Genomic DNA, 57671 nt, shown 5'->3' with positions numbered 1-57671 from the left:
ATCGACCACCAACAGATCCCATTCACCTTCCGCGGCTTGTTCAGCGCGTTTACGGCTCTTGCGAAGGAAATCTAATGAACACAGCACCAATTGCGCGGTATCAAATGGGTTATCAGCGTCGGCAAAGGCTTCAATACAGCGCTCTTCATCAAACACAGAAAAGTGAAGGTTGAAGCGACGAAGCATTTCAACCAACCATTGATGCTGTAAGGTCTCAGGCACAACGACCAGAATGCGAGAAGCGCGGCCTGACAACACTTGTTGGTGGATGATCATGCCTGCTTCGATGGTTTTACCTAAGCCAACTTCATCGGCAAGTAAAACGCGTGGTGCGTGACGACGCCCCACTTCATGCGCAATGAAAAGCTGGTGTGGGATCAAGCCTGCACGCATACCACAAAGGCCACGCATTGGGCTCTTGTGTTGCTCATATTGATTTTTTAGTGCGCGGTAGCGAAGTGCAAAGCGATCCATCCGGTCTATTTGACCAGCGAACAATTTATCTTGAGGTTTATTAAATCGGATGTGGTGATTGAGCAGAATTTCGCGCAGTTGCACGTTTTCTTCACCGGTGTCAGTACGGGTACCGATATACGTAAGTACACCCTGTTGTTCAGTGACCTGTTCAACGTTTAGCGACCAACCTTCGTGGCTTTCGATGGTGTCACCCACATTGAACATCACGCGGGTAATGGGTGCATCACTGCTGGCGTATAAGCGGTTTTCTTCGCTGGCCGGAAACATGAGGGTAACGGTGCGTGCGTCAATGGCGACGACAGTACCTAGACCAAGATCACTTTCAGTATCGCTGATCCAACGTTGTCCGATGGCGTATGACATAGGGAGAGAAACCTCTGGTTAAAGCTGACTTAATTCGAAACTACAGGCCCCAGATGAGAACTACAGTGTAGGCCATGATTCGCATGGCGAAAATGGCCGACAATGGTACTTGAAGTTGTGAGCATGGTCACGGTCAAAGTAGGAATTTCGGGCTGAGTAACAGATAAGTAACATTTTAATGAAAATGTGCAGTAGTCGACGTGTAATACGCTGAATTTGTCTTACGATTAAGATAATACCCAATTGACCTACGCTGCACGGTAAAAACGGGTAGTGGTTAGTTGGGGAAGATGTGGGGTAACCCACGTGCCTGTACTACCAAGGAGGTGCCTATGGGCGATGCCGATCGGAAATTCTTTGTGCTAGATACCAATATCTTGCTTCATGAACCTTTCGCCATCTATTCGTTCCAAGAACACGATGTGGTCATTCCTATGACCGTCCTAGAAGAACTCGACCGAATCAAAGACAGTAAACGTGACATCGCCCGCGATGCGCGTGTTGCGATTCGAGCGCTCGAAGACATCTTCAAGGATGCAACGCCCGACCAAATTACCGAAGGTATCGTGGTTGGTAAGGAAGGCGGTACCGGTACCGTTTCCATTGTTGCAGACTTTGAAATCAAAGAAACGGTACAAGCCTTCGCGGACAAAGCGGGTGATAACCGAATCCTCAATGCCGTGTTATTCCTCCAAGCCAAACGTGCTCCTCGAAAAGTGGTCCTCGTCACCAAAGACATCAACATGCGATTACGTGCCAAAGGTGCGGGCGTGCTGTATGTAGAGGATTACCGTACCGACCAATTGATTGATGATGTGAAGTTACTGACCAAAGGTTTCCAAATCGTTGAAGGTAACTTCTGGGACAAAGTGGGTCAGGTCGAAACGCAAAATAGCGGCCGAACCACGCTGCACACAGTGCCTCGTGAGTTGGTGGAAAATACGTACGTTAACCAATACTTATTGGATGAAAGTGAAGACTTTGCAGGACGAGTGGTCGCGCTCAGCGATCAAGAAATGCAATTGAAAGACATCAGCCGTGAACGCTTAATGCACCGAGAGGCATGGGGTGTGCGGCCGAAAAACATTTATCAGGGAATGGCGGTAGACGCCTTGCTCGATCCTCATGTTGACCTTGTTATTCTCACCGGCCCTGCGGGGTGTGGTAAAACCATTCTTGCGATGGCTGCTGCGCTTGAGCAAGTGGTTGAGAAGGGCATGTACGACAAAATTATCGTGACGCGAAATACACCAGAAATTGCGGAATCGATAGGCTTCTTGCCGGGCACGGAAGAAGAAAAAATGATGCCTTGGTTAGGGGCGGTCACCGATACGCTTGAGGCGTTGCACAAGAATGACGAGTGCACAGAAGGCTCAATGCGTTACATCATGGATAAAGCGAATCTTCAATTTAAGTCGATTAACTTTATGCGCGGACGCTCGATTCAGAATGCGTTTGTGATCCTTGATGAGTGCCAGAACCTGACGGCCTCACAGCTAAAAACCATCATCACACGTTGTGGTGAAGGCACAAAAATCGTCTGTTCCGGTAACTTGGCACAGATTGATAGTCCATACCTCACCCCTGTGACATCGGGGCTTACTTACATTGTGGAGCGCTTCAAAAACTTTGAAGGCAGTGCGTGCGTCTACCTCAACGGCGTTGTGCGTAGCCGCTTGGCAGAATTTGCAGAAGAGAATTTGTAATCCTGAATAAGGGCAGGCCAAATGTAAGAAAAAGCTGCCAATCGGCAGCTTTTTCTATGTTTGACGGTGAGGCAAAAGGGAGATAGTCATTAAGCCCAGTGACGGCTTAGCCCCGATTCTTTTGCGTCGATTTCATTGTCTGCCGCGAAACCATAGTTTGGTTTGTTCGCACGCATGCGTGAAGTTGCGATGCGTACAAGTGATTCACCGTCTTCGCTGTCATACGGATAACAGGCAACACCTGCACTTATCTTCACTGGAACGGCAAGTTGATCAATATGCAAAGGGCTCAATTGCAGTGCTTTTTGTAATTGCTGAATCTTTCGAGTGGCTTGGCTGTTATCACTCAAATCAAACAAGACCGCAAACTGCCCGCCACCAAGACGCGCATAAAACGTGCGATTCGACATTTGCAGACGAAGCTGCATAGAAAGGTGTTTCAGTGCCATGTCACCGATATCTTGGCCGTAATTCTCATTGATACGCTTGAGCATGTCGATGTCGACCACTGCTACCACGTAAGGCGTCGGTGAAAAACGTTTATCCGCCAACTGCGTGAAGAACTGATGGCGTGTTTTCGCGCCCGTGAGCGCATCATTCTGCACTGCACTTTCAAGACGCTCGTTGGAGTCCTTTAACGCTTCAACCATGGATTTTAGCTGTTCCGTGCGACTGTTCAGTAATCTGCGATAGAAAATCAGACCCGTAATCAGCAACAGCATGGCAGTGGCAAAAATGAGGTGTTGAGAGTGTTTGTCCAGCCATGGTAATGCAAGGTGCATTTTGTTTGGCGGCATCCACTTATCATAGATTTGCTGAACATCTTGCTCGGTAATACGGTGTAAACCGTGCTCGATGATCGCAATCTCTTCTTGTGCACTCTTACTGACGGCGAAATGCAGCGGGAAGGAATACAGCTTGCCACGAGGCGTGAACAGTCCCGTGTTTCCCGTGTGGCGCATGTCATAGAGGGCTGTGTTCAAATCATCAATAAACACATCGACTTCACCACGGTATGCGGCCTCATTGAGGGCGCCAAAGGTGGAGAAGATTTTGATGTTTTTTTCAGGAATACGGGCGCTCAAAAACGCATGTTTTGTGCTTTGATTGACCGAACCGACAATCACGGAATCCAATACATTTAGATCGTCAAAAGGCAGATCCTTTTGAACGAACAGATTGACGTTATAACGTTTTAGAGGAAGCTCGCGTGAAAATGCAAGGGCTTCAGCGCGCTCGCCAGTGTATCCCAAACCGCCGTGTACAACGCCTGGATGCGTTGAGGCATAGGTAAGCGACTCGCTCCAAGGCAAGAGTTTGAACTCGATATCCACATCGTTGATCGCGCCATATAATCGCCAATAGTCGATCATAATGCCGTCGGGTTGGCCTTCTCGATTAATGTAAGAGAAAGGCTGCCAAGTGGAAGAGCCTGTGATGGTTAATTGCGTCGGCGACGCTAAAGAAAGCGGTGACGCGAACAAAAAGAGCAGTGTCAGTGAAGTAGCAACAATCTGGCGAATGCAGGACATAAAAAACCAACTCTCAAAACATACCTGTCTAGATTCCCTGACGAGGATTATACGCCACTACATACGGGTAGGGAACGACTAAATCAAACTATTGTCAATCTCAGATTGCTGTTTAAATTGCAATCAACTTCTCAAAAAGAAACCGCCATATAAGGCGGCTTCGTCAAATGCATGCGATCTCGTTTAGAAAAGTTCGACATCGTCCTCTGGCACTAAGGATTGCAGCTCACCGCTTGCGATGAGATCTTCATAGAAGGCCACCTGATTACGTCCATTTTGCTTGGCTTTGTAGAGCGCTTGGTCTGCGAAGCCCAATACGGTGATGGCATTAAGCTCTTGGTCGTTAATGGAGGCTGCACCCATTGAAATCGACACGTCTTTCGCTTGTCCATAATCGCGATTATTGACCGCGTTGAAGAAGTTTCTGACCGTTGTTTCCATGTCCTCGCGGGATTGAGGATGCATGATGGCAACAAACTCATCGCCGCCGTATCGGAATAAGATGTCTTCATCATCAAAGATTTGCTTCATCATCGCAGTGATGAGCAAGATAACCTCATCACCAAACACATGACCGAGCGTATCATTGATTTGTTTGAAGTGGTCGATGTCGAAAATACAAACCCAATGATGGTGCGTTGGATCATCGGTAATGCTAGAGCCTTGAATGAGGAAACGGTCGAGGAGCAGGTCGATTTTCGTCGTCAGCACTTTTCGGTTGTAGAGGCCTGTTAACCCATCTCGTTCGCTAGCAGAAATGATCTTCTGATAGTTTTCGTAGATCTTTGCCAGACCTTCGATGAGCTGAACTTCATCCCCCTTCACCTGATCGCACTTGCAGAACACGACCGCATGAATGTCGTCTTTCTCACCAAAGCGAATGGGCACCGCGAGCAAAGATTGGTTATCCGTTTTGCTGTATTCAACAACGTTATCGCCAATGGCAACGCAGCTTCGAAGGACCCGTTCAATGGCGTCTTTTTCTTCTTCGAAGAGAAAGATATCTGAGCATGCGACGACCATGAAATCAGGGTTGGTGTCTGGGTTGTAGTCGAGAACCAAAACCTGATTAGCCGGCGTTAACTGCAAGATGGTCGTGATGAGGCTTTCGGAAATGGTATCTGACTCTGTCTGTGCTGTGATATCAACCACCGAGTCCAGCACATCAATACTGGTAACAGTCACAATCGCATCTCTCTTATGGGTTAAGTGTCTTAAAAACAAGTATAGATGCGGTTGTTTGATGCGCAATGTTTGTCAGGAAACCTCGTAAGAATATCAGTAAAGATAGGGCTTAATGTTGTCGCAAGGGGCATCGAGTTCAGCGCTGTCAGCGTGATAGACGACACTTCCTTTGTCGATAAACAACACGTGATCAGCGATCGCTTTTGCATCTTCAGGGTGGTGTGTCACCATTAGAATCGTGGTGCCAAATTGCTTCGCCAGCGTCTTCACTTGCTCGAGCATGTCTCGGCGTAATGAAGGGTCGAGTGCAGAAAACGGTTCATCTAAAAGCAGTAAAGGCCGATTGCGCACTAAGCATCGCGCTAATGCAATGCGTTGTTTTTGGCCGCCAGACAATTGCCCTGGAAGACGATCAAGGTAGCTCTCGAGCCCAACGTTACAGGCAGCCTGCTGAACGTGCTGCTTTTGTTCAGGGTTCAGGTTTAAGCGCGGATCGATGCCTAAAGCGATATTGTCGAATGCACTTAAATGCCCGAACAAATTGTGTTCCTGAAACAAGATCGATAGTGGACGCTCGTGGGCAGGCAATTGCGTGAACTCAAGATCATTAAACGCGACGCTTCCGCCACTCGGTGGTAAAAGGCCGCAAAGCAGAGAGAGTAACGTGCTTTTCCCTGCGCCACTGGGGCCTAAAATCGCGGTAATAGAGCCAGGCTCAAGATCAAACGTAAACGACAACGTTTCTGTCTGGTACTGATACGACAGCGCGTTAACCTTGAGCATGGGAATTCCTCGTGATGACTTTTTCAATGAGCGCGTAACTGCCAAGGCTCACTGCAAACAAAATAAGTGATGCTGCCGCCGCCGCATCCATCTGATAGCTGCCCATCAAACGAAAGAGATATAAAGGCAAGGTCTCGAACCCTTGCCCACCGACCAACGCGACCGCACCAAGATCACCTGTCGATAAAACAAAGCTAATTGCCAGCGCACGCGCAATAGGGGATTTCAGCGCGCGCCACTCAATCAAACGTAGGCGATTGAGGCCTTTGACACCGAGGCTGCTGCACAAACCATGGTATTGCTGTGCAAGCTGGTAAGCAGGTTGGCTGAGCACTTTGACCACGTAAGGCAATGCCATCAAGGTATTCACTGCGAGCACCAGCCAATAGGCTGAGCTGAATACATCGACATGCTCTCGAAGCATCAAAAAAAGCCCCGTACTGAGCACGACGCTTGGCACAACGAGCACTAAAGAAGCTGTCATTTCAATGCCGTCTGCTTGAGAGCGTTTCCCTAATAGTCGCCAGTATCGGCTCGTCAACACGATGGTGGCACCGAGCGCAAAGGCGCTAAGGGCTGAACCGCTGGCCAGTAACAAGGAGTTTGCGGTGGCGTGCCAAATCGCTGATTCCGTCAATATGGCAAGGGCACTGGGATTTAACCCAATCAAGATAACCATTAACAACGGCGGGATAACGAGTAACACGGCGGCGCAAATCCAGACGCCATCCCAGACTTTCTCCGCGATGCTGTCTAAACGAGGAGGAAGAGAGATGTTGCTGTCTTTACCCTGTTGCGCGATAGGCTTCGTGAGTCTTTGAACAAGGATGTGGAAGAAACCACAAAGCAAAAGCTGCCATAGCGCTAATAACGCGCCTGTTTGCAAATCAAAGTCGAATCGAATGGCCTGATAGATCGCAAGCTCAATCGTGGTGGAACTTGGGCCGCCACCTAGCGCCATCACCGTGGCGAAGCTGGTGAAGCACAACATAAACACCAAGCCGATGGCGTGAGGTAATTGTTGGCGTAAGTAAGGCCATTCGAGCAAGGTGAATTGAGACCAGCCGCGCATCCCCAATTGTTGGGCAAGACGACGCTGATCGCTCGGAATCTGCTCCAGAGCTTGAACGAGAAGTTGAACGGAAAAGGGCAGGTTGAAGAACACGTGCGCCAACAAAATACCGGATAAACCGTAAATGTTGATGTCCCACTCCATACCGACGGCAGGAAGAGCACTTGCTAGCCATCCGCTTTTGCCATAAATCGCAAGAATGCCGAATACACCAACCAACACGGGCAACACCAATGTCATGGAGAAGAGTTTTAACAGCAGAGCTTTGCCAACGAACGTTCGCCTTGATAGAGCATGTGCGACGGGAATGGCGAGACCGACGGACAGCAAGGTAGAAAGGAACGCCTGCTTGAGACTGAACACGGTGACATGCTGCAAATACGGATCTTGCCAGAGAGATGCGATGTTTAGGCTCGGTGCCTGAGACATCAAAGAAAACAACGCGGCGCTAATAAGCACCGCGATTAACGATGCCGAGACAAGGCCCGGCCACGTTCTTGAAGGGGTTAGCACAGAATTACTTCACCAATGCTGATTGCCATTCACGGATCCAAGTACGACGATTATCCGCCACGTTCTCAGGGGTGAATTGCAGACTTTTTACGGGGACAGACAAAGTATTGAAACCGTCTGGCAAAGCAACATCGGTCACTGGGTACATCCAGTTGCCCGTCGGGATGGTGTTCTGGAAGCCATCACTCAAGATAAACTGCATGAACTCATCGGCGAGTGCTTGGTTTTCCGAGGCTTTTACTTTGGCTGCGACTTCCACCTGCATGTAGTGACCTTCTTCGAAATTCGCGCTTGTGAAGTTCGGATTTTCTTCCGCTATCAGGTGGTAAGCCGGTGAGGTGGTGTAGGACAACACCATGTCGGATTCGCCCTTCAGGAACATGTTGTACGCTTCAGACCAACCCTTAGTGACGGTAACGGTTTTCGAGGCCAGTTGTTGCCAAGCATCGGAAACGTCATCACCATAAATTGTCTTCATCCAAAGCATTAAACCTTGTCCCGGCGTAGAAGTGCGTGGGTCTTGGTAAATCACCGAGATATCATCGCGAGACGCCACCAATTCTTTTAGGCTTTTAGGTGGATTCTGTAGCTTGGTTTTGTCGTAGACAAAGGCGAAGTAGCCATAATCGTATGGGACAAAGGTGTCGTTGCTCCAGCCATCAGGCAGTGATATAGCTTTGGTATCAACACGGTGAGTCGCGAGTAATCCGGTTTTCTCTGCTTCGGCCATCAAGTTGGTGTCTAATCCGAGCACAACATCGGCTTTGCTGTTTTTCCCTTCTAAACGTAAGCGGTTAAGAATGGTCACGCCATCATCCAATGCGACGAGATTCAAGGTGCAATCACATTGCGCCTCAAAGGCTTTCTTAACAGCAGGGCCTGGGCCCCAATCTGCAGCAAAAGAGTCGTAAGTGTATACGGTTAGGGTATCAGAAGGGTCTGCTAACACAGGACCAGCCATGGCCATAGTTAACATCATTGCAGAAACGCGGATTTTCATGGTTGCCTCACTTCATGTTCGGCGAGGCTTGAGGTGGGTTGATCCAAGTTCGGATCATCTCAATTCCTACGCCAGCATTATCTGGATCAGGTCTATGGGTTTAGCTTTCGCAATCTCAGCCTGTGCGAATAGCACGAGCTCCCCACGAGATGTCAGATATTGTAAACCATGAAGATAGCGAGAGATACCCGCACCCGTCTAAGGTGCGGGATCTGTGGTTGATCGTTGTGTTTCAACACATGAATAATCTAAAAACTACGGCTGATTGAGAGACCAATCGTATTCGTATTTGATTTTTCCTGACCAACCTTCGAGTTTCTTGCCGTCACGGTACTTGTCAATCTCACGCAAGATCGCTTGTTCATCGTCACCAAAGTCAGAAGCGTACCAGTCATAGATGGACGAAATAATGAGTGTGTTATCTGAAATCAGGAGGCATTTGGGGCTATTAGTAAACTGGCGAGCGGCTTCCGTGAGAAGCTTTTCCATATTCTCTCCATCATAGGCTTCATTAGAGAGGTTTGGGCAGCCAAGGCTTGCGCAGTTGACGGCATAATGGATACGAGGGTCTTTCCATATTGGTCGAAGGATTCTGTGCTCAATGTCGTTAAGCGTAATGTCTTCGCCATTAATCACAGCAACATCTTCATCCCAAGGGCCAAAGCTCATAAAGCCACCTAGCTTGGTGATCGACTTTACCGGATACTCATCCAAAATCACTTTTACCGTCAGCGCATTATAGAGGTTTATCCAATAAGCGAATTGCTCACTTCTGCTGTAATCACGAGGGTCCATTTGCGTGAGGTTTGAAAGGTATTTTTCAAGGAGTGCTTTGTCTTCATCAGAGACATCGGCGTATCTAAACAGGTTGTTGTAATCTCTTTTGACAACATATTTGGTGAGGATGGTTTGCCAGTCTTGGTGATCAATCTTGGCGAGGTTTGCATCATCGCTTTTATTCCACATGGGCCACAGCTTACTTTTAGGTGCTGCATGGGCGTGATTAGCGATCACGAGTAAGCCAAGGATAAATGGAAGCAGTAATACGCGAACTTGTTGCATTCTTAGACCCTGTAAAATGATATTTCCCGACTTAATATAGACCTTTCAATGCCGCTTAAATTTCTGTTCAACTTCACGTTTTAGCTGGCCTGTAGCGGTGTTTTGTGTGATCAATTTCTCGGTTTTTGTACTGTTCGTCTAAACAGAATCATTTCAAACGTTGCAACTCTTTCTTGTCGACCAAAAATAAAACCGGCGATGAGCGCCGGTTTTGAATGTATTCCTGCTGATGCGAGAGTGTCTGTCGCACTTACGCCAAGAAAGAAGGGATCTTCGCTTCGTACTCTGCAATCTTATCGCTGTGTTGCAGCGTCAAGCCGATGCTATCCAAGCCTTCGAGTAAGCAGTGACGACGGAACTCGTCGATTTCAAACGAATACGATTTACCGCCTGCTGTGACCGTTTGAGCTTCAAGATCGAGTGCGATCTCTGCGCCTTCGTTGTTTTCAACAAAGGTAAATAGCTCATCCACTTCCGCTTCTGTTAGCTTCACAGGCACCATCTGGTTGTTGATGGAGTTACCGTAAAAAATGTCAGCAAAGCTCGGGGCGATCATCACTTGGAAACCAAAGTCTGCCAAGGCCCAAGGAGCGTGTTCGCGGGAAGAACCACAGCCAAAGTTTTCACGTGCAAGCAGCACACTCGCGCCTTTGTAGCGAGGTTGGTTCAGCACAAACTCAGGGTTGTCTTGTTGGCCTGCTTCATCCAGAAAACGCCAGTCGTGGAAAAGGTGCTTACCAAATCCAGTGCGGTTTACTTTCTGCAAAAATTGCTTTGGGATGATGGCATCAGTATCGACGTTTGCTGCGTCCAGCGGTGCCACCAAACCGGTATGTTGTTTAATTCCTGACATGGTGATTCCTTATAAGCTGTTAACGTCAACAAAGTGGCCAGCAACGGCGGCAGCCGCAGCCATTGCAGGGCTTACCAAGTGCGTACGACCTTCACGACCCTGACGGCCTTCGAAGTTACGGTTACTGGTTGATGCGCAGCGCTCTTTTGGACCTAAGCGGTCGTTGTTCATCGCCAAACACATAGAGCAACCCGGCAGACGCCATTCAAAGCCTGCATCAACAAAGATTTTATCCAAACCTTCCGCTTCTGCTTGTGCTTTTACTTGCTCAGAGCCCGGTACAACCAAGGCTTGAACGCCAGCCGCTACTTTACGGCCTTTTGCAATTGCCGCGGCAGCACGCATGTCTTCAATGCGTGAGTTGGTGCAAGAACCAATAAAGACTTTATCGATGTTGATGTCAGTGATTTTCTGACCGGCTTCAATGCCCATGTATTTCAACGCGCGCTCTGCAGAGTGGCGCTCAATCGGGTCGTTAAAGCTTTCAGGGGCTGGAACCACACCGTTGATGCCAACAACCTGACCTGGGTTTGTTCCCCAAGTCACTTGATTGTTGATGTCAGCAGCTTCCAATGTCACGACAGCATCAAACTGCGCGTCGTCATCGGTTTTCAGTGTTTTCCAGTAGGCCACTGCGGCATCCCAATCCGCGCCAGTTGGCGAGAATTTACGGCCTTGCAGATAGTCGAAGGTGGTTTGATCTGGTGCAACCAGACCCGCTTTCGCACCCAGTTCGATAGCCATGTTACATACCGTCATACGGCCTTCCATGGTTAAATCTTCAATGGCTTGACCACAGAACTCCACCACATAGCCTGTACCGCCTGCATGGCCCACTTTGCCGATGATGGCAAGCACGATGTCTTTTGCCGTCACGCCTTCAGCGACTTTGCCTTTAACCTCGATTTTCATGGTCTTGGCGGAGCCTTGCTTCAGGGTTTGAGTCGCAAGAACGTGCTCAACTTCTGACGTACCGATACCGAACGCCAAGGCGCCAAATGCACCGTGGGTTGCGGTGTGTGAATCACCACAAACAATGGTCGTGCCCGGCAGAGTGATACCCAGTTCAGGGCCCATGACGTGAACGATACCTTGGTATGGGTGGTTCAAATCGTAAAGGGTGACGCCAAACTCTTCACAGTTTTTCGCCAGCGTTTCCATTTGGATTTTCGCCATCTCGCCAGAGGCGTTGATGTCTTTGGTTTGTGTGGAAACGTTGTGATCCATGGTCGCGAAGGTTTTCGATACCTGACGTACAGGACGCCCTTTTTCGCGCAAGCCATCAAAGGCTTGAGGAGAAGTCACTTCGTGCACCAAGTGGCGATCGATATACAACAAAGGCGTTTCGCCTTCTGCCGCTACCACCACATGGGCGTCGTAGACTTTTTCGTATAATGTTTTTGCCGACATTGCCTAATCCTTTTTCTCATCATCATCGCGTTCACAGGGAATTATTGGTGGCGTAGCACCGGTCTGAGAACGCCATGAGTTGGAGCTATTATGATCCGTATAATTTTTATGCTTCGCTGACATAAGCGGCGATCTTATCACCCATTTCTGACGTGGTCAGAGGGGTGCTGTCGCCTGCGAGGTCTGCGGTTAGCTCGCCCGCTTCGAGTGCTTTGCTCACGGCATCTTCGATAGCACGTGCTGCATTTTCTTCACCCAAGCTGTAGCGAAGCATCAGTGCTGCAGACAAGATCTGCGCCACTGGGTTGGCAATGTTTTTGCCTGCGATATCTGGCGCTGAACCACCTGCTGGTTCGTACATGCCGAACTTACTGTCGTTCAGGCTGGCAGAAGGCAGCATGCCCATGGAGCCTGTGATCATCGCGCACTCATCAGAGATGATGTCGCCGAAGATGTTTGAACACAGCATGACGTCGAACTGCGAAGGGTCTTTGATCAGCTGCATGGTCGCGTTGTCGATGTAGATGTGTGAAAGCTCTATATCTGGGTACTCTTTGGCAATCTCTTCAACCACTTCACGCCATAGGATAGAGCTTTGCAGAACGTTCGCTTTATCCACTGACATGACCTTTTTGCGGCGAAGGCGCGCTGATTCAAACGCGATGCGAGCAATACGTTCGATTTCGTAACGGTGGTACACCTCAGTATCAAACGCTTTTTCTTCAGGGCCTGAGCCTTCACGGCCTTTTGGTTGCCCAAAGTAAATGCCGCCCGTCAGCTCACGCACAACGACGATGTCGAAGCCGCGCTCAGAGATGTCAGCGCGCAGAGGCGAGAACGCTTCAAGTCCTGCATGAATTTGCGCAGGGCGAAGGTTACAGAAAAGCTGAAAGTGCTTACGCAAAGGCAGCAATGCCCCGCGCTCTGGTTGCTCGTTTGGTGGCAGGTGTTCCCATTTCGGGCCGCCGACTGAACCAAACAGAACCGCGTCAGAATCTTCACAACCTTTTAGGGTTGCGTCTGGCAGTGGTGAGCCATGGTTATCAATGGCAATGCCGCCCACATCGAACTCTTGCTTTTCGAATTGGATATCGAATTTTTTAGAAACCGCATCCAGCACCTTGTGTGCTTGTTGCATGACTTCAGGGCCAATTCCGTCGCCCGGTAGAACGGCAATTTTGTACGTACCTGCCATGGTTACACTGTCTCCGTTTTTAAAGTTGCTTGTTCTTTTATTTGAGCGATACGGTTAGCGCGATAAATGCTGTTGATGACGTGTAGCAACGCTTGTCCCGACGCTTCAATGATATCTGTCGACACGCCTGTACCGTGGTACTTGCGGCCTTTGTAGTTTGCGATGATGTCTGCTTGACCCAGACCATCTTCCCCTTCGCCTTTTGCGGTGAGGTCGAATTTGTCCAGCACGATGTCATAACCTGTAATGCGGTAAATCGCTTGGTACAACGAATCAACGGGGCCGTTACCAATGGCGGCATCGCTGACTTCCTCATCGCCACACTGCAAGCTGATGGTCGCGGTCGCTTTCACGCTGCCGCTTTGTACACTGAGGTACTTCAACTTATAGAAGTCATCTTCTTCTTGCAGGTTATTGAAGAACATCAGTGCTTCCAAGTCATAATCGAAAACTTGGCCTTTTCGGTCGGCCAACTTCAAAAATGACTGGTACAGACTATCCAAATCATAATCACTGTCGTTGTAACCCATGGTGTCCATGTGGTTCTTCACCGCAGCGCGACCAGAACGGCTGGTTAGGTTCAAGGCTTTCTGGCCAAGACCTATCGACTGAGGTGTCATGATTTCGTAGGTGTTCTTGTTTTTGATCATGCCATCTTGGTGAATACCAGAGCTGTGGCTGAATGCATTTGTGCCCACAATCGCTTTGTTAGATTGAATTGGCATGTTGCAAAGCTGGCTGACCATTTTGCTGGTGCGACTGATTTCTGTGTGATTAATGCCAGTATCAACACCCAGCAGTTCGCTGCGGGTTTTGATGATCATGGCAATTTCTTCCAATGCACAGTTACCTGCGCGCTCACCAATACCGTTGATCGTGCCTTCGATTTGACGTGCACCCGCTTGAACCGCGGCAATGGAGTTGGCAACCGACATGCCTAAGTCATCGTGACAGTGAACAGAAATCACCGCTTTATCGATGTTAGGAACACGGTTGAACAGGGTTTCGATGATGCCACCAAATTCACCTGGCACGGTGTAGCCAACGGTGTCAGGGATGTTAACCGTGGTTGCGCCCGCTTTAATGGCTTCTTCAACCATGCGGCACAAGTTATCGATGGGTGTACGGCCTGCATCTTCACACGAGAATTCAACGTCATCGGTATAACGACGCGCACGTTTCACTGCGTTAACACCCATTTCAACCACTTGGTCGTAGCTGCGGCGTAATTTGTCTTGAACGTGAATGGTCGAGGTCGACAGGAAAGTGTGTATACGGAACGCTTCTGCCACCTTCAAGGACTCCGCGGCAACATCAATGTCTTTATTGACGGCGCGAGACAGACCACAAATGCGACTGTTCTTGACGGTTTTCGCGATGGTTTGAACCGATTCAAAATCGCCTGGGCTTGAAACTGGGAAACCCGCTTCAATCACGTCTACACCCAAACGCTCGAGTGCGAGTGCAATCTGCAGCTTCTCTTTCACAGTTAGGCTGGCAGACAGCGCTTGTTCGCCGTCACGTAAGGTGGTGTCAAATATGATGACTCGGTCTTTCATGGTCGTTCCCTCATTTGCCCGTTTCTTTGGTTAATCCGCACCGCTGGCAGGCCATACGAAAAAACCCGCGCTCTTGGCGCGGGTTTCATATGTCTTGGTGAATGCTATTTTCAGTCCATGACTACCCGCGCGAAAAATTCACGAGAAGGAGTAGGTCTAGGAGGAAAATACGTTGCATCATTTTTACAGTTCTCTAAAAGGCTCTGCACAAATGAATACCAAACCATTTACTATTACGTCAATATCAAATTAGAAAATAACAAGAAAGCATTATCTATGTTGTTAACTGTGGTGCAAAACACTGCTTTTTGTGTTGGTTGTTGGTTTTATTCACTAACTAGAGTTTTGGGCGAAATTTGAACTTTCTCAGCACTTGGGGCTGATGGAAGTGATATCACCACGTTGACGAACAAAGAAGCGCGCGTGATGTCGTGAAGCGCTAAGGGCATTATCCAGCCAGTGTTGTCACAGATTGCATATCCCACAATGCAATGTTTTGTAAATTGAGAGAAAAGCTGGATGTTCCAACGTAGTATTTGTCATTAAATAAGCTATTCATGCTCGCAGCATGTACGTTTATGCGCCCACAGGCATAAATCACCCAGTTAGATATGGAGGTCTTCACAATGACACTGCGCCGAAAGCTGCTTTTCTTCCCTGTTCTTGCGATTGGCATTTTGGTGTTGGTGGTGGCGATTAAGACCCGCCCAGACATTCCGGTGAAACCCGCGCAATCAAAAGCGCGGCCTGTTGATGTTCTCACGTTAACACAGCAAACCATTTCGCCTGTGGTGGCGGGCTTTGGACGCGTGACGCCAAAGCTCACCTGGCAAGCCATTGCGGAAGTGAACGGCAAAGTCATTTATCGCAACCCCGCGCTTGAAAAAGGCAGCATCTTACCGGCGGGTACAGAGCTGCTTCGTATCGATCCGACAGATTATCAACTGGCTGTCGCCCAAGCACAGGCCGATGTGAGTGCCAAACAAGCGCGTTTAGCCAAATTAGATTTGGACAGCAGCAACCTAAAAACCACGCTGAACATTGAGAAACGTCGTTTAGCCTTGAGCAAAGACGAGCTAACGCGAAAGAAAAACCTGCGCCAAAAAGGCCTCACCTCACAATCTGATCTCGACACCGAGCAGCAAGCCTACCTGTCGCAACAAACCCGCGTGCAAGATTTAGAGAGCCAACTGAAAGTGCTGCCTGACGAGCGCCTGATCACCGAAGCCGAGCTGGATGCAAGCCAGCTGGCACTCACGCAAGCAGAGCGCGATCTGGAAAAAACCCACGTTGTGTTGCCAGTGAACAGCCGCATTGCTGAAGTGAACATCGAAAAAGACCAGTTTGTCACGCCGCAGCAAATCATGGTGGTGGCACACGGGTTAGAAGCCGTAGAAGTTGATGCGCAAGTCTCGATTCATGACATGCAAACCCTGTTTGATTCTCTGAATGCGGCATCTAGCCCTCGCCAAAATGGCAATCAAAGTGACATGCAATCCGCAGCGAATGGGCACTTAGAGAGATTGACCGCCAATGTTGCGCTCTCCAGTGGCAGTTTTAATCAAACATGGTCTGCCAACGTAGCGCGATTGAGCGACACCGTGAATTTGAATCAGGCGACCGTCGGGGTGATCCTCGAAATCCCTCTTAACCTTTCATCATCACAATCAGATGCGACAACGCAAAATCCTGTGGCCGCTTTGCCTTCTTTGGTGAATGGCATGTTTGTTCAAGCCACGATCGAAGGGCAACCTGTGGCGCATTGGGTGATCCCAGAACAAGCGCTGCGTGGTGATAAAGTGTATTTGATGGAAGAAGGCGTGCTGACTGTTGAGCCTGTCGATGTGTTATTCCGTCACGACGATTTGGTCGCGATCGCGGGTGATCTCAAAGACGGCCAGCAATTGGTGGTGAATGATCTCCTGCCTGCGGTGCCAGGTATGGCACTGCGAACCTTTACGCTCGATGGGGAACGCGTGGCTGCTGATGATGAACAAGCTGCTAATGCTGAAAGTGAAAACGCAGCGAATGAGGATGCATCATGATCCGCTATTTCGCACGGCATCCCACCGCAGCCAATTTGTTGATGCTTGCGTTGATCTTAATTGGCTTAACCTCATTACCTAAGCTCAAGCGGGAAACCTTCCCCGAGTTTGCTCCACCCTTTATTCTCGCCAATGTCGTTTATCCAGGCGCGAGTCCTGAGCAAGTAGAACAAAACATTTGTTTGCTGATGGAAGAAGCCGTTGATGGTCTGTCGAATATCGAAGAAACGCGCTGTGAAGCCTTAGAAGGTTCAGCCTCTTTGGTGGTGAAGCTGGATAAAACCGCCGATATCTCTCGCATGCTGGTGGACATTCAAACGCAGATCAATGCCGTGAATAACTTCCCCAGCGACATTGAACCGCCTGTTGTCCGTGAGCTAGATTGGAATGAACCTGTCGTGGATGTCGCTATTGCCGCAGACACCGACTGGGTGGGGTTAAAAGCCTACGCCGAATCCCTCAAACAAACGTTAAAACAAGACTATGACGTGCCACTTGTCAGTGTCGCTGGCTTTTCTGATCGCCAAATCCGTGTCGAAGTAAAAGAAAGTGCAGTGCGACAACTTGGGTTGAGCGTGTCTGATATTGCCGAGCAAATCAGTGCGCAAAACATCAACTTGCCGAGCGGTAACGTTGAACTGGCTGACAAAAGTTTGCTGATTCGTTTTGATGAAAGACGGATTACCGCAGACACGCTAGGCCGCGTGGTGGTGGCTGCAGATAGCCAAGGTGGCGTGATCCGATTACAGGACATCGCCACGCTGACGGAACGTTTTGAGCTAGATGAACAACAAGTGTGGTTTGATGACAAACCGTCAGCACTGCTCAAGATCAGCAAAAACAAAGCCGACGATGCCCTGCGCATAAAAGCGCGGGTCGAGCAATTTGTTAACGACCAACAAGCCATCGCGCCGAATGGTGTCACCTTAAACCTCACCAATGATTTTTCCTCGCTGCTTTGGGATCGCCTCACCATGATGGTCCGCAATGCATGGCAGGGTGTCCTTTTGGTCTTCGGTGTCATGTGGCTGTTCTTCTCGTTCCGTTACTCCTTCTGGGTTGCGGCAGGCTTGCCCGTGGCCTTCTTGGGCGGATTCTTCTTGATGGCGCAATTGGGGCTGTCGATAAACATCATGTCGCTGGTGGGACTATTGATGGCCATCGGTATCATGATGGATGACGCCATTGTGATATCCGAGTCGATTGCCGCACACATCGATCGGGGACAAAAACTTGAAGATGCCGTGGTCAATGGCGTGAAGAAGGTTATGCCCGGCGTGGTCTCTTCTTATCTCACCACCGTGTGTATTTTCGGCAGCCTGATTTTCCTTCAAGGTGAAATGGGGGCCGTGCTTCGCGTCGTGCCCATGGTGCTGATACTGGTACTGACCTTGAGTTTGGTTGAAGCCTTCTTAATCTTGCCCCATCACCTTCAACACTCTTTATCTCATGCGGGCGAGCCTAAGCCCGACTTGGCGTTTAAGCGCCGCTTCTTGGCGGCATTTGAACGATTCCGTGCAGGCACGCTCGCCACGTTAGTCACCCGCGTTGTTGAATGGCGGTATGCCTTCGTTGGCGGTGTGATGGCGATGTTATTGATCTCGTTTGCACTTCTTGCGTCAGGATCCGTGCGATTTGTGGGTTTTCCTGAACTGGATGGCGACATCGTGGAAGCGCGCATTATTTTGCCGCCAGGATCCTCGCTGTCACAAACCGAAAAAGTGGTGGACACGTTAGTGGCATCTGCGGTGCGCATTGGTGATCGCATGAGTGAAGAAAACGGCGAGCCAGAGCCTTTGATTTCGCATATCACGCAGCAATTTAATGCCAATGCGGATGCCGATGAAAGTGGGCCGCATATCGCGACCGTGCGGCTGGATTTGCTGAGCGCAGAAATTCGAAACACCTTGATTGATGATTTTGCCGTTGCGTGGGAGCAAGACATTGGCGTGCTGACCGAGCCGATTTCCTTGGTGATCAAGCAGCCAGCCATGGGGCCGGGTGGACGAGACTTCGATATTCGATTGCAACACGACAATTTGGATGAACTGAAGCAAGCGTCTGTGGAGATCCAGCAATTCATCGCCCAGTTTGAAGGCGTGTCCGGCGTGCTTGATGACATGCGCCCCGGCAAAGAAGAAGTCAAAATCACATTGCGTCCTGGCGCAGAAGCCTTTGGCATTAATGGTCAAATGATCGCGCGACAGCTTCGCTCTGCGTATTTCGGGCAAACCGCGGATGAAATTCAGGTCGGCCCAGAAAGCATCGAAATTGATGTCAGATTGGATAAAGGAGATGCGAGCAGTCTGCAGGGGCTGGCGAACTTCCCGATAGTGCTGGGGGATGGCAGCCAAGTGCCACTTTCCACGGTGGCTGAGCTGAACTATCAGCGTAATTATGTGCGTATTCAGCGCATTGATGGTCTGCGTACATTGAGCGTGTACGGTGATGTTATTCAGAGCAAGGTCAGCATTGGTGATGTGCTGGCACAGCTAAAAGTGGAGTTAGTCCCCGAGCTGAAAAAACAGTACCCAGGGCTAAGAGTGTTGTTTGAAGGGCAAAGCCAAGACGCGGCAGAGACCCAACAATCGATGGCTATTGGGTTTGCGATGGGGCTGTTCGGGATCTTCGTGATTTTGAGTTACCAATTCCGCAGCTACTTAGAGCCTTTTGTTGTTTTGTTGGCGATCCCGCTGGCGTTGATCGGCGTGATTTGGGGGCATTGGCTCCTCGGTCACCCGTTGAGCATGCCAAGTATGCTGGGTTTTGTGTCGTTAGCAGGGGTGGTGGTCAATGACTCCATCTTGCTGGTGCAATACATTCGCCATCACCTCGATGAGGGCGAAGACATATACGATGCGGTTGTGCGCGCCAGTCAGGAGCGTTTCCGCGCCGTATTCCTCACGTCGTTGACCACCGCCGCAGGCTTGTTGCCGCTGATGTTGGAAACCAGCCTTCAAGCGCAAGTGGTGAAGCCGTTGGTGATTTCCATCGTGTTCGGTATTTTCGCCTCGACGATGTTGGTGTTGTTTATGATCCCCGCCGCTTACGCGATCTTGGCAGATTTTGGCAAAGTGAAACGACACGCGCGCTTGGTTTAGAAAGCAGGTGTGAGGTTAGAGGGGCGAGAGACGAGATTTGAGTCTCGAGATAAAAGAGTAGAGAGAGAAGACTAGACAAACGAGTCTCGAGTTTCGAGATAAAAGACTAGAGATAAGAGGCAGGCTCTATTCTCTATTCTCTATTCTCTATTCTCTATTCTCTATTCTCTATTCTCGCACCTCGCACCTCGCACCTCGCACCTCGCGCCTCGTCTCTCGTCTCTCGTCTCTCATCTCTCATCTCTCGATCTTAAATTTCATCAAGACGTCTGCAAAGCGTCACAGGACTGTCACCCCCCACTTCTACGCTGACTTTGTAACATCAATAAAAGTGGAGTTGATGCATGCGAAGTCTTGGCACGATTCAACGGGTTGATCAGGCTGTATCAACCCTATGTTTAAGTCACAGGTTCAGCCCATCAGTGGCCCGCGTTTCGCGTTGGGTGTCAAAAAGTGGGGATGGACATTTCTATCTCGCAATTGGTCTTTTACTTGCTGTCAGTGATGGCGATAGAGGCCTTACCTTTCTGCTCTGTGGGTTGTTAGCATTCGCCATCGAGTTACCCATTTATACCTCCTTGAAGCGCCGTTTTCGCCGCGCAAGACCGTCACACTTACCGGCTTTTATTACCCCTTCCGATCTTTACAGCATGCCTTCTGGGCACACAGCAGCGGCGTTTCTCATGGCGATGTTGCTGAGCCATTTTTACCCTGAAATGGCAATGCTGTATTGGAGTTGGGCGGCTGCGATTGGTTTGTCGCGTGTGTTGTTGGGCGTGCACTTTATTACTGATGTATTGGTTGGGGCAGCGCTGGGTGTCGGGGTTGCAAGGTTCGCGCTGACCTTTTCGTTTCCCGTTTGAGTGCAGCAAAAGAGAGAGAATGAATGAAGATCCTTTATGGTGTTCAAGGCACGGGTAATGGACACATATCACGCGCGCGTGCGATGGCGGCGGCGTTTGCAAAAATCCCCAATGTGAATGTGCAGTATCTGTTTTCAGGTCGGCCTGAAGCAAATTACTTCGACATGGCAGTGTTTGGTGATTACCTCGTCAGACGCGGATTAACCTTCGAAAGCCATGAGGGAAAAGTGGATCTGCGCAAAACGGTCTTGAATAACAATGTCTGGCAGTTTTTGCTCGATGTGCGACAGCTTGATGTGTCGGGCTATGATCTCGTGATCTCAGATTTTGAGCCAGTAACTGCTCACGCCGCAAAACGGCGCGGCGTGCCGTCATTGTCGATCAGCCATCAATCGGCGTTTACCTACGATGTGCCGATCTACGGGCAAGGGCTGTTTGATAAGTGTGTTATGCGTCATTTCGCGCCGACAGATCTTAAAATCGGTTTGCACTGGTATCACTTCAATCAGCCGATCCTACCGCCGATCATCGACTTGCCAGACGCTGAATTGTCCCGTTCAGGGCCGATTTTGACGTATTTGCCGTTTGAAAAGTTAGAGAAGGTGCTTGCTACGCTACAGCATTTCTCACACTCATTTATTTGTTTCCACCCTGAGTGTAAAACGGCCAGTCGACAAGGAAACGTGGATGTTCGACCGCTAAGTAAGCACGAATTTCATGAGGCGTTGATGCAGTGTGATGGCGTGATAGCTAACGGCGGGTTTGAGCTCCCATCAGAAGTGTTATCTCTGGGGAAAAAGCTCTTGCTCAAGCCATTAAATGGCCAGTTTGAACAGCAAAGTAACGTCGCAACCCTGGATATGCTGGGTTTGGCGAGCGCGATGAATACGTTGGATATTGCGGTGATCAGTCGGTGGCTGGCGAAAACCGACAGCAGTAAAGTCACGTATCCCGATGTGGCGAGTGCGTTAGCCAAATGGTTGGCAGAAGGGGACAGGGAGACCTTGCCAGCACTGCGAGAAGACCTTTGGTCTCAAGTGGTTTTTCCTGAACATGTCACGGATTTATTATCAGATTTTTGGCCAAGTCAGCAACGAAAGCGCGCCATGTTCAGTCTGCAACTTTCTGCGATTGCAAATAAAAAAGCACGGCAATATTGATCAAGCGAATGGATGTGCAACATGTCAGTAAGCGCCGATTTTTAGATCTAACTGGCTGTTATTTAATGTTTTATCTGGGTGGTTTTTAGGTTTTTGAAGGGGGTGTATACACAAGGTTTTATAACGATTTACTGGGGTCATATCATCAACGTATGTTACTAAATTGGCGTCTTGGTCAACTGTTGTTCAGTTTGCAAATTTATACTGCACGTTCATCAAGGTAACGAGTGATTGACGTTTATTTGAAGCACTGTCTTGCCGCACATTAAATACAACTTCTTCGGCAAGAAGTTGCATGCAAACGAACGGATAGAACGTTTTACACTTTGCTACTCCTCAAGGTTTAGATATGACACAAAAAGAGTTGGTAAACGCTTCAGACAACCGTACAGATACAACACTGCGTAGTGTGGATCTGAATCTTATCACTGTATTTGACGCTGTGATGCAAGAGCAAAACATTACTCGCGCAGCACAAAACTTAGGTATGTCACAGCCAGCGGTAAGTAACGCGGTATCTCGACTTAAAGTGATGTTTAACGACGAGCTTTTCGTACGAAATGGTCGCGGTATTAAGCCAACACAACGCGCACGCCAACTGTTCGGCCCTATTCGCCAAGCGATTCAATTGATCAAAAACGAATTGCCGACGTCCGTCTTTCTACCTGAGACAAGTGTACGCACCTTCAAACTGGCCATTTGCAGCCCTTCTGACATGCGTTTCGCACCGCAAATTCTAAACACCATCAGTGCGATTGCACCGAACGTACAAGTGCAAGTTGAAACCGAGTTTGATCGCGATGTAGCGCGTAAACTGCGTTACCAAGAAATCGACTTCGTGATTGATTACATGCACTTTGGTGAAGCCGGTTTTAGCAGCACTGAAATGTTCAACGATGAGCTGGTGGTGGTGGCAAGCCAATCTCACCCGCGTTTAGGCAGTGCGATCACCGCGAAAGAGTTACAAAACGAATCTCATGCGGTATTGAAACGTAACGGTGAAATGCAAGGGTACGCCGAAGCGCTATACCGCGACGGTCGTTACCGTGAAGCCTACCAAGGCGTAAGCTTGAGCAATATTCTTTACGTGGTGAGTCAATCAGAGCTGATTGCTGTCGCACCGCGTTGGATGATCGAAACCGGTCATCACAGTGACAACCTCAAAATGTTGCCGCTGCCACAAGACAATAACCGCATCAGCGGCTACTTGAGCTGGCATGCATCGGCTGAAAAAGACAAAGGTCACCTGTGGATGCGTGACCAATTGTTGTCGATTTGTGGTAACTCGTTAGCGTAATTTTTGCGCTCATATTAAAAAGCCAGCATGCGCTGGCTTTTTTTGTGTCTGGCGTTTTTTACAGATATAGATTGTTACACTTTTCCATGATTTGAGAGAACAGGTGTACTCTGAAATGAACGCTGTTCAGCAGAACAATCGTTCGATTTTTAGCCACATTTAAGCGGCTTTTGCTTGTATTTACGAGGTGAAGCATTACACTGCCTGAAAGTTTGAGCTAACACATGTAAGCTCATTTTAAAGCGAGCCCCCACTTTGCATTCTTGGGGCGATTGATGTGCTGAGAGAGAATTGAATGGCGCTGAAGTTTCATATCGTGAACCGCATCCGTGAGCAAGTGATTGCTCAAGGTGAAAAGACCGCACTCCGCTTCCAGATCGATAAAGGCTGGGGTGACATTAGCTGGCGTCAGTTTGGCCTAGACATTGATGCGATCTCCCGTGCTCTGCTTGTATCAGGGCTAGCGGTTCAGGACAGAGTGGGTATCTTTGCGAACAACTGTGCAGAGTGGACCATTGCAGATATGGGGGCACTGCAGATCCGTTGTGTGCCTGTGCCTATTTACCCAACAAACACCCCAGACCAAACCGCTTACATCTTAAAAGATGCGGGCGCGCGAATTCTGTTTGTGGGTGATCAAGCCCATGCTGACGCGGCCATGTCGATTGCTGAACAATGCCCAGCACTTGAGCACATCATCAGCTTCAATGAGAACGTTGACTTTGCCGGTCACCCAATGGGTATGAGCTGGAAAGCGTTCATCGCATTGGGCAATGACAATGTTGAACAGGAAATGCAGACACGCATTGCTGATGCGTCGATGGATGACCTAACAACCCTGATTTACACCTCTGGCACCACAGGCGAGCCAAAGGGCGTGATGTTGGACTACGCAAACTTTGCCGCACAGCTTGAAAGCCACGACCAAGTGCTTTCTATCAGCGAAAACGAAGTGTCATTGGCGTTTCTGCCGCTGTCGCACGTGTTTGAGCGCTGCTGGACACTGTTTGTACTGCACAACGGTGCGACCAACTGTTACCTATCAAACACCCATGCGGTGCGTGAAGCGCTGCAAGACGTGAAACCGACCGTGATGTGTGCGGTTCCGCGTTTCTACGAGAAAATTTACAGCGCCGTGCACGAGAAAGTCGCGACGGCGAGCCCTGTGAAGAAAGGCATGTTCCGCGCTGCCGTGGCGATCGGCAACAAGATGTCTGAAACCTTACAGCAAGGTAAAAAGCCATCAGCCATGCTTAACGCCAGCTACAAAATGGCGGACAAACTGGTATTGAGCAAACTGCGTCAATTACTGGGTGGTCAGATTAAAATGATGCCGTGCGGTGGCGCGAAACTCGAGCCAGCGATTGGCCGTTTCTTCCACGCTATCGGTATTAACGTCAAACTGGGTTACGGCATGACCGAAACCACCGCGACGGTATCGTGCTGGGACAGCGCGACGTTCGATCCTGACTCAATCGGTCTTGCGATGCCAAATGCGCAGGTGAAGATCGGTCAAAACAACGAAATTCTTGTGCGTGGCCCAATGGTAATGCGCGGCTATTTCAATAAGCCGAAAGAAACGGAAGAAACCTTCACTGAAGACGGCTTCCTGAAAACCGGCGATGCGGGACACATTGATGCAGCAGGTAACCTGTTCATTACTGACCGTATCAAAGAGCTGATGAAAACCTCTGGCGGTAAGTACATCGCACCACAGGTTATCGAAGGTAAGTTAGGTAAAGACCACTTCATCGAACAAATCGCCGTGGTGGCAGATGCACGTCATTTCGTGTCTGCCTTGGTGGTACCTTGTTTCGAAACCTTAGAAGGTTGGGCGAAAGAGCTAAACATCAAATATCACGACCGTATGGAATTGATAAAACACAGCGATGTGGTCGAGATGTTTGAAGCGCGTATTGCCGAGCTACAAAAAGAGTTGGCGAAGTTTGAACAAGTGAAAAAATTCACCTTGTTGCCGAGCGAGTTTTCCATGGCGCATGGCGAGCTAACACCAACATTGAAACTGCGTCGTAAAGTGATTCTTGAGCGTTATAAAAAGCAAATTGAATCAATGTATAAGAAGCATTCTTAATCGAATACACGACGTATTTTTAAGTGCACTAAAAACAGAACGCAGAGGTGAAAACCTCTGCGTTTTTTGTGTGTCTCAAAAGTGATATCCAAATCGAGAAATTTCTCTTTCCTCCCGATCTAGCCAGATTTTCGTCCCAACACAGCAAAAAAAGACCTTTCAGTACGCTGTATTTTCACTTCATACAAACAGTAAATCTCGCTTAGCTTTCCTTTTGTGGTTTTTGATTCTGCGCTAATGAGGCTTTGTAGAGTCTTTAGTGATGAAAACGTAATGAAGTAGAGTTTTTATGTAAATATTGGTTACCCAATAGACAGATTTGCTAATAAAGCGTTAAAGTTGGTTCTGCTTTAACAACCGCAAAAAAACGGCTTTTTACCGTCTTTTCTTAGCGCGTTTAAGCAGTGCTGTTTTGATTCTTGTTACGACCGGAATCAAAGGCATAGCTGGCATGGATGGCAGCAATTAAAGCGTCACGTTGGCATCCATCACTAGGCTACAAATAAGTCCTAATACTATGCATACATGGAGGCATATAGTGGAAATGTTATCAGGAGCCGACATGGTTGTTCGTTCAATGATCGACCAAGGCGTAAAACATATATTTGGGTATCCGGGCGGATCAGTTTTGGATATCTATGATGCACTGCATGAGAAAAGTGATATCGAGCACGTGCTCGTTCGTCATGAGCAAGCAGCGGTTCACATGGCAGATGGTTATGCCCGTGCAACCGGCGAAGTCGGCGTAGTACTGGTCACCTCAGGGCCCGGTGCAACTAACGCCATTACAGGTATCGCAACCGCGTATTACGATTCCGTTCCTATGGTTGTGCTTTCTGGTCAGGTAATGAGTAACCTGATTGGTAATGATGCATTCCAGGAATGTGACATGGTGGGTGTTTCACGTCCTATCGTAAAACACAGCTATTTAGTGAAAAACGCGGAAGACATTCCGAAAATCATCAAAAAAGCCTTTTATCTTGCATCGACAGGCCGTCCAGGACCTGTGGTTGTTGATCTGCCAAAAGATGTGCTGAACCCAGCAAATCTTTATCCGTATGAATACCCAGAAAGCATCTCTATGCGTTCTTACAACCCGACAACGACGGGTCATAAAGGACAAATCAAGCGTGGCTTAAAAGCCCTGCTTGAGGCGAAAAAGCCAGTGCTTTATGTGGGTGGCGGCGCCATCATCTCTGAGTGTGGCGAGCAAATTAAAACGCTGGCAGACACCTTAAATATTCCTGTTATCAGTACATTGATGGGCCTGGGTGCTTATCCGAGTACGGGTGACAAATCGCTGGGTATGCTTGGCATGCACGGCACTTATGAAGCCAACATGACGATGCACAATTCCGACCTTATCTTTGGTATCGGTGTGCGTTTTGATGACCGAACCACCAATAACGTCGAGAAATACTGTCCGAATGCCAAGATCATGCATATCGACATCGATCCATCCAGTATTTCGAAAACCGTTTCGGTAGACATCCCCATTGTTGGCTCTGCAGATGCAGTACTGAACACCATGCTGAAGATCCTTGTTGAGCAGGGTGGCACGAACGATGCTGCCGCGCTTGAGGCATGGTGGAGCAACATCAACGTTTGGCGCGATCGCAAGTGTCTGGCGTATGAAACCAATAACGAGCGCATCAAGCCGCAAGAAGCGGTTGAAGCCGTCTATAAACTGACAAATGGTGATGCTTACGTGGCATCAGATGTGGGTCAGCACCAAATGTTTGCCGCGCTTTACTACCCGTTTGATAAGCCACGTCGTTGGATCAACTCCGGCGGCCTCGGCACAATGGGCTTTGGCCTACCAGCAGCGATGGGCGTGAAATTCGCGCTTCCTGATGCTGAAGTCATTTGTGTCACCGGTGATGGCAGTATCCAGATGAACATTCAGGAACTGTCGACCGCATTGCAATACGACATTCCCGTCAAGATTATCAACCTCAACAACCGCTTCCTCGGTATGGTGAAGCAGTGGCAAGACATGATTTATCAAGGTCGCCACTCACAATCGTACATGGATTCAGTGCCTGATTTCGCTGCGATTGCAGAAGCCTATGGTCACGTCGGCATCCGCATCAATGATCCAGCAAAACTGGAAAGCGAGTTGGCGCGTGGATTGGCGATGAAAGACAAACTGGTCTTCTTTGATATCAGCGTTGATGAAACCGAGCACGTATACCCAATGCTGGTTCGCGGCGGTGCAATGAATGAAATGTGGTTGAGCAAGACGGAGAGAACATAATGCGCAGTATTTTATCGGTTTTAATGGAGAACGAACCAGGCGCATTGTCCCGTGTTGTTGGTTTGTTTTCTCAGCGTGGCTATAACATCGAATCGCTAACAGTATCGCCGACCGATGACCCAACACTGTCTCGCCTCAACATCACCACAACAGTGGTGAAAGATTCTGAGCGTGAGCAAATTGAAAAGCACCTTCACAAGCTGATCGACGTATTGAAAGTCAGCAATGTTACTGAGTCAGACCACATTGAACGTGAACTGGCAATGGTCAAAGTGAAGGCGTCTGGTTTTGCGCGAGCAGAAGTGAAGCGCACGGCTGATATCTTCCGCGGACAGATCGTTGATGTGACTAACTCGCTTTACACCGTTCAGCTAGCGGGCACGAGCGAAAAGATTGATGCTTTCATCTCTGCGATGAAAGACGTTACAGACATCATCGAAGTCGCACGAAGCGGTGTTGTAGGTATTGCTCGCGGTGAACGTGCCTTACGTCAGTAAGCGTATCGTCACTGCTTGATACCACAAGCAGCTTGAACAAGAAAAACCGATGGCGGAGACGCTGTCGGTTTTTTTGTGGATGAAGAGCGGGGTAGAGCGGGTCCTAGGTCCTAGGGCCTGGGAAGAGCAGAAAAAGCAGTTTCGAGGAGCGAGAATACGAGAAACGAGAATACGAGAAGACGAGAAACGAGAAACGAGAAACGAGAAACGAGAAACGAGAAGGCGCAGGAAGCGCTGAGAAATTAGATTCGAAAGAGTTGAGTGAATAGGGGTGTGCAGCCCCGCTCGCACCTCGCACCTCGCACCTCGCACCTCGCACCTCGCACCTCGCACCTCGCACCTCGCACCTCGCACCTCGCACCTCGCACCTCGCACCTCGCATGCTTTTCCAAGGACCTAGGTCCGCTCTCTTCCCGCTCTTCCTGCTCTGCTCTTTCGCAGCCATAAAAAAAGGAGCCTATCGGCTCCTTTTTTCGGCTTCGGTAAACGTCTATTACAGAACGTGTACAGAAGAAGTGTTAGTAGTGCCTGACGTTACAAGTGCGCCAGAAACCATAACAACGATGTCGCCCTTCGCACCAAGACCAGACTCTAGCGCGATTTCTTTACCGCGACGGTAGAATTCGTCAGTGCTTGCGAATTGGTCAACAACAACGGTCGTTACGCCTTTAGATAGGCATAGTTGCGCTGCAGTTTTCTCGTTAGTGGTCACTGCGATGATGTTTGCAGTTGGGAAGTATTTACGTACAGAACGTGCAGACTTACCAGCTTCAGTTGCAACAACGATCAGTGGAGCACCTAGCTTCTCAGCAGTGTCTACTGCGCCTTTACATACCGCTTCGGTGATGCGTAGGCGAGCGCTGTCTAGGCGTGAACCCATTTCAGCTTTCATTGCGCCGTCAGTACGGTTAGCAATTTGCGCCATGATGGTTACTGCTTCAACTGGGTATTTACCCTTTGCAGTTTCACCAGAAAGCATAACTGCATCGGTGCCATCCATGATTGCGTTCGCAACGTCACCCGCTTCTGCGCGTGTTGGACGTGGGTTCTTGATCATTGAATCCAGCATTTGAGTTGCAGTGATAACAACTTTACGTGCACGGTTACATTTCTCGATCATCATCTTCTGCGCGAAGATAACTTCTTCTGCAGGGATTTCAACACCTAGGTCACCACGAGCAACCATGATGCCGTCAGACAGCTCAAGGATCTCGTCGAAGTTATCTACACCTTCTTGGTTTTCGATCTTCGAGATGATTTGGATGTTTTCGCCGCCGTTCGCCGCTAGGATCTCACGGATTTCTTTAACGTCAGATGCTTTACGGATGAAAGAGGCTGCAACGAAATCAACGCGCTGCTCACAACCGAATACTAGGTCGTTTTTGTCTTTTTCAGACAGCGCAGGAAGGTTTACAGAAACGCCAGGAAGGTTAACACCTTTGTTTTCGCCTAGGTCACCGTTGTTTAGAACCTTACAGATAACGTCAGTTGCTGTAGTTTCTAGTACTTCCATTTCGATCAGGCCATCGTCAACTAGGATGATGTTGCCTGCTTTAAGATCTTCTGCAAGACCTGGGTAAGTCACCGCTACACGCTCAACGTTACCAACAACAGTTACGTCAGTGGTGAAAGTGAAGGTTTGACCTGCAACCAGAGAAACGTCGTTGCCGCCTTCTAGTTTGATAGTGCGGATTTCAGGACCTTTGGTATCCAGAAGGATAGCAAGTTGCTTACCCGTGTTGTCCATTACTTGACGCAGGTTCGCGATGCGCGTGCCGTGCTCAGCAAAGTCACCGTGTGAGAAGTTCAGACGCATAACGTTCATGCCTGCATCAGCAAGCTTGGTCAGCATCTCAACGGATTCAGTTTTTGGTCCAATCGTACAAACGATCTTGGTCTTTTTCATGTAGGGTTCTCTCCGGTCGAACGTTACCCAAGGGATAAAATGTCGCTGTAATGACAGTTTTCATCTGCTTGATGTTTGTAATAAAACAACAAGCGAAACATGTTGAGCGGCAGGATTGCACAAAGCTCTTACAGCGTTAATACAGGTTCATGACAAATTAATTGCGTTGTCCAAACGAGCGAAAACCGCTAATTCGCTTGGACAACACAACTCATCCATGAAGGCGGGCACAAGTATACATGCTTTATGTGGCGGAAATTTGATCACAGGCAATGGAAAAAAAGATATTCCCATCTTCACTTCATCTTCCACCGAAACGATACAACATGGTGCCTCAATTCAGGGGCTGTAAATTTACCACATAAGTTTAGGTAGATCACTAACTGGCAACGATTAGGCGAAGCGTCGGGAGTAGGGGGGATTAGCCGCAAGAACAACGAGGTTAAAGGGCGTTAGATGGTTGTTATCACTGGGCTCTTGATGATTTTAATGGCGATTATCTCGAGTGACATCCAACACTTTGTGAAAAGGATGTAATCTAAAAAGTGATTAACTCTTCATCGATTTGCGCTAATCACCGCCAGTAATGTGTAGATTAAGAACGCGGCACTTTTGTTTTGGTATCGTTATCGATCACCAAGTTTCTGCCCGCCTTTTTCGCCATGTACAGCGCTTCATCTGCACGCAGGCTTGCGGAGAGAAAATCTTCATTCGCCAGCAATGCTGTCGTACCGATAGATACCGTGCTGCGAATCGACAATGGCTGTCTGTTTGAATGACTGACACGCACCACCAACTCTTCGATGCTGTTACGCAGATACTCTAAGCGCGCGTGTGCTTCTTCTCGGTTTTTTACCCACAACAAGAGTGCAAATTCTTCACCGCCCATGCGTGACGCGCACTCGCCAGCTTCGCTAAATTCGGTAATTAAGCGTGCAAGTTGACGCAGCACCTGATCGCCAACAGGGTGTCCCCAAGTGTCGTTTATACGCTTGAAGTGGTCGATATCCACAATGGCAAGGTATTGGACGCGATCTGGGATCGTCAGGCGTCGGCCAAACTGATCCACCAAATAACGGCGGTTATACAGGTTGGTGAGATCGTCACGATTGGCCATGTCACGCAGAGTGCGTTCACGATGAATCTGGTCTGTGACCACGCTGATAAAGGTGCACATGGCTTTTTGACCATGCCAATCAATCACTTGATCGGTAATTTCAGCAATCATCGGATTGCCTTTAAGGTCAGTGTGGTTGATCACTTGAGGTGGCGTAGGAACACCCGTGCGGATAGCATTTTCATACCGACGCTGTGCTTCTGGCCAATGAGATTCCTCGAATAACACGCGAATGCTTTCGAGATCGAGCACATCTTTCGCACACGCCATGCCACTAAATTTCGCAAACGCATTGTTCGCGTATTGCGGCACGAAATTTATGTGTATGACACAAGGGTTCGGATGTAGATCGAGTATCGCCTTAAAATCGGGCATTGCGCTTACATTCATGAGAGAAAGTCAGTGAAATTTATCATCTCGCAGTGATTAAACTGCGATTGGTTTCAAATATATGTGAACGAAGTAGTACATTTATGTATGCCAGCGCAAAAATTTTACCACTTTTTAGATATTGCCTTGCGTTTTTACGCGCCATTCACTTGTGTCCTTTTTTCTGAGTGTACAAGAAAGCATTGTCCAATATGACAAACTTATAAATAAGTATGTGAGAGTAACGTCATGCATGCTTAGTGCTTGAAATAATTTGAATCAATCCCTCAAAATAAACAAAAAAACCGCCATCAGCCCTATGCTGTTGGCGGTTGAAAAATATTCAGATAGTCATCTGCTTGAACGTGCTTATGTGCAAGTTGACACTAGAGTTGCACACGAACGGTTTGTACTGCATTCGCAGGAATGTTGATAGGTGCGTGTTGTGCGCCAATCACCAAATCAAAAGCGATAGGCTGCTTGGTGGTATTCAGCAGTTGCACACTCAACAGGTTGTCGCTGTTGAGTGTGGCGCTGGCATGCAAGGCATCGTTATCTAAACCATCCAAAAGCGTATCGGCTTGTACCGCTTTATCGCCGGGACGAATGGTTTTACTGAACTGCGCGAGCACGTCGTAAATAGGGGTGTAGTACACATCACCGCTTTCAACGTCGATCATGATTGGCGCACCACAGAAATTCCCTGCGTGGTTAGGGCCACCATTGCTATCAAGCACGGCGTTCCAATCAACCCAACCTGCCATCCAGTGGTTCAAACTGACAATAATGTCACGCGCGTAGCGGTGAACCGGCGTATAAATCGGGTGGTTTTCAGGGTTCGGCGCCCATGTTGCGGTATACGCCCAATCCGTTGCGTTTTCATTCCACCAGAATTCGTCATTGTTAAACCAGCCTGATTCTTGAAACTTCACAGGATCCAAGATGCCATTGGGGGCAGGTTTACCGAGGTCATCGATCGTGCCTTCGGTGTGAATGATGGCAAAATCAGGAAATTTATTGTGCACGCGATCCATCACGTCTTCATACACATCAACCGTGCTGGAATACCAGTGAACCGCCGAACCATAAACATACGGTGCGGTTTCAGGATCGCCCAAGATCACGTCTGTCCAATGTTCCAAGTGATCGCGGTTTTGATCGTAGATCAGCACGCGGGTATCGGCGAACGCGCTCTCTTTTAACTTAGGCCCAAGAAAGTCTTTGATGAAGGTGTTCTGGGTTTCTGCGGTGAAGTGCATGCTTTCCCAGTTACCGCTGTTGCCGTGCGGCTCGTTCACGGGGGTTAAACCCCAAATATCAACGCCGGCTTCTTTATAGTGCTCAAGGTATTTCACCAAGTAGTCCGCATAGGTCGAGACATACTCCGGCTTGAGTTTTCCGCCCGTGCCTTCCCAGTTGTTTTCTTTCGAGCCTTTGATGAACCAGGTATCGATGTCTTTCATCCACGGCGGCGCAGTCCATGCCGACGCGATGATGTTCAAGGTGTTGTCATCTTGCTTGGCTTTGATCGCCATGGCTTCGTGGATCATGGGCAACACATCAAACGATTCGTCTTGAATCCCTGCGTATTTCGCCTTTGAAAACCCATCGCTGTCAGGCGCAATGGTGAAGTGTTTTAACGCGCTGTCACCTTCAACTTCGGCGTAGCCCAGTTTTCCTTCAACAGAAAAGTCCGTGGAACCGATCGGCGTGCGCGTCAAAGAAAAGTTCGCCCCTGTGTCGGCGTAAAGTTTGTCCATCACTTCACGGCGTTTTTCAACAGGAAGGTGCGCCAGAACGAACGCAGAGGATTCAGTGAACGAGGTGCCAATGCCTGAAATGGTTTGTTTAATCACATCAGGTTGGATCACGACCTGCGTGCCGCTTGCGGCCTCGTCAGTGAACGACGTGTTTGTCATGACCGACATTTTGTCGCCCGCTTCACTGGTCAGCAGGATCTCAGTCGTTGAAGATAATCCGAAATGTTTGTTGTTCTGAATCAATGGATTCTCCCTGTCATAGTCAGAGGTGCAGGACAGCATTGTCGCTGAAGACAATGCAATAAAAACTGCAGAGAGCGTTCTCACTTCCATGTTGCTACTCCGTTTTTCGTCAGTTCTTGAATAAGGTGTTTTCGTAGAAACTCAGTGTCATTAAAAACGCTATCTGTCTTTAAACTTCATTTTGAAAGCGCTTTCTTTTGGGTTTAAAAAGCAAAACCAAAATACAAAAATCCACCCGTAGATATACCTTGTCAGCATGAAGTTGTAACTAATACAGGCAATCAACACCTTCGGTTTTCTTAGGATCAATACAGCGAGGCGTCAGAGATGTGATGTGAATGCGTTCGCATGGTGTGTAGCGCGTCTACGTTGAACGGGCGGATCTTTCGTCAGGCTCTCAAGGTTTTGCCTTCGTCCTCTCTTTGCGTATGAAATATGATAAATTTTTGACTGCAACAGACTGATAAACGGACGTACCAGTGATAGACAAAATTCGCCTTTTTATTATCGAATGTGTTGATCCGATGGATCTGCTTCAAGAGCGGTCAGAAGCGAAAGCATTAGAAAAAATCTGCAAAGCCATAGGCCATGAGGTCGCGATCCTTAGCGCGTTCTGTGAACAGGATTTAGTGAAATATCTCGATTACATTTCATCCATCGATGGGAACTACGCCGCGGCAAGCCAAAGCAGGGTACCACTGTGTATTCATATTTCTGCACACGGTAACGCGAACGGCATTTCTTTCGGTCGTGATTTTCTGAATTGGCACCGCTTATTTCTCGCCCTTTCCCCCATATTGAAAGACATGAGTCAGTACAACGGTGAAGTGCTGATCAGCATTTCGGCCTGCGGTGCTGGCCAGCAAAAACTGGTTGATGAAATTGAAGCGGAAATTGCCCGTTATCATGTCGATTCAGAGGCTTCTAACCCGCATGTAGAGCCACCTGAATATATCTTTGTGACTGAAGGGAGTCAGGGGAAAGATGTGGTGTATTGGGATGATGCGACCGTGTCGTGGACCGTTTTTTATCACCAGATATCAAAACTCAAAGCGATTAACGATGAAGGCATCAACCTGATTTTAGATGATATTGAACATGCCACAAAAACCCTTTTGCGCTCCTTTAAGTGGGATGCAAAAACGCAAAGATACGTGGTGTATTAAGCCGCGTCCTATCCGCTTCTGCCGCTGAGCCTCTGAGAATAAAGACTAAGCGGTGTGTGTTCGTCATTCAGTGACTGGCTCGGCTTCTTGTTCAGCAAGAAGGGCTGTCACCAAGCTTTCCAACGTCTGCCAGTTATCGACCGCTGTGGTGCCCAATACAAATCGCTTTCCGGTGAGCCTGCCGTAAACATGGCGTTTAACGTGTTCTCTCGGGTATTGGATTTCACAGCGAAACGTCGGGGTGATGGGGTCAATGTCAAAAGTGACTAACGCGACGGGAATATCGCTGCGTGCATTCCCCATGTTGATGCGAAGAATAACGGGCAAGCCTTCGTCAGTCGTAAACATATAGACGGGGACGACGCGGTTTGTTTTTTCGCTAGGTAGTAGCTTTTGAAGGTAATCGAGTCTGTCTAACATCGCCTTATAACCTTATTAAAAGTAAGTATTTAGACATCCTAGATGACGAACGGCATCTAGACATAAAACGACTGTTTAAATTTTGAGCTTGTCACAACAGAATAGGTGATTTGTTGCAATAACAGAAAGATAAATGCGGTGCAGAGTAGTAAATAGAGGAGGATGCGCAAAAAAGACAAGGAATGCACCTCATGATGCACTCCAGTCCAATACATGTTCATGTTTTCAACCTACTTCTTTTTCAAACATCGTCATGCCTTTTCAGGAACAGCCACAGCTTTCCTTCATCACCAGACATTAGCGAACGGTGTCGCGCATCTGTTCTGCCGTCATGCCTGAGCTAATGTGACCAGTCACAACGCCTTGTGTTGCTTGCTCGCCAGAAAGACCTGCCGCTGTCGCTTGTTGAATCAAATCGCCGTTTAGGCCGTTGTTAGAGCCAGCCGTGCCGGTTGCAAACGCAGACACAGAGAAGAGTGATAGGGCAATGATAAGTACGTTTTTCATCGTATTTTCCTTTTTGAGCTGTCGTTATTTTTGCTATTTCAGTGGTCGCGCCAAGAACGCATTGCGTGCAGTTAGCTTGCCATTAGAGTGCAGTTAGCCTGCCATTAACGAATGGCGTCGCGCATCTGTTCTGCCGTCATGCCTGAGCTAATGTGGCCAGTCACAACGCCTTGTGTTGCTTGCTCACCAGAAAGACCTGCCGCCGTTGCTTGTTGAATCAAATCGCCGTTTAGGCCGTTGTTAGAACCTGCAGTGCCAGTTGCAAACGCAGACACAGAGAAGAGTGATAGAGCAATGATAAGTACGTTTTTCATCGTATTTTCCTTTTTGAGTTGTCGTTATTTTTGTTATTTCAGTGATAAAGCCAGAACGCGTTGCGTGCAGTTAGCGTGCCATTAGCGTGCAGTTAGCGAATGGTGTCGCGCATCTGTTCTGCCGTCATGCCCGAGCTAATGTGGCCAGTCACAACGCCTTGTGTTGCTTGCTCGCCAGAAAGACCTGCCGCCGTCGCTTGTTGAATCAAGTCGCCGTTTAGGCCGTTGTTAGAACCTGCAGTGCCAGTTGCAAAAGCAGATACAGAGAAGAGTGATAGCGCGATGATGAGTACGTTTTTCATAATGTGGTTACCTTATTCAGTGAATGTTTAGCGGGTTTCCCCTCTCGACAGGAATAAGATTACTGGGATGTGAGTCGCATGTAGAGGAAACCCGAGGTTTCCATTTTGGAAATTTGCGTGACTAAGGTCTCATTTGGGTTTTGGAGAGCAGCGTTGAATTGCGCACAAACGTGAGCCAGTGCAGAGGTGTTGGTTGCTCATATAGAGCGAAGAGAGTGTTAAGCGGAAAGCCGCTCGTGGTTACTCGTTACATTGATTGAGAACACGATGACAGACGCGAAATAACCACTCTTTTTGCGGATCGTTTTGTTTTGCTCTGTGATAACTCATGACGAAATTTACCCTATCGTCAGACAAGGCTGGCAGCGAAATGGCGCGACAATTTTCAGGTATAAGTTGGGACATGGTGAAAGAATAGTGATCGGAGTGTCTGACAATGCATTCGATTGCCATGGTGTTTTCCACTTCAGCGGTCGGCGTGATGTGATAACCGACCGCCGCCAAACGCTCAAGCAAGGGGTAGCGGACATCATTCCAACCAGGGTTGCGAGAGATAACAAACGGGTATTGTCTTAACCCTTCCAACGAGTGTGCGGGATGATCATGACGCACATAAAACGTCGGAGATATTTCACATAGCGGCTTTTGTAAAATCACTTGGGGAAGTGTTTCGTCGTAGGTGCAGAACAGTACCGAGTTTTCCCCTTCAGCCATGCGAGCGCGTGCTTCTAAACTCCATTGGCGCATCGATATTTTTGCTAAAGGTGCTTCTTTCCTAAGGGCAAGGTAGAGCTTGCTGCCGAAGTTATCCCAAAACAGCGCATGCCCATAAAGGACGATCTCTTGCTTCAACGTCTGTGGTGAGAATTCACTGTGCTGGATCGCATCGAAGGTCGCCAAGATTTGCTCGAAGTGCGCAAGGTTCGTATCCATGAAGGTGGTGGGTTCAAAGCCAAGTTTCCCTTGGATAAAAAGCGGATCTTCAAAATGGACCTTTAACTTAGAAAGGATCTTGCTGATGGCGCTCGATGTTTTACCCAACGCATCAGCGACAAGCTTCACATTGCGCAATTCATACATCTTCACCAAAACAACCATGCTTTGAATGTCTAAGTTGTGTCCCATCACGCCGCTCACCGTTAAAATCCCTCTTAGGAATATAGAGAATGGTGATGCAGTACCTCAATGAAAAATAAGCAAATTAGCGTGAAGTGCGCCGCATAAGGTGGCTTCTTAGGGATTGCCTAGCCGTTGTCTAGTTGGTTCTTTAAGACAGACAACAGATTAGGTGAGAGCGGTGATACCGAGCTTGGAAACGTCGCAATAACATCACCATCGGGATTAATTAAATACTTATAAAAATTCCACCTGGGTTCAACGCCTGCCTGACGTGCCACCTCCGCAAAAACAGGGTTAGCGCCGCTCCCTCGCACATTGGTTCTCGCCATCATCGGGAACGTGACGCCATAGTCGAGGTAACACACTTTGGCGCTGGCCTCTTCACCGCCTCGGTCTTGATTAAAGTCATTTGACGGAAAACCAACCACCGTGAAACCTTGATCTTTATATTGCTGGTACAGCGTTTCGAGTTGGTCGAACTGAGAGGTATACCCGCATTGGCTTGCCGTGTTCACCACCAACAAGGTTTTGCCCTGAAACGCTTCGCATAAGTTAATGGTTTCGTTGGAATTCAACTTACGCTGAGTGCCTTTAAGTACGTCAGGGCAACTCGCTGCAAACGCAACGCCACTCAAACAAAGCCAACCAACCCAAATCGCCATTAATGCTTTCATGTGCTTTCACCGTAATGTGACGTGATAGAACCAATCCAAACCCACCGATGATCGGTGTTTGGGATACAGGGATTAATACTCCCAAAGTCGAAAAGCGATCATATTGTGCCGAGTGATGGCCGTTTGCATAGGCGATCTAGCAATTACGTTTTTGCGTTTTCTTTGTTGGTTGAAGGGGGCGTGGTGTTCTAAAAGTTTGTGTCCCAGTTAGTGATTGCTAAGCCTTGAATGGTCAGACGTATCTTTTAGTGAAAGGTATGTGCAAGTGCGTGGCGGCAATGCCAAATCAAAGAAGGGGAGAATTGTTCCTTTGAACAACGAAGACTATAACGCGTTAACTAACTGGCGAGAGCAAAACCAAACATCGCGGTATCTGTTTGAAGGCAAAAACGGCGTACCACTGAAAGAAGTGAAAAAGCCATGGGCGACGGTGTTGGATTTTGCGCAGATTCAAGGCTTTAACTTTCATGACCTCCGCCATCACTTCGCGAGCAAGCTGGTAATGGCGGGGGTAGATTTGAACACGGTCAGGGAACTGCTAGACCACTCTGACCTTAAGATGACACTAAGGTGTGCACACCTAGTGCCAGAGCATAATGCGGCGGCTGTTAATTTGATTGGGTGAACGTACTACTTTGTTAGCTTTAATTTTTTGATTTTCTGTAAAGATGAGTACGATGTCAAAGGAGCACTTTGAGAGATATACTCCCATTCGATTCTTAGGATCTTTAACTGTTTATCTAGCTCAGTATTACTCAAATTTTCTTTACTTGTGTTCAATTTTTCCAACTGTCTTCTTAATTTACCATAGCTTCCTCCGGCTGAACGGTGCTGTTCAGCCTTCTCTGCAAACCTAGCAAAAGATACTATCCCTGATAATGACGCGGATACGATGCTCATCGAAATCAATAAGTAACGAGAGAAACCAGACGGTTCCATAAATAGCATTGCAGTAACTACTGTTGAACTTACTATTAGTGAGCAGCCTGAAAAATTAGCTCTAAAGTATAGCTTCTCTGATTGGTGATAGTGACCTATCTGTGCATTTCCTAATCTTTCCATCCATATTTCAATTAATGAATTTACTTTCCCTCTTTTGTTTTTGTAAGCAAGAGGATATATTTTTTTTACTATCATTTTTAATTCGCAGGTTGTTTTATATTGAGGGCGTCTCCACCCTCAATAATTACTAAATCTTTTCGAAAGTGTAATTTGGTTTTACTTCTCTGTGTAAATAGCCACCTTTTGAATTAGATTCTAATAATTCATGATAAATATGAGAAGGGACATCAAAATACTGATATATACCGTTTTTAAACTCCACTTCCAGTATGCCAGTTGAGTTATCATAACCAACTGATACTAAGTTTGATGAGTTAACAAGTTCTCTTTCCATTATATCTCCATTATTATTTCAACTTTTGGTTTCGCCATGATTTAACAAGTATGTCAAAATCATGTTTATTTTTTGCTTTTGACCAGCTTTCTGAAACTTTTGGATCGTGACTATTTGGGAATTGTCCTTCCTTAGGGATTCTGAACTTAAATCTCATTGGTAACTTAGCTGCTTCTCCGGTGACTATAGCTTCGCCTGTTCTTAATATCGGTAGAGAGTCAATGATGCCGGATAGACTATCTGACATTGCAGACTTAACTCGATTACGGTCGGTTGAATTACTTATCCGCAGGGAGAATATAGTCCCACATTGAGATAAAATAGTTTCATCAATTTCAGATGGCCTTTGGCTTACTAACATCGAACCGATACCAAATTTACGTCCTTCCTTGGCTATTCGTCTAACCATTGACTTTGATAACCCATTATTATCAGATGATAGATATCGGTGCGCCTCTTCCATAACTAATAGCAATGGATTTTTCTTCATGCCAGACTCAAGTTTTCTACCCCATATGGCAGTCTCGAAAAGTATATGAAGCATCGAACCTAACAAAAGATCTAATTTGTCAGATGGCATTCCTGATAAATCTAAAATAGTAATTGGTTTGCTTCCACCTACCCATTTATTTATTAAATCTGAAAGATCTTTTTTTAAATTTAGTTCATTGTCAGGATTCCACTCGTCAGGAGATAAAAGAAAAGAATATTGATTGTCTAACAACCTTGATCGCATTAAATCAAGACTTTTTTTCCATCTATTATCACCGCCTTTTTTTACAAGACTTTCATTTCTTGTGTCTGGGGGTAAGAAGCGAGGAGCGATTAGTTTTTCAGGATCACCGACCCCATTTTCAGCATATGCAGGATTTAGCATTTCTTTTTCACGCCAATTGACCGAGTCCATATGATATAGGTCATACCATATTTTTCTTAGTCTAAATGGAAGTGGGCTGTATGGGGTTATTTTATCTATATCTATCTCTAGGTTTTTGTTCTTTTTCGCAAACTCAATTTTGTCTTCAACAATTAACTCCATAAATCTATTTTTCAAATCAGATGTTTGTCCGCATAGGAAATCAATTAAGCTTTCTGGTGATACACACCAGTATGGGATTAATAATTTCTCGTCATCATCACTTCCATCAATGGAGTGAACTTCTGAAATGTCATTTAATGCAGATGAGTATTCTCCATGCAAGTCAAATAGAACTATTCTTGCGGATGGCATTAGGATTTCATCGCTATGACGAGTAACAATCGAACGGAGTAAACTCGAAATACTGGTGGACTTTCCTGAGCCAGTAGAACCAAGAATTGCGCTATGTCTATTCACCAAGTTATCTAGGTCAATACTAACATTTATGCTATCTGAACTTGATAGTTTACCAATTATCACTTGCCCATACTGGTTGTTACCATATATTTTCTTTAAGTCATCTTCTGTTACAAGGTGAACTTCTTCGGCTATTGAAGGAAATTGACTTATTCCTCTTTCAAAGTCACATCCTATAGCCTCACCAACTAACTCGACTTTTATTTGTCTATTGGAATTTTTGTTGCTTGATGAGTTATTTTCAACATTTTCAGAAGTTTCTGAAATTATGCCATAGAGATTATTATACCCTTGAGGAACACGTACAAAGCTTCCAACCTGGCCGATTCTATGTGTTTTCCCCTCGATAACAAGAAGACCAGACATGACCTGTGGAGTTAGCTCTACATAAATGGAAGCGCCAGAAACTGATGTAATCTTTCCTAGATATGTAGGTATGCTAATCATCGATTTTATTCTCAGTAGTCTCTAAGGTTTTTTCTATTGGAGTTAAGGAGCTCGATCCTCCTGAACTTGCTAGAAACTTTGCAAAAGATACAAAGTCACCAAGGCCAAATCGATTGTTTTCAGATGACCAATACTCTCTTCTTATTGTATTCCAGTTCTTGCTCGGTGGCTCTCCAATCATCCAGTTAGCCGACACACCATTTATTACTGCACCATCGGAGCAATAAACGCTGATATTAGGATTTCGCTTTGCTGCTTCAGTAGCATGCTTTTCTTCTTCTAATGATTTAAATTGAAAAGCAAATATTGCAGAAGATTTATTTTCAGATAAGCATTCATCTAACTTTGCGGTAATATGGGCGTCAGCAAAAGAGAAACCTGTAGTTAGTAATAGGGTATCTGGCTCTAGAAGGAAGTTTTTCAATCTGTCAAATAAGGAAGAGAATGGCGCAGATTGAGTTTGATTATATTTTATATGTGATGGGTAAACCATTGTGCCTTCAGTGTCGCCATCCCCTCTAATAACCTCCCCTTTGTCGTTTTTCGACCAATTTATAGAGCCATGAAGTTTCCACAATCTAATCCATTTCGGAGGTAGATCATTGCTAGATATACTTGAAGGGTCAAAGAAGGCATTCTTCGAACCAGAAAACCCGTCAAAGTAAGGTGTTCTAGCCCTCTCCATTGCCTCTTCTAATAACAAATCATAGTTTGTTGTGAATATTTCAACTGCAAAATCACGATTTATACCATTTATCCAAGATATTAGATGGCTATATGGATTATCGTTAACTGGTAGCTCTTTATTTACCACTTCTTTTATTGTATGGCAGATTCTTTTTGAGAGTTCGTCATATCCATTGGCATCTAAACCATGAACCTTGTGACTACCTATTACCTCTGAAAGCGATCGTACTCTGGAAAGTACTAATTCGATATTTCGATCTTGAATTTCACTAGCCAGTGCGTCAAAAGCTGGTTTTTGCAGAGGGTCATCAAGTCCTTCGTAAACGATTTTTGTTAGGCCTGAAATGTCGGGTATCAATGGCTTTCGTGGTGACCCCTCATTGGCTACATTTATGCTAACAGGTGCCCCTGCTCCTATAAGAATGCCAATTTTTTTCTTGCTGTGTGTAAGTACATGACGAAAGTCATACATGTACTCATCAGGGTTATGAACGGTCATTGTTGGCATAAAGGTTGCCTCCTCATGTAGCAAAATACATCAAGTCGCATATCTTTGCTGTGTTTTTGGACTTTGATGTATTTTGTGTACAAATAATGAAGCATATTACTTGCATATGAAGCCTGTTGAAAAGAAACAATTCTATTTATGTGGGTTTATCGACAGTCGCCGTTGAATGCGTTTTTCGGGGAGCTTACAGCAAGGTGTTTTGAGTAAATTGAAATGTATTGGTGACTAGTTAGCTTGCCAAGGCATACAGTCTAATGTTGCTAATTTCGAGTGTTTATCTATTGGATCAGCAGATTGATTTTTAGATTGTGATAAATCTTCAGTAAGATTTACTCGTCCAATTAACCAACCAAACCTTGTGAAAACTGGCTTCCAATTGAATTTGGCAAGTCAGCGTGCCCCCAATAAGGTTGTTTCTCTGGGCTACCTACGATTTGTTAAGTTTCTTGTAGGTACTTGTAACGTTTCGATAGTAAGAGGCAGATCGTTTGCCGTTGGTTATACGCCTAACAACATAGCAAAATGATGCATTGAACGGGATTGAGTTGGATGTTGAAACCGCATATGGATATGACACTATTCTCAAACCTAAAGGTCAAAATCTTCGGTTTGTGGCCAACTGAAACCTCCAATCAACAATGTTCGGTCAGTTAACCGACGAAGTCGCATAAACACTAGGCTTCTAACTGAGCCGTAAACCTAAAGGTTTGGCTTGTTCGAATTACAAACCTAAAGGCTAGGAATAAGGCAAGGATGCAAAAAAGACGCTTTTACCGCTTAGAAGAATTTACAAATACCACCACCCCAACCAAAGGTGACCTGCTCAATACGGTTGAGGAAGGCAAGCTCACACACTGTGCGTTGCTCAATGCAAAGGCTGTTGGTTCGCTTTCAGACCACAGTTAACCTATTAGCTCAACGCTCGGTGTGTTCTGTAAGCGCACAGAACAAGCCATAGCGCCACATTACGAACTGAGTGTGGATTACGCGACGGGAGAGGTAAAAAGCTCCATGTACAGCGACGAGGAGCTTTTAAAGGTACTCAAAGGCATATCAGCAGGTGGCAAAACCATCATCACCCGCGTCAACGAGTGGCATTTGTCCTAGTGGCAAATGTGCTTTTACTTGGAGTTCTGTGAATAACTGTATTTTTTAAAAATTCAAATTGGAACGATGTGTTATCGATTGATCCAATGCAAAAAAAAACACCCTCGAAAGGGTGTTTTCACAATAGTTGTTAGCTTATCTCTAACCACAAGCTGCTATGCGTTCTTGGTTAGCAGATTCCTGTTCCTGTTGCTTTAGCTCTTCTGCAGCTTTCTCGCGTAGGATCATTTTAACTTCGGCATCAACAAATCTCTTCAAAACTTGTTTGATTAGTGGCTGATAACCAATGCCTCTGATTTGTGAGATGTTTTTTAAATCTTCAAGCAGACTTTTTTGAAGCCTGATTGAGATCATCTGTAAAGCTAAGCTTTCATCTAGATTAAAGTCATCTAACTTTGCTTTTTCTACATAGGCTTCGTCACGACCTAGTTGGCCATTTTCCCATGCTTCAATGGTGCTATCGATCTTTTTAGATTCTGTGCTCATTGATATGTCTCCGTTACACCGTGAGTCAGTGCTCACTTTAGAACTATGAAAACAAACTCATAGCTCTTTTATTTATGCGAAATTATTATAAATACGAATTTCGTCAGGGTTGGCTTCATAACAGGTTCTTATGATTATGCCTTTGTCAGGGCTATTGATAAAAGCCACTTTTAACTTCCTCCCTCGATCTGTTTCTGCAACAAACCATTGTGTAGGAGGATCGCTCTGGTGATTTTCTCGCATATCTAGGAGAAAACCAGCTTCTCGGTTTGCAAAGCACTCCAAAATCTCTTCTTCGGTAACATGGTGCCTTGTCGCCAACTTTTTGCGAACACTTGGTGAAATTACTAGGCTCATCTATTCCTTGGCTCAATTATAGTTATTGCCATATTAAAAAATCAACCTGTATATACAGACGATGGGTGCATAGTATATACAGATTGTATATACAGGATCAACAGTTGTGGTTAGATGTCTTTGGTAACATACTGAATTTGAAGCAACTTGGTTTTAAATTGGCTGTATGAAACATTCACTTTGGCCATATGCTGTTTTAATCAGGGATATGGCGTCAATAGCTTGAAGAATAGATGTCTACTGGAGGTTAGGGGATAGGAGGATTATCTGGCCTGTATAGGAGCATGAATTATCACGTGAATAGGTGGTTTTCGCTTTGGTATGTATACCGCTCATACCAGTGTTCAGCTAATGAATCACATCTAGCGGTGGCTTGGTACACAATCGTGTTAAGTATTCGATGATAGCTTTTTAGAAAGAAGTGAAACGGTGAAGGTGTTACTTGAGAACTGCTATAACGAGCGTCTGTTATAGCAAAAATCTGCTACACAGGTGCTACACAGAGCTAAAAAACGCGAAAGGCCTGAGTGGTTACTAACCCCTCAGGCCTTGCTGTATATGGTGGCCCCTCCCAGACTTGAACTGGGGACCAATCGATTATGAGTCGAGTGCTCTAACCACTGAGCTAAGGGGCCGTGTAGGCGGTTGATTATAGGGGAACGTGAATAGGGTGTCTAGCCGCAACCATGCCCTAATCAGTATGGATTTTAGCCACTTAAACCGATTCTTGGATATGAAAAAGGCGAGCTGTGCTCGCCTTCTCATTTTTTACGTTCGAACCAGACGAATTATTCGTCTAGGAAGCTACGAAGCACTTCTGAGCGGCTTGGATGGCGCAGCTTACGCAGTGCCTTCGCTTCAATCTGACGGATACGCTCACGCGTTACGTCGAACTGTTTGCCCACTTCTTCCAACGTGTGGTCGGTGTTCATGTCGATACCAAAGCGCATACGCAGAACTTTTGCTTCACGTGGCGTTAGGCCAGCTAGTACTTCGCTGGTTGCCATGCGTAGGTTGTTCATGGTTGCTGAATCCATTGGTAGCTCGAGGGTAGTATCCTCGATAAAGTCACCCAGATGCGAATCTTCATCATCACCGATTGGTGTTTCCATGGAGATTGGCTCTTTGGCGATCTTCAGTACCTTACGGATTTTGTCTTCTGGCATCTGCATGCGCTCTGCCAGTTCTTCTGGCAGTGGCTCACGACCCATCTCCTGAAGCATCTGACGAGAGATACGGTTCAGTTTGTTGATGGTTTCAATCATGTGAACAGGGATACGAATGGTACGTGCCTGGTCAGCGATTGAACGTGTGATTGCCTGACGGATCCACCACGTTGCGTACGTCGAGAATTTGTAACCACGGCGGTATTCGAACTTGTCGACCGCTTTCATTAGACCGATGTTACCTTCTTGGATCAGATCCAGGAATTGTAGGCCACGGTTGGTGTACTTCTTCGCGATAGAGATAACCAGACGCAAGTTTGCTTCTACCATCTCTTTCTTCGCACGGCGTGCTTTTGCTTCACCGATAGACATACGGCGGCTGATGTCTTTGATACGCTCAACGTTCAGGCCGGTTTCGTCTTCGATGATTTTCAGTTTTTGTACGCAACGACGAAGATCTTCTTCGTATTGCTTCAGGCGGTCTGCATATGGCTTATCTGATGCCAATGCTTGGTCTAGCCAACCGTCTGAAGATTCGTTGCCAGCAAAGAATTGCACGAAGGTTTTCTTCGGCATTTTTGCTTGGTCAACACACAGGCGCATAACAAGACGCTCTTGCGTGCGTACGCGATCCATGGTGTTGCGCATTTCGTTAACGAGGCGATCAAACTGCTTCGGGATCAGACGGAATTGCTTAAACGTTTCAGACAATTCTGCAACTGAGTCTGCAGTGTCTGCGTGGAAGCGGCCGTTTTTCTGAATCGCGGCTTGCATGTTCTCGTACGAAACACGAAGTTCGTTGAACTTTTCACGAGCAAGCTCCGGGTCGATGCCCGTGTCTTCTTCTTCCTCGTCGTCTTCGTCATCATTGTCATCTTCATCGTCCAACTCTTCTTGGCTCAGTTCTGAACCAATGTGTGTTGCGGTTGGTGCGATGTCTTCTTGGCTTGGGTCAACAAAGCCTGAAATGATGTCGGTTAGACGGAGTTCTTCTGCTTCAACCTTGTCAAATTGGTCGAGCAAGTAGCTGATTGAGCCTGGGAACTCGGCGACAGAAACCTGTACTTGGTTAATACCGTCTTCGATGCGCTTGGCGATGTCGATTTCGCCTTCACGAGTAAGCAGTTCAACGGTACCCATTTCACGCATGTACATGCGCACTGGGTCTGTTGTACGGCCTATTTCAGATTCAACGCTTGATAGTGCTGCAGCTGCGGCTTCGACGGCATCTTCGTCGGCAACAGTTTCAGACATCATCAGCTCATCGGCATCAGGAGCGGTTTCCACTACCTGAATACCCATGTCGTTGATCATCTGAATAATATCTTCTATCTGATCGGAGTCGACAATGTCTTCTGGTAGGTGGTCATTAACTTCTGCATAGGTTAGATAGCCTTGCTCCTTACCTTTTGCGACAAGCAACTTTAGCTGTGACTGCGGATTTTGATCCATAGACGATATCCAACTTCGGGTCTGAGTGAAGAATTTAGTATGCGGGAGCGCAAACTTCCAATTCTAGCAAATTACAATAGTGCTGACTACTTTCTAGTCGGGACGGCTTTGGATTAATAGCCACAATTCCCGCTGTTCTTCGGCTGATAAGCCGACGCTTCGGTCTTTTGCTTGTAACTTGTCTATTTGCTGTGAGACACACTGCGCAAGAATCTTGTCCAGTGAGTCTAAAAATACATCTAACGCATTGTGCTCGGTGATGGGGAGTTCCCAACTGGCCAACTTGGCTAACAATGCTTCTTGATCGGTGCCGCGCCAGAATTCGAGCAGCTGTCCTGTTGTAATATTGGGACGCTGCAAGCAGAGTTCAAGCATGGTCGTAAATAATTTAAGACCTGGGATGTTGAGATCATCCATTCCGCCTAGCGGGGGAAGCGATTCTGCAAAGCCTGGGTTTTGCAATAATAGGGTAATTACCTCACGCATTGGCGTGCGCTTCATCTCGGGTAATGGCTTGCGAGCCTGTGTTTTGCCTTGTTGACTGATCAGCTTTTCAAGTTGCTGTTCGTCAGGCAATCCGAGCTTTTGTCCAAGCATATTACGGAGATAGAGTCTTAATGTGCCACCGGGCACTTTGTCTATCAATGGTACGGCGAGCGTGGTTAATTTCGCTTTGCCTTCTTGGCTGCTGCTATCAACCTGCTCCATAAGCGTAGAAAACAAAAACTCTGAAAGCGACATTGCTGCGGCAAGATCGGCTTCAAAGGCGTCTTTTCCTATTTTTCGGACCATGGAGTCTGGGTCTTCGCCATCAGGCAAGAACATGAACTTGAGTTGGCGTCCGTCAGTCAGGTGCGGCAGGGCTTGCTCCATGGCTCGCCATGCGGCTTCGCGTCCTGCGCGGTCTCCGTCATAACAACAGATGACGTTGGAGGTTTGACGGAACAGGGTCTGCATGTGTTCGGCGGTGGTGGCTGTGCCCAAGGAGGCAACGGCGTAATCCACACCAAACTGCGCCAGTGCGACCACATCCATATAGCCTTCAACGACCATGAGCTGTTTGGGTTCACGGTGCGCTTGTAGCGCTTCGTAAAGCCCGTATAGCTCGCGCCCTTTATGGAATATAGGCGTTTCTGGCGAGTTGAGGTATTTGGGTGTGCCGTCGTCTAACACGCGACCACCAAAGCCAATCACGCGACCGCGTCTGTCCCTGATGGGAAACATGACACGTCCACGGAATCGGTCATAACGTCGGCCATTGTCGTTTTCAATCAACATGCCGGTTGAGACCAGTGCTTTCTGGCTCTCGTTATCTCGACCAAAACGGGTTCGAACTTGATCCCACTCATCGGCAACAAAGCCAACACCAAACTTTTGTACGATTTCGCCAGACAGTCCACGGCCTTTTAGATAGTCGATCGCGACATGTCCTGCTTCTGTGCGCAGGCTGCTTTGATAGAACTGGGCAATTTGCCCCATCATTTGGTAAAGGTCGCGTTTCTGATCGCTACGTGCGTACGGGCCTTTCGGCGCGCCGTTGTCGTTTTCTCGAGGTACTTCAAGGCCAAGTTGAGAGGCGAGCTCTTCAATGGCTTCAACGAACTCTAGACGATCGAACTCCATGATGAAGTCGATGGCATTGCCGTGCACGCCACAACCAAAACAATGATAGAACTGTTTTTCTTGGCTGACGGAAAAAGACGGTGTTTTTTCGTTATGGAAAGGGCAGCAGGCACCGTAGTTCTTGCCTTGCTTTTTGAGTTTCACACGTGCGTCTATTAGCTCGACTATGTCCAGTCGGGCGAGTAGATCGTCAATGAAAGCACGTGGGATTTTTCCTGCCATAACCTGTTGTTTAGTTGATGAGTTTGGGCGAGTCGGGTAATGCTAACACATGCATACGCAAGGTTATATTTTACTACCGATAAGATACGAACAAGCCGCGCATTCCGCAATTGGATAGCACGGCTTGTTTGCAGGTTGGAAAAAATTTACGCCAGATTAGCTTTAACCAATTGGCTAATTTTTCCCATGTCAGCACGGCCCTGAACTTGTGGTTTCAGGATGGCCATGATTTTGCCCATGTCTTGCATGGAGCTCGCACCAGAGGCTGCAATGGCATCTTTAACCATTGCATCCACTTCGTCGTCGCTGAGTGGTTGTGGCATGAACTCGTCCAAAACAGAGATTTCAGCCAATTCCACATCAGCAAGGTCATCACGACCTGCTGACTGGTATTGAGAAACGGAATCGCGACGTTGCTTAACCATTTTGACTAGAACTGCCAACACTTCCTCGTCGTTCAGAGTTTTCTGACCGTCGATTTCTTGTTGTCTTACTGCAGAAATAATCAGGCGAATAGTGCTAAGGCGAGGTTTATCTTTCGCCTTCATCGCTACGATTTGTTCGCTTTTAATGCGACTCATCAATTCCATTTCACAATTCCTGTATTAATCGTAATTAGTACAGGCGAACGCGGCGTGCGTTCTCACGAGCCAGCTTCTTCAGGTGACGCTTAACAGCGGCAGCCTTAGCGCGTTTGCGAACGGTAGTTGGCTTTTCGAAGTGCTCACGACGGCGAACTTCAGAAAGAATACCTGCTTTTTCACAAGAGCGCTTGAAGCGACGCAGTGCTACGTCGAATGGTTCGTTTTCACGTACTTTAACTACTGGCATATGCCTTTCACCTCAGGGGTTGTTCAGTAATCGCTGGAGACAAAATGACCAGCTTTGATTAAAAATGGTGCGGAATTCTAATCCGATACAGGGGCGCTTGTAAAGCATAACTGGTGAATTTGATCGCGCGCATGTAATATTGCCGCCTGTTTTTGAAACTGGCAGATCGATCGCGGATCGATCTGGGATCCAAGAGAGCTGAGGTGTTATGCGAATTCTGGGCATCGAGACATCGTGCGACGAGACCGGCGTTGCGATTTATGATGATGAAAAAGGGCTATTAGCGCATCAGCTATATAGCCAAGTAAAGCTACACGCGGACTACGGCGGCGTGGTACCGGAGCTGGCATCTCGCGATCATGTGAAGAAAACCATTCCTCTTATTAAAGCGACGCTAGCAGAAGCGGGTTTGACGCCGAGTGATCTTGATGGTGTGGCTTACACAGCGGGCCCTGGCTTGGTTGGTGCGCTGCTAGTGGGTGCAACCATTGGTCGAAGCCTTGCGTATGCGTGGAACGTGCCTGCCGTGGCTGTTCACCACATGGAAGGCCACTTGCTTGCACCCATGTTGGAAGAGACACCGCCTCCGTTCCCGTTTATCGCGCTATTGGTATCAGGTGGTCACACCTTGCTGGTCGAAGTGAAGGGCATTGGTGAGTATCAGATCCTCGGTGAATCCATTGATGATGCCGCAGGCGAAGCGTTTGATAAAACCGCGAAGCTGATGGGCTTGGATTACCCAGGTGGCCCACTGTTGTCGAAACTGGCAGAGAAAGGCGACAGTTCACGCTTCACTTTCCCGCGTCCAATGACCACGGTGCCGGGCTTAGACTTTAGCTTCTCTGGCCTGAAAACCTTCACAGCTAACACCATTGCGGCCAATGACAAGGATGATCAAACACGTGCTGATATTGCCCGTGCGTTTGAAGATGCGGTGGTCGATACGCTGGCAATCAAATGTAAGCGTGCGTTGAAGCAGTGCCACATGAAGCGCCTTGTGATTGCAGGTGGCGTGAGCGCAAACCGTCACTTACGTGTGAAGCTTGAAGCGCTGATGAAATCCATCGGCGGCGAAGTCTATTACCCACGCACGGAGTTTTGTACCGACAACGGTGCGATGATTGCGTACGCAGGTATGCAGCGCCTGAAAAACGGCGAGCATAACGATTTGGGCGTGAAAGGCTTCCCACGCTGGCCGATTGACCAGTTGATGGCGATTAAATCTGACGATTGATGATTTAACAACGAGGATTGGCGGGGCGTTTCGCTTCACCAATCCTGTTTGTGTTATCTAAGGCTCGAGACGCGAGAAGGCGAGTTTCGAGAAAGAGAAACAAAACGCATTAGAAAATGCAGACGCCTGCGTTTTTCTCTCACTCAACGCTGTTCTTCGCTTTGCTCTTCCTCGTGTCTGCTCTTTCTCGCATCTCGCCCCTGTTTTTTGTTCTTATTCCAAATCTTGGTCTCTTCCCCATTCAACAGCCGACGAATGTTTTCTTGATGTCTGAAGATGATCAGACACGCCAACATGGCGACGGGCATGGTAAATTGCGGTTTTACGAGCCAGGTAAAGAAAGGGGCAATCAATGCGGTCGCTAATGCGCCCGCGGAGGAAAAACCGGTGACGAGCACGGCGATTAGCCAAGTAAGGAGCAAGCCACCAGTGAGATCCAAGCCGATAGGGGCAATGGCACCTAGCGCGGTAGCGACGCCTTTTCCGCCTCGGAAGTGGAAGAAAATCGGGTAGATGTGGCCTAAACAGGCGGCGATACCAATCAATCCCAACATGAAGGGGTTGATACCGATGAGGTAGGCGATCCAGACAGGGATCGTGCCTTTGAGCATGTCACACAAGAGCACCAATCCAGCGGCCAAACGGCCACCTAATCGAAAGACATTCGTTGCGCCGGGGTTGCCTGAACCTTGGTCTCTTGGGTCGGGTAACCCATACAACCGACAGATCAACACCGCGCTGGATATTGAACCCAGTAGATAAGCGGCAACAATCATCAGCATTCCAAGTGCGGTCATTCCAGCATCCAACCTTGAACATTCGCTAGGGCGGCGAGAACTTGCTATAGTTCGCGCACAAAACACAATGCTACCTGTTGTATGGCATCATTGTGTATCAATAGTGTGGTTCGTTATGTGACTGTGAGCGATGTTACGTGCTTTTGCGCATAATGGGTATCCGACCTCTGAAAAAATTTAGATGAACATGGATTTAGTATTTATTGAGCAGCTTGAAGTCATTACCACCATTGGTGTGTACGACTGGGAGCAACAAATCAAACAAAAGCTCGTGTTTGATATTGAAATGGGTCATGACAACAAACCCGCCGCTAGCAGTGATGACGTGGCTTTCGCGCTAGATTACGCCTCTGTGAGCAACGCCGTCATTCAACATATTGAGCAAGGACGATTCTTGTTAGTAGAGCGTGTTGCAGAAGAAATTGCAGCACTGATTCAACAGCAATTTTCTGTTTCTTGGATCCGTGTAAAAGTCAGCAAACCGGGAGCTGTGCCACAAGCTCGCGCTGTTGGTGTGGTGATTGAGCGAGGCACACGGTGACACAAAGAGCAGGTACACAGGTATTGGTGAGTGTTGGATCGAACATCGAACGCGAACGCCATATTGTTGAAGGGATTGCCGCACTGAAAGAACTCGACCCTCACTGTCGCAGTTCTCGTGTGTTTGAAGCTGTACCTGTGGGTTTTGAAGGCCCTAACTTTTATAACCTTGTCGTTGAACTTCATACCGATCTAACGCTGGAAGGCATTGTTGCAGCGCTTCGAGAAATCGAATCGCGTTGGGGCCGTGAGCGTGATGCGGTGAAGTTTCGCGATCGTACGTTAGATATCGATCTGCTGACGTATGGCGAGCGTGTTCAGTCTGAAGGACCGACCTTGCCGCGTAAGGATGTTTATAAGTTTGCTTTTACACTCTGGCCTCTTGCAGAGTTGTGTCCTGAACAGGTGATTCCTGGTGATACGCAAACGTACGAGCAAGCATGGAATGCATTCTCTGATGAGCAGCCCCTCTGGCCTGTGTCTGATTTTTCCGTGTAAGAAACCTTTTCTTTTTTAATTTTTAAGTGATGACTAACTATGAGTATGTTTGAAGCCTTTGCGTTGGCTTTAATTCAGGGGCTGACGGAATTCCTTCCTGTTTCTAGCTCTGCACACCTTATTCTTCCGTCAGAAATTCTTGGTTGGCAAGATCAAGGCCTTGCCTTCGACGTGGCGGTACACGTCGGTACGCTTCTGGCGGTGGTGGGTTACTTCCGCAAAGAAGTGACACAGTTACTTGGCGCATTCTTCCGTTCTATTTTCAAAGGCGAGCGCTCATCTGATGCAACCTTGGCGTGGATGATTGCACTGGCGACCATTCCTGCCTGTATCTTCGGTTTGTTCATGAAAGACATCATCGAGATGTATCTGCGCTCTGCGTGGGTGATCGCGGTGACCTGTATTGTGTTTGGTCTGCTGCTTTGGTGGGTTGATAACAATGCGAAGAGCGAAATCGATGAATACAAGACCACGCCAAAATCGGCATTGCTGATTGGCTTGTCGCAAGCGCTGGCAATGATCCCGGGTACGTCACGCTCTGGCGCGACCATGACCATGGCGCTTTACTTGGGTTACACCCGTGAAGCCGCTGCGCGTTTCTCGTTCCTGATGTCGATTCCTATCATTGTCTTAGCGGGTAGCTACCTTGGCCTTGGCTTGATCAAAAGCGATGTGCCCGTGATGTGGTCGCCCATCCTTGTGGGTGTGTTTGTGTCGTTCGTGAGCGCCTACATCTGTATTCACTGGTTCTTGAAGCTGGTCACGACCATGGGCATGAAACCCTTCGTTATCTACCGCATTTTGCTAGGCGTTGGCTTGGCGGCGTTCCTTGCAACGCGTTAAGCAGGTTAGGAAGAGCGGGAAAAGAAGGTCCTAGGAAGAAACGTTTCTAGAGCCTGGTAAAAGAAAAGCTGCCGATGGCAGCTTTTTTTGTGGCTTTGGTAATCTGTCCTTTAGAAACTAGAAACTAGAAACTAGAAACTAGAAACTAGAAACTAGAAACTAGAAACTAGAAACTAGAACCTAGTTTCTGACCTCTTCCAAATACTTCGCAACACTCACTACCCGTCTGCGCGTCAACTCTTCACGAATGCTTTGGCCTTTAAAACCCTCAGCCACGATGGGTTTTACATCCACGCTGTTTGCGGCGTTAAACGCGCCAAGTAGCCAATCGGCTTGGGGGTATGGACGATCTTCGAACCCTGTGCGCCCTTGGTGATCGGCTTTACTGGCGAGGGCTAATTGGGTGATGCGCTCGGGTTTTCGCCACACATCATTGCGATCAAAGATTTTGACGTAGGTGGACGCTTTTAGCTCGCCCGCGTTATGGACGTTGGTGTGCTCGGCGCAGACCAGCAATGCTGCGTCGCGGTAGGCGTTGGGAACGCGCACACGGTCACACACGGCCTTAACAGGCACTTTGCCCGTTGCGGTATGCATCTTGTGGCTTGGCCACTCTGCTTTCGGCGTGAGGGCTTTGCCGAGGTCATGCATTTGCGCGGCAAATCGGATGCAGGTGTCATCGGTAAGCATTGCAGCTTGGCGAGCGACCATTAAAGTGTGAATACCGGTGTCGATTTCAGGGTGCCATTGCTCAGGTTGCGGCACGCCAAACAGCGCGTCGATTTCAGGGAGCACCACCGCCAATGCGCCGCAATCACGCAGCACTTGCAGGAAAACATCAGGGCGGGGCGTCGACAGGGATTTCTCCCATTCAATCCACACTCGCTCAGGGGTGAGTGCGTCTAACTCGCCACTCTCTGCGATGGTGCGCATGAGTGCTATGGTTTCATCAGCGACGCGAAAACCCAGTTCATGAAAACGGGCGGCGAAGCGTGCCACGCGCAACACGCGCAGTGGATCTTCCACAAACGCTGGCGAAACGTGGCGCAGGATTTTATTGTCGAGGTCGGCTTTACCGCCGTAAGGATCAACCAAAGTGCCGTCATCAGCTTGGGCGATGGCATTGATGGTAAGGTCGCGGCGCTGCAAGTCTTCCTCAAGGGTGACATCGGGGGCAAAGTCGCACACAAAACCGGTATACCCTTGGCCTGATTTTCGTTCGGTACGCGCCAGTGCATACTCTTCGTGGGTTTTGGGGTGTAAGAAGACGGGAAAGTCCGCCCCAACTTGTTGGTAGCCTGCTTTTAGCATGGTCTTAATGTCAGCGCCGACAACGACCCAATCTCTGTCTTTTACATCGAGTCCGAGCAATGTATCTCGCACTGCGCCACCCACGAGGAAGGTATTCACATTGTTATCCAGTTATTAAGCGATAATAAGGTCATGATAAACCCTGCAGATTCACCAAACCACCCGTTCTGTGTTCGACACAGGCCGCGATGTGTGTAAAAGGTGCGAACCTGCGCCCGAATAGTCGGTCATAGGAGGTGTTCACCTTTACATGCACAAGGTGTCACGCTACTTTGGCGAGCTTAACGGACAGCATTGAGGACGTAGAGAACTTCCCATGTATCAAGACTTTTTCCGGCTTTCAGAGTCGCCATTCGCGATTGTGCCGAACCCAAAATTCTATTTCCTTAGCGAACGCCATAAAGAGGCGTTGAGCCATGTGCTCTCTGGCATAGAAGATGGTGGCGGTTTGGCGTTGCTGACAGGGGAAGTGGGTACGGGGAAAACCACGACCATGAAAGCCTTGCTTGAGCGTATGCCAGAGCAAAGCCAAGTGGCGACGATCCTCAACCCTAGCGTGTCCGTGCTGGAATTGATGCAGACCTTGTGTGATGAACTCGGGATTGCGTACGCGCGTGAAGATGGCTTTAAACATCTGAACGACGCCATTTCTGCAAAATTGCATGATAACGACAAGCAAGGTATCCAAACCATTTTGCTGGTGGATGAAGCGCAGCACTTGATGCCGGATGTGTTGGAGCAATTGCGCTTACTCACCAACATCGAAACCTCACAACGTAAGCTACTTAAAGTCATCTTGATTGGTCAGCCTGAGCTTCAAGAAATGCTTCGTCAGCAGCACCTGCGTCAGCTTGCCCAACGCATTACTGCTCGCTATCACTTGATGCCGCTGACGGCACAAGAAGTGCGTCAGTATATTTTGCACCGTCTGAGCTGTGCGGATCGCCTCGATCCTTTATTTGATGAGGGCGCGTACAAAGTCATTGCCCGTGAAAGTGGCGGTATTCCAAGGTTGATTAACCTCGTGTGTGACCAGTCGTTAAAAATGGCGCACCGAGATTCCAAACAACGCATCACCGCGAAAATTGCCACCAAAGCCAGTAAGGAAGTGCTGCATTGGCAGAGTGTATCGAGCCATGCTGAACGCCATGGTTTCATGCGCTATTGGCCGGTTTACCTTGGTGCGATTGGCGGCGCGGCCTTGCTCGCGGTGGCGATTCGTTGGGGACTCGATGGCAACACATCCCCCGCGCCAACAGTGGCGAATATAAACACTGCACCTCAAGTTCAAACAGAACGTGCACCTGTCCCAACAGTGAAAGCAGCCACAGCCCCAATCGTTGTGGATGTGGCAATCAAAAAATCGCCTGCGCGAGAAGCTTCCACATCAAACATCGCACCTGCCAACACGTCCGCGCCGCAAAGCCTTGCAAGTTTGCCGGCCACGGTTGAAACCGTGGCGTTTGCGGATTTGGCGAAGCAAAGTTTGAGTGCGGGCTCTGCGATGCAAGCGCTCTACCGGTTGTGGGGATTTGAGGCGGATGTGCTTGCGGCTGGCTGTTCAAGCGACGTGCGCGGTGAGCTTGCCTGTTACAAGGCGACCCTGCCGTTAACCCAGCTGCTCAGTATCGACCGACCTGCGGTTCTGACCATGAATGGCCCTGTTGGGCAACGTTGGTTTGCTGTTTTGTATGGCATGGGTGAGGGGCAGTTTGAGCTCCTCGCAGGCGATCAACGCGTGATGGTGAGCGAAGCGTTTTTTAAACAAGCGTGGACGGGGGATGCACTATTGCTTTGGCGTCCACCGCAAGCGAACACATCGACGTTATCCATCGGTCAACGCAGTGAGCGTGTGCGCTGGCTAGATCAACGTTTGAACTTGGTGCTAGGGGAGACTGGCGTTCCTTCTGATCGTTTCGGGCCGAACTTGCGCGCAAAAGTCAGGGACTTTCAACGCAGCAAAGGCTTGGATGCTGATGGCTATGCTGGGCCCATTACCCTGATGGTGCTGGACACGGTACTCACCATGCCGGGGCCTGCATTGACGAACAGCATTGAAGCGACGCAATCAGAGTCTACTGCACTGGCGCAAGGCGACATTGTGGTATTGTCTACCACGAGCGAAAGCGCATTGGCGCTGACGCCACTCCCTGCGCCTAAACCTGTGGTGGTGGCGACAACCCAACCCGCGCCGAAGCCTGCGAGCCAAGCACCTGAAAATGCCAGTACCTCGGCGCAAAAATCGGTGACAGAGGCCAATACAGAAGTCACCACCATTACCGCATCGGGCAATGGCGCGAGTAACCCTGATGGCGATTTAAACCTCGAAGATTTAGATCTCTCATCACTGTCCCCTGAGTTGGCGCTCAAGGTACAAAATGCCTTAGGCGGCGATCGCACTCGAGGGCTAGACGCCAAACTTGAACGCACCGACGGGGCAAGCAATGTCGTCTCGATCGCTGATATCTCATCACAAATGTTCGACCGATTGCCGAAGATGGATTTCCAAACTCACATCTATGCGTCTGATGAAAGCCGCAGTTGGGTAAAGGTGAACGGACGAGAAGCGAAAGAAGGCCAGTTCGTTGCCGACGGCGTGTTGCTACGCGGCATTGAGCCACAGCAAGTCGTGGTGCAGTTTGAAGATGCGTTGATCGCGATACCCGCGTTGACGAGTTGGTGAGCTAAAAGCAGGGCCTAGGAAAAAGGGCCTAGGAAAAGAAGGTCCTAGGAAGAGCGGGCCCTAGATCCTAGGAAAAGCAAAAGCGAAAAGCTTGACGCCACTTCAGACCTTCAAAGAATCGTTGTAGGACCCAGGACCCAGGACCCAGGACCCAGGACCCAGGACCCAGGACCCAGGACCCAGGACCCAGGACCCAGGACCCAGGACCCAGGACCCAGGACCCAGGAC

Annotated in this window: 48 protein-coding genes, 1 tRNA gene, 1 pseudogene and 1 riboswitch (1 of these 51 running past the window's edge); of the genes and pseudogenes, 17 read left to right on the top strand and 33 right to left on the bottom strand. The window is 48.0% G+C overall.

Annotated features, from left to right (window positions below):
* Positions 1 to 840, bottom strand: partial view of an RNA polymerase-associated protein RapA gene (rapA, locus tag EQP46_RS15895; protein WP_129494584.1) — the start only. The gene continues 2076 nt to the left of window position 1, outside the view; 840 of the gene's 2916 nt are visible here — the first part of the coding sequence; the start codon lies at positions 838 to 840; its stop codon lies off the left edge, out of view.
* 332 nt (positions 841 to 1172) lie between these two features.
* On the opposite strand from rapA, the gene EQP46_RS15890 reads away from it, so the two are divergent.
* The gene (locus EQP46_RS15890; protein WP_102316283.1) at positions 1173 to 2546 is read left to right on the top strand and encodes a PhoH family protein; all 1374 of its coding nucleotides are present in this window, start codon (positions 1173 to 1175) and stop codon (positions 2544 to 2546) included.
* 89 nt (positions 2547 to 2635) lie between these two features.
* Here EQP46_RS15890 and EQP46_RS15885 read toward each other — a convergent pair whose 3' ends face one another.
* From EQP46_RS15885 to leuA, 10 genes are all read right to left on the bottom strand, one after another.
* Positions 2636 to 4078, bottom strand: a complete 1443-nt coding sequence (locus EQP46_RS15885) for a transporter substrate-binding domain-containing diguanylate cyclase (protein ID WP_129494583.1) — start codon at positions 4076 to 4078, stop codon at positions 2636 to 2638.
* A 183-nt stretch (positions 4079 to 4261) separates the two neighbouring features.
* Complete coding sequence (locus tag EQP46_RS15880; RefSeq protein ID WP_129494582.1) at positions 4262 to 5263, bottom strand: GGDEF domain-containing protein; 1002 nt, start codon at positions 5261 to 5263, stop codon at positions 4262 to 4264.
* A 93-nt stretch (positions 5264 to 5356) separates the two neighbouring features.
* Complete coding sequence (gene thiQ, locus EQP46_RS15875) at positions 5357 to 6046, bottom strand: thiamine ABC transporter ATP-binding protein (RefSeq protein ID WP_129494581.1); 690 nt, start codon at positions 6044 to 6046, stop codon at positions 5357 to 5359.
* Complete coding sequence (thiP, locus tag EQP46_RS15870; RefSeq protein WP_129494580.1) at positions 6033 to 7631, bottom strand: thiamine/thiamine pyrophosphate ABC transporter permease; 1599 nt, start codon at positions 7629 to 7631, stop codon at positions 6033 to 6035. The genes thiQ and thiP overlap by 14 nt, the downstream gene beginning before the upstream one ends.
* 4 nt (positions 7632 to 7635) lie before the next feature.
* Positions 7636 to 8610: a thiamine ABC transporter substrate binding subunit gene (gene thiB, locus EQP46_RS15865; protein ID WP_420841379.1), complete on the bottom strand. Its 975-nt coding sequence runs from the start codon at positions 8608 to 8610 to the stop codon at positions 7636 to 7638.
* A gap of 66 nt (positions 8611 to 8676) precedes the next feature.
* Positions 8677 to 8786: riboswitch (TPP riboswitch) on the bottom strand.
* Between the two features lie 100 nt (positions 8787 to 8886).
* Positions 8887 to 9693, bottom strand: coding sequence for a DUF547 domain-containing protein (locus EQP46_RS15860; protein ID WP_129494578.1), 807 nt, complete (start codon positions 9691 to 9693; stop codon positions 8887 to 8889).
* Between the two features lie 250 nt (positions 9694 to 9943).
* Positions 9944 to 10546, bottom strand: a complete 603-nt coding sequence (gene leuD / locus EQP46_RS15855) for a 3-isopropylmalate dehydratase small subunit (RefSeq protein WP_129494577.1) — start codon at positions 10544 to 10546, stop codon at positions 9944 to 9946.
* A gap of 9 nt (positions 10547 to 10555) precedes the next feature.
* Entirely contained in the window at positions 10556 to 11956 is a 1401-nt protein-coding gene (leuC, locus tag EQP46_RS15850; RefSeq protein WP_129494576.1) for a 3-isopropylmalate dehydratase large subunit, read from the bottom strand.
* A gap of 106 nt (positions 11957 to 12062) precedes the next feature.
* Positions 12063 to 13151 (bottom strand): 3-isopropylmalate dehydrogenase, encoded by a 1089-nt coding sequence (gene leuB / locus EQP46_RS15845; protein WP_129494575.1) that lies wholly within the window; start codon positions 13149 to 13151, stop codon positions 12063 to 12065.
* Positions 13152 to 13153: 2 nt separating this feature from the next.
* Complete coding sequence (gene leuA / locus EQP46_RS15840; RefSeq protein WP_129494574.1) at positions 13154 to 14710, bottom strand: 2-isopropylmalate synthase; 1557 nt, start codon at positions 14708 to 14710, stop codon at positions 13154 to 13156.
* A 626-nt stretch (positions 14711 to 15336) separates the two neighbouring features.
* Here leuA and EQP46_RS15835 point away from each other — a divergent pair.
* From EQP46_RS15835 to ilvN, 8 genes are all read left to right on the top strand, one after another.
* A complete protein-coding gene (locus EQP46_RS15835; RefSeq protein ID WP_129494573.1) occupies positions 15337 to 16755 on the top strand; it encodes an efflux RND transporter periplasmic adaptor subunit in 1419 nt (472 codons plus the stop codon).
* Entirely contained in the window at positions 16752 to 19856 is a 3105-nt protein-coding gene (locus EQP46_RS15830) for an efflux RND transporter permease subunit (protein WP_129494572.1), read from the top strand. Before EQP46_RS15835 ends, EQP46_RS15830 begins: the two co-directional genes overlap by 4 nt.
* Positions 19857 to 20200: 344 nt before the next feature.
* Positions 20201 to 20719 (top strand): phosphatase PAP2 family protein, encoded by a 519-nt coding sequence (locus tag EQP46_RS15825; protein WP_129494571.1) that lies wholly within the window; start codon positions 20201 to 20203, stop codon positions 20717 to 20719.
* A gap of 23 nt (positions 20720 to 20742) precedes the next feature.
* Positions 20743 to 21879 (top strand): MJ1255/VC2487 family glycosyltransferase, encoded by a 1137-nt coding sequence (locus tag EQP46_RS15820; RefSeq protein ID WP_129494570.1) that lies wholly within the window; start codon positions 20743 to 20745, stop codon positions 21877 to 21879.
* Between the two features lie 349 nt (positions 21880 to 22228).
* Entirely contained in the window at positions 22229 to 23176 is a 948-nt protein-coding gene (gene leuO / locus EQP46_RS15815; RefSeq protein ID WP_129494569.1) for a transcriptional regulator LeuO, read from the top strand.
* A 295-nt stretch (positions 23177 to 23471) separates the two neighbouring features.
* Complete coding sequence (locus EQP46_RS15810) at positions 23472 to 25268, top strand: AMP-dependent synthetase/ligase (RefSeq protein WP_129494568.1); 1797 nt, start codon at positions 23472 to 23474, stop codon at positions 25266 to 25268.
* Between the two features lie 538 nt (positions 25269 to 25806).
* Entirely contained in the window at positions 25807 to 27525 is a 1719-nt protein-coding gene (locus EQP46_RS15805; protein WP_129494567.1) for an acetolactate synthase 3 large subunit, read from the top strand.
* Positions 27525 to 28022, top strand: coding sequence for an acetolactate synthase small subunit (gene ilvN / locus EQP46_RS15800; RefSeq protein WP_129494566.1), 498 nt, complete (start codon positions 27525 to 27527; stop codon positions 28020 to 28022). Before EQP46_RS15805 ends, ilvN begins: the two co-directional genes overlap by 1 nt.
* A 493-nt stretch (positions 28023 to 28515) precedes the next feature.
* Here the strand turns inward: ilvN and pykF are convergent, their stop codons facing one another.
* The 3 genes from pykF to EQP46_RS15785 form a co-directional block, all read right to left on the bottom strand.
* On the bottom strand, positions 28516 to 29928 hold the full coding sequence (gene pykF / locus EQP46_RS15795) for a pyruvate kinase PykF (protein WP_129494565.1): 1413 nt from the start codon (positions 29926 to 29928) through the stop codon (positions 28516 to 28518).
* 595 nt (positions 29929 to 30523) lie between these two features.
* Positions 30524 to 31420 (bottom strand): GGDEF domain-containing protein, encoded by an 897-nt coding sequence (locus EQP46_RS15790; RefSeq protein ID WP_129494564.1) that lies wholly within the window; start codon positions 31418 to 31420, stop codon positions 30524 to 30526.
* A 380-nt stretch (positions 31421 to 31800) separates the two neighbouring features.
* On the bottom strand, positions 31801 to 33507 hold the full coding sequence (locus EQP46_RS15785; protein WP_129494563.1) for a glycoside hydrolase family 30 protein: 1707 nt from the start codon (positions 33505 to 33507) through the stop codon (positions 31801 to 31803).
* A gap of 389 nt (positions 33508 to 33896) precedes the next feature.
* Here EQP46_RS15785 and EQP46_RS15780 point away from each other — a divergent pair, with 389 nt between their 5' ends.
* On the top strand, positions 33897 to 34583 hold the full coding sequence (locus EQP46_RS15780; protein WP_129494562.1) for a hypothetical protein: 687 nt from the start codon (positions 33897 to 33899) through the stop codon (positions 34581 to 34583).
* A gap of 63 nt (positions 34584 to 34646) precedes the next feature.
* Here EQP46_RS15780 and EQP46_RS15775 read toward each other — a convergent pair whose 3' ends face one another.
* The 6 genes from EQP46_RS15775 to EQP46_RS15750 form a co-directional block, all read right to left on the bottom strand.
* On the bottom strand, positions 34647 to 35003 hold the full coding sequence (locus EQP46_RS15775; protein ID WP_129494561.1) for a hypothetical protein: 357 nt from the start codon (positions 35001 to 35003) through the stop codon (positions 34647 to 34649).
* Positions 35004 to 35300: 297 nt separating this feature from the next.
* Positions 35301 to 35510, bottom strand: coding sequence for a hypothetical protein (locus tag EQP46_RS15770; RefSeq protein ID WP_129494560.1), 210 nt, complete (start codon positions 35508 to 35510; stop codon positions 35301 to 35303).
* 104 nt (positions 35511 to 35614) lie between these two features.
* Positions 35615 to 35824, bottom strand: coding sequence for a hypothetical protein (locus EQP46_RS15765; RefSeq protein ID WP_129494559.1), 210 nt, complete (start codon positions 35822 to 35824; stop codon positions 35615 to 35617).
* A gap of 92 nt (positions 35825 to 35916) precedes the next feature.
* Complete coding sequence (locus EQP46_RS15760; protein ID WP_129494558.1) at positions 35917 to 36126, bottom strand: hypothetical protein; 210 nt, start codon at positions 36124 to 36126, stop codon at positions 35917 to 35919.
* Positions 36127 to 36366: 240 nt separating this feature from the next.
* Complete coding sequence (locus EQP46_RS15755; RefSeq protein WP_129494557.1) at positions 36367 to 37251, bottom strand: LysR family transcriptional regulator; 885 nt, start codon at positions 37249 to 37251, stop codon at positions 36367 to 36369.
* Between the two features lie 119 nt (positions 37252 to 37370).
* Positions 37371 to 37919 carry a glutathione peroxidase gene (locus EQP46_RS15750; RefSeq protein ID WP_129494556.1) on the bottom strand — a complete coding sequence of 183 codons (549 nt, stop codon included), beginning with the start codon at positions 37917 to 37919 and terminating at the stop codon, positions 37371 to 37373.
* A gap of 214 nt (positions 37920 to 38133) precedes the next feature.
* Between EQP46_RS15750 and EQP46_RS15745 the strand changes: the two genes are divergently transcribed.
* Positions 38134 to 38544 (top strand): tyrosine-type recombinase/integrase, encoded by a 411-nt coding sequence (locus EQP46_RS15745; RefSeq protein WP_241744755.1) that lies wholly within the window; start codon positions 38134 to 38136, stop codon positions 38542 to 38544.
* Positions 38545 to 38549: 5 nt separating this feature from the next.
* Here EQP46_RS15745 and EQP46_RS15740 read toward each other — a convergent pair whose 3' ends face one another.
* Genes EQP46_RS15740 through EQP46_RS15725 form a run of 4 tightly spaced genes read right to left on the bottom strand, consistent with a single transcriptional unit; the run spans position 38550 to position 42293 of the window.
* Positions 38550 to 39056, bottom strand: a complete 507-nt coding sequence (locus EQP46_RS15740) for an SLATT domain-containing protein (protein ID WP_129494555.1) — start codon at positions 39054 to 39056, stop codon at positions 38550 to 38552.
* Between the two features lie 52 nt (positions 39057 to 39108).
* The gene (locus EQP46_RS15735; RefSeq protein WP_129494554.1) at positions 39109 to 39315 is read right to left on the bottom strand and encodes a KTSC domain-containing protein; all 207 of its coding nucleotides are present in this window, start codon (positions 39313 to 39315) and stop codon (positions 39109 to 39111) included.
* Positions 39316 to 39328: 13 nt separating this feature from the next.
* On the bottom strand, positions 39329 to 41098 hold the full coding sequence (locus EQP46_RS15730; protein WP_129494553.1) for an ATP-binding protein: 1770 nt from the start codon (positions 41096 to 41098) through the stop codon (positions 39329 to 39331).
* On the bottom strand, positions 41091 to 42293 hold the full coding sequence (locus EQP46_RS15725) for an SIR2 family protein (protein ID WP_205685933.1): 1203 nt from the start codon (positions 42291 to 42293) through the stop codon (positions 41091 to 41093). The genes EQP46_RS15730 and EQP46_RS15725 overlap by 8 nt, the downstream gene beginning before the upstream one ends.
* A 753-nt stretch (positions 42294 to 43046) precedes the next feature.
* Between EQP46_RS15725 and EQP46_RS24250 the strand changes: the two genes are divergently transcribed.
* Positions 43047 to 43199 carry a hypothetical protein gene (locus EQP46_RS24250; RefSeq protein WP_167482774.1) on the top strand — a complete coding sequence of 51 codons (153 nt, stop codon included), beginning with the start codon at positions 43047 to 43049 and terminating at the stop codon, positions 43197 to 43199.
* 342 nt (positions 43200 to 43541) lie between these two features.
* Here EQP46_RS24250 and EQP46_RS15715 read toward each other — a convergent pair whose 3' ends face one another.
* The 7 genes and pseudogenes from EQP46_RS15715 to rpsU form a co-directional block, all read right to left on the bottom strand.
* Positions 43542 to 43886: a CopG family antitoxin gene (locus EQP46_RS15715; protein ID WP_129494552.1), complete on the bottom strand. Its 345-nt coding sequence runs from the start codon at positions 43884 to 43886 to the stop codon at positions 43542 to 43544.
* A 72-nt stretch (positions 43887 to 43958) separates the two neighbouring features.
* Entirely contained in the window at positions 43959 to 44243 is a 285-nt protein-coding gene (locus EQP46_RS15710) for an ADP-ribosyl-(dinitrogen reductase) hydrolase (protein ID WP_129494551.1), read from the bottom strand.
* Between the two features lie 559 nt (positions 44244 to 44802).
* Positions 44803 to 44878 (bottom strand) — tRNA-Ile (locus tag EQP46_RS15705).
* Between the two features lie 153 nt (positions 44879 to 45031).
* Positions 45032 to 46873, bottom strand: a pseudogene (rpoD, locus tag EQP46_RS15700) (RNA polymerase sigma factor RpoD); the annotation flags it as partial.
* A gap of 81 nt (positions 46874 to 46954) precedes the next feature.
* Positions 46955 to 48706, bottom strand: a complete 1752-nt coding sequence (gene dnaG / locus EQP46_RS15695; protein WP_129494549.1) for a DNA primase — start codon at positions 48704 to 48706, stop codon at positions 46955 to 46957.
* A 146-nt stretch (positions 48707 to 48852) separates the two neighbouring features.
* The gene (locus EQP46_RS15690; protein ID WP_129494548.1) at positions 48853 to 49296 is read right to left on the bottom strand and encodes a GatB/YqeY domain-containing protein; all 444 of its coding nucleotides are present in this window, start codon (positions 49294 to 49296) and stop codon (positions 48853 to 48855) included.
* Positions 49297 to 49321: 25 nt separating this feature from the next.
* The gene (gene rpsU, locus EQP46_RS15685; RefSeq protein WP_002537656.1) at positions 49322 to 49537 is read right to left on the bottom strand and encodes a 30S ribosomal protein S21; all 216 of its coding nucleotides are present in this window, start codon (positions 49535 to 49537) and stop codon (positions 49322 to 49324) included.
* A 208-nt stretch (positions 49538 to 49745) separates the two neighbouring features.
* Here rpsU and tsaD point away from each other — a divergent pair, with 208 nt between their 5' ends.
* Positions 49746 to 50771: a tRNA (adenosine(37)-N6)-threonylcarbamoyltransferase complex transferase subunit TsaD gene (gene tsaD / locus EQP46_RS15680; RefSeq protein ID WP_129494547.1), complete on the top strand. Its 1026-nt coding sequence runs from the start codon at positions 49746 to 49748 to the stop codon at positions 50769 to 50771.
* A 143-nt stretch (positions 50772 to 50914) separates the two neighbouring features.
* Here the strand turns inward: tsaD and plsY are convergent, their stop codons facing one another.
* On the bottom strand, positions 50915 to 51568 hold the full coding sequence (gene plsY / locus EQP46_RS15675) for a glycerol-3-phosphate 1-O-acyltransferase PlsY (RefSeq protein WP_129494546.1): 654 nt from the start codon (positions 51566 to 51568) through the stop codon (positions 50915 to 50917).
* A 181-nt stretch (positions 51569 to 51749) separates the two neighbouring features.
* Here plsY and folB point away from each other — a divergent pair, with 181 nt between their 5' ends.
* From folB to EQP46_RS15660, 3 genes are read left to right on the top strand one after another with little or no spacing between them, the layout of a single operon-like run.
* Positions 51750 to 52109 (top strand): bifunctional dihydroneopterin aldolase/7,8-dihydroneopterin epimerase, encoded by a 360-nt coding sequence (gene folB, locus EQP46_RS15670; RefSeq protein ID WP_129494545.1) that lies wholly within the window; start codon positions 51750 to 51752, stop codon positions 52107 to 52109.
* Positions 52106 to 52606 (top strand): 2-amino-4-hydroxy-6-hydroxymethyldihydropteridine diphosphokinase, encoded by a 501-nt coding sequence (folK, locus tag EQP46_RS15665; protein WP_129494544.1) that lies wholly within the window; start codon positions 52106 to 52108, stop codon positions 52604 to 52606. Before folB ends, folK begins: the two co-directional genes overlap by 4 nt.
* 39 nt (positions 52607 to 52645) lie before the next feature.
* The gene (locus EQP46_RS15660; protein WP_129494543.1) at positions 52646 to 53449 is read left to right on the top strand and encodes an undecaprenyl-diphosphate phosphatase; all 804 of its coding nucleotides are present in this window, start codon (positions 52646 to 52648) and stop codon (positions 53447 to 53449) included.
* Between the two features lie 180 nt (positions 53450 to 53629).
* On the opposite strand, the gene EQP46_RS15655 is transcribed toward EQP46_RS15660, so the two are convergent.
* Positions 53630 to 54859: a multifunctional CCA addition/repair protein gene (locus tag EQP46_RS15655; protein ID WP_129494542.1), complete on the bottom strand. Its 1230-nt coding sequence runs from the start codon at positions 54857 to 54859 to the stop codon at positions 53630 to 53632.
* Positions 54860 to 55076: 217 nt separating this feature from the next.
* On the opposite strand from EQP46_RS15655, the gene EQP46_RS15650 reads away from it, so the two are divergent.
* Entirely contained in the window at positions 55077 to 57443 is a 2367-nt protein-coding gene (locus EQP46_RS15650; protein WP_129494541.1) for an AAA family ATPase, read from the top strand.
* Positions 57444 to 57671 lie beyond the last annotated feature (228 nt).

Origin of the sequence: Enterovibrio baiacu (assembly GCF_004120195.1) — a bacterium.
Taxonomy (GTDB): Bacteria; Pseudomonadota; Gammaproteobacteria; order Enterobacterales; family Vibrionaceae; genus Enterovibrio; species Enterovibrio baiacui.
This window is presented reverse-complemented; position numbering and strand designations above follow the sequence as displayed.

Excerpts from the sequence above, each read along its gene's own strand:
- leuD (WP_129494577.1), bottom strand. The coding sequence starts at position 10,546 with ATGTCAGGAATTAAACAACATACCGGTTTGGTGGCACCGCTGGACGCA.
- EQP46_RS15750 (WP_129494556.1), bottom strand. The coding sequence starts at position 37,919 with ATGAAAGCATTAATGGCGATTTGGGTTGGTTGGCTTTGTTTGAGTGGC.
- EQP46_RS15775 (WP_129494561.1), bottom strand. The coding sequence starts at position 35,003 with ATGTTAGACAGACTCGATTACCTTCAAAAGCTACTACCTAGCGAAAAA.
- EQP46_RS15740 (WP_129494555.1), bottom strand. The coding sequence starts at position 39,056 with ATGATAGTAAAAAAAATATATCCTCTTGCTTACAAAAACAAAAGAGGG.
- EQP46_RS15825 (WP_129494571.1), top strand. The coding sequence starts at position 20,201 with ATGCGAAGTCTTGGCACGATTCAACGGGTTGATCAGGCTGTATCAACC.
- EQP46_RS15735 (WP_129494554.1), bottom strand. The coding sequence starts at position 39,315 with ATGGAAAGAGAACTTGTTAACTCATCAAACTTAGTATCAGTTGGTTAT.
- thiQ (WP_129494581.1), bottom strand. The coding sequence starts at position 6,046 with ATGCTCAAGGTTAACGCGCTGTCGTATCAGTACCAGACAGAAACGTTG.
- EQP46_RS15820 (WP_129494570.1), top strand. The coding sequence starts at position 20,743 with ATGAAGATCCTTTATGGTGTTCAAGGCACGGGTAATGGACACATATCA.
- EQP46_RS15690 (WP_129494548.1), bottom strand. The coding sequence starts at position 49,296 with ATGGAATTGATGAGTCGCATTAAAAGCGAACAAATCGTAGCGATGAAG.
- tsaD (WP_129494547.1), top strand. The coding sequence starts at position 49,746 with ATGCGAATTCTGGGCATCGAGACATCGTGCGACGAGACCGGCGTTGCG.
- EQP46_RS15860 (WP_129494578.1), bottom strand. The coding sequence starts at position 9,693 with ATGCAACAAGTTCGCGTATTACTGCTTCCATTTATCCTTGGCTTACTC.
- EQP46_RS15885 (WP_129494583.1), bottom strand. The coding sequence starts at position 4,078 with ATGTCCTGCATTCGCCAGATTGTTGCTACTTCACTGACACTGCTCTTT.
- EQP46_RS15835 (WP_129494573.1), top strand. The coding sequence starts at position 15,337 with ATGACACTGCGCCGAAAGCTGCTTTTCTTCCCTGTTCTTGCGATTGGC.
- thiB (WP_420841379.1), bottom strand. The coding sequence starts at position 8,610 with ATGATGTTAACTATGGCCATGGCTGGTCCTGTGTTAGCAGACCCTTCT.
- EQP46_RS15725 (WP_205685933.1), bottom strand. The coding sequence starts at position 42,293 with ATGCCAACAATGACCGTTCATAACCCTGATGAGTACATGTATGACTTT.
- EQP46_RS24250 (WP_167482774.1), top strand. The coding sequence starts at position 43,047 with ATGCAAAAAAGACGCTTTTACCGCTTAGAAGAATTTACAAATACCACC.
- EQP46_RS15810 (WP_129494568.1), top strand. The coding sequence starts at position 23,472 with ATGGCGCTGAAGTTTCATATCGTGAACCGCATCCGTGAGCAAGTGATT.
- plsY (WP_129494546.1), bottom strand. The coding sequence starts at position 51,568 with ATGACCGCACTTGGAATGCTGATGATTGTTGCCGCTTATCTACTGGGT.
- EQP46_RS15660 (WP_129494543.1), top strand. The coding sequence starts at position 52,646 with ATGAGTATGTTTGAAGCCTTTGCGTTGGCTTTAATTCAGGGGCTGACG.
- leuC (WP_129494576.1), bottom strand. The coding sequence starts at position 11,956 with ATGTCGGCAAAAACATTATACGAAAAAGTCTACGACGCCCATGTGGTG.
- EQP46_RS15785 (WP_129494563.1), bottom strand. The coding sequence starts at position 33,507 with ATGGAAGTGAGAACGCTCTCTGCAGTTTTTATTGCATTGTCTTCAGCG.
- EQP46_RS15715 (WP_129494552.1), bottom strand. The coding sequence starts at position 43,886 with ATGAGCACAGAATCTAAAAAGATCGATAGCACCATTGAAGCATGGGAA.
- dnaG (WP_129494549.1), bottom strand. The coding sequence starts at position 48,706 with ATGGCAGGAAAAATCCCACGTGCTTTCATTGACGATCTACTCGCCCGA.
- ilvN (WP_129494566.1), top strand. The coding sequence starts at position 27,525 with ATGCGCAGTATTTTATCGGTTTTAATGGAGAACGAACCAGGCGCATTG.
- rpsU (WP_002537656.1), bottom strand. The coding sequence starts at position 49,537 with ATGCCAGTAGTTAAAGTACGTGAAAACGAACCATTCGACGTAGCACTG.
- EQP46_RS15650 (WP_129494541.1), top strand. The coding sequence starts at position 55,077 with ATGTATCAAGACTTTTTCCGGCTTTCAGAGTCGCCATTCGCGATTGTG.
- EQP46_RS15730 (WP_129494553.1), bottom strand. The coding sequence starts at position 41,098 with ATGATTAGCATACCTACATATCTAGGAAAGATTACATCAGTTTCTGGC.
- leuB (WP_129494575.1), bottom strand. The coding sequence starts at position 13,151 with ATGGCAGGTACGTACAAAATTGCCGTTCTACCGGGCGACGGAATTGGC.
- EQP46_RS15770 (WP_129494560.1), bottom strand. The coding sequence starts at position 35,510 with ATGAAAAACGTACTTATCATTGCCCTATCACTCTTCTCTGTGTCTGCG.
- EQP46_RS15765 (WP_129494559.1), bottom strand. The coding sequence starts at position 35,824 with ATGAAAAACGTACTTATCATTGCTCTATCACTCTTCTCTGTGTCTGCG.
- EQP46_RS15710 (WP_129494551.1), bottom strand. The coding sequence starts at position 44,243 with ATGAGCCTAGTAATTTCACCAAGTGTTCGCAAAAAGTTGGCGACAAGG.
- leuO (WP_129494569.1), top strand. The coding sequence starts at position 22,229 with ATGACACAAAAAGAGTTGGTAAACGCTTCAGACAACCGTACAGATACA.
- EQP46_RS15830 (WP_129494572.1), top strand. The coding sequence starts at position 16,752 with ATGATCCGCTATTTCGCACGGCATCCCACCGCAGCCAATTTGTTGATG.
- leuA (WP_129494574.1), bottom strand. The coding sequence starts at position 14,710 with ATGAAAGACCGAGTCATCATATTTGACACCACCTTACGTGACGGCGAA.
- EQP46_RS15890 (WP_102316283.1), top strand. The coding sequence starts at position 1,173 with ATGGGCGATGCCGATCGGAAATTCTTTGTGCTAGATACCAATATCTTG.
- EQP46_RS15755 (WP_129494557.1), bottom strand. The coding sequence starts at position 37,251 with ATGGGACACAACTTAGACATTCAAAGCATGGTTGTTTTGGTGAAGATG.
- pykF (WP_129494565.1), bottom strand. The coding sequence starts at position 29,928 with ATGAAAAAGACCAAGATCGTTTGTACGATTGGACCAAAAACTGAATCC.
- EQP46_RS15760 (WP_129494558.1), bottom strand. The coding sequence starts at position 36,126 with ATGAAAAACGTACTCATCATCGCGCTATCACTCTTCTCTGTATCTGCT.
- EQP46_RS15790 (WP_129494564.1), bottom strand. The coding sequence starts at position 31,420 with ATGCCCGATTTTAAGGCGATACTCGATCTACATCCGAACCCTTGTGTC.
- folB (WP_129494545.1), top strand. The coding sequence starts at position 51,750 with ATGAACATGGATTTAGTATTTATTGAGCAGCTTGAAGTCATTACCACC.